The 57,440-nt window shown below is 49.8% G+C and carries 58 protein-coding genes and 3 pseudogenes (1 of these 61 running past the window's edge); 37 read left to right on the top strand and 24 right to left on the bottom strand.

The features are described from left to right. Both ACLD3P_RS05185 and ACLD3P_RS05180 read right to left on the bottom strand, forming a co-directional pair. Positions 1–652, bottom strand: partial view of an NAD(P)H-dependent flavin oxidoreductase gene (locus tag ACLD3P_RS05185; protein ID WP_000876807.1) — the 5' portion only. It extends 329 nt beyond the left edge of the window; 652 of the gene's 981 nt are visible here — the first part of the coding sequence; it begins with the start codon at positions 650–652; the stop codon falls past the left edge of the window. 173 nt (positions 653–825) lie between these two features. Then, positions 826–1,734, bottom strand: a complete 909-nt coding sequence (locus ACLD3P_RS05180) for a LysR family transcriptional regulator (protein WP_001176641.1) — start codon at positions 1,732–1,734, stop codon at positions 826–828. 387 nt (positions 1,735–2,121) lie between these two features. Between ACLD3P_RS05180 and ACLD3P_RS05175 the strand changes: the two genes are divergently transcribed. Continuing rightward, a complete protein-coding gene (locus ACLD3P_RS05175) occupies positions 2,122–2,325 on the top strand; it encodes a DUF29 family protein (RefSeq protein ID WP_001276024.1) in 204 nt (67 codons plus the stop codon). Between the two features lie 1,359 nt (positions 2,326–3,684). Here ACLD3P_RS05175 and ACLD3P_RS05170 read toward each other — a convergent pair. After that, positions 3,685–3,864, bottom strand: a pseudogene (locus ACLD3P_RS05170) (cell envelope integrity TolA C-terminal domain-containing protein); the annotation flags it as partial. A gap of 238 nt (positions 3,865–4,102) precedes the next feature. After that, a pseudogene (locus ACLD3P_RS05165) lies at positions 4,103–4,225 on the bottom strand (type II and III secretion system); the annotation flags it as partial. Between the two features lie 148 nt (positions 4,226–4,373). On the opposite strand from ACLD3P_RS05165, the gene ACLD3P_RS05160 reads away from it, so the two are divergent. From ACLD3P_RS05160 to ACLD3P_RS05150, 3 genes and pseudogenes are all read left to right on the top strand, one after another. After that, on the top strand, positions 4,374–4,622 hold the full coding sequence (locus ACLD3P_RS05160; RefSeq protein ID WP_000885424.1) for a type II toxin-antitoxin system Phd/YefM family antitoxin: 249 nt from the start codon (positions 4,374–4,376) through the stop codon (positions 4,620–4,622). After that, a complete protein-coding gene (locus ACLD3P_RS05155; protein WP_131046335.1) occupies positions 4,612–4,896 on the top strand; it encodes a type II toxin-antitoxin system RelE family toxin in 285 nt (94 codons plus the stop codon). The genes ACLD3P_RS05160 and ACLD3P_RS05155 overlap by 11 nt, the downstream gene beginning before the upstream one ends. 170 nt (positions 4,897–5,066) lie before the next feature. Next, positions 5,067–5,204: pseudogene (locus tag ACLD3P_RS05150) on the top strand (RidA family protein); the annotation flags it as partial. 29 nt (positions 5,205–5,233) lie between these two features. Here the strand turns inward: ACLD3P_RS05150 and ACLD3P_RS05145 are convergent. Both ACLD3P_RS05145 and ACLD3P_RS05140 read right to left on the bottom strand, forming a co-directional pair. Continuing rightward, complete coding sequence (locus ACLD3P_RS05145) at positions 5,234–6,307, bottom strand: S-adenosylmethionine:tRNA ribosyltransferase-isomerase (protein ID WP_131046336.1); 1,074 nt, start codon at positions 6,305–6,307, stop codon at positions 5,234–5,236. Between the two features lie 192 nt (positions 6,308–6,499). After that, a complete protein-coding gene (locus ACLD3P_RS05140; RefSeq protein ID WP_023137021.1) occupies positions 6,500–6,988 on the bottom strand; it encodes a MarR family winged helix-turn-helix transcriptional regulator in 489 nt (162 codons plus the stop codon). A 44-nt stretch (positions 6,989–7,032) separates the two neighbouring features. Here ACLD3P_RS05140 and ACLD3P_RS05135 point away from each other — a divergent pair, with 44 nt between their 5' ends. The 5 genes from ACLD3P_RS05135 to ACLD3P_RS05115 all read left to right on the top strand — a co-directional run bounded on the left by ACLD3P_RS05135 (position 7,033) and on the right by ACLD3P_RS05115 (position 13,861). Further along, positions 7,033–8,541 carry an FAD-dependent oxidoreductase gene (locus ACLD3P_RS05135; protein WP_131046337.1) on the top strand — a complete coding sequence of 503 codons (1,509 nt, stop codon included), beginning with the start codon at positions 7,033–7,035 and terminating at the stop codon, positions 8,539–8,541. Then, positions 8,531–9,772 (top strand): MFS transporter, encoded by a 1,242-nt coding sequence (locus ACLD3P_RS05130; protein WP_131046338.1) that lies wholly within the window; start codon positions 8,531–8,533, stop codon positions 9,770–9,772. Before ACLD3P_RS05135 ends, ACLD3P_RS05130 begins: the two co-directional genes overlap by 11 nt. A 69-nt stretch (positions 9,773–9,841) precedes the next feature. Continuing rightward, entirely contained in the window at positions 9,842–11,398 is a 1,557-nt protein-coding gene (locus ACLD3P_RS05125) for a PhoPQ-activated pathogenicity-related family protein (protein ID WP_131046339.1), read from the top strand. A gap of 176 nt (positions 11,399–11,574) precedes the next feature. Beyond that, positions 11,575–12,861: an MFS transporter gene (locus tag ACLD3P_RS05120; protein ID WP_131046340.1), complete on the top strand. Its 1,287-nt coding sequence runs from the start codon at positions 11,575–11,577 to the stop codon at positions 12,859–12,861. Beyond that, positions 12,836–13,861, top strand: coding sequence for a zinc-binding alcohol dehydrogenase family protein (locus tag ACLD3P_RS05115; protein ID WP_131046341.1), 1,026 nt, complete (start codon positions 12,836–12,838; stop codon positions 13,859–13,861). Before ACLD3P_RS05120 ends, ACLD3P_RS05115 begins: the two co-directional genes overlap by 26 nt. 58 nt (positions 13,862–13,919) lie before the next feature. Here the strand turns inward: ACLD3P_RS05115 and ACLD3P_RS05110 are convergent, their stop codons facing one another. Together ACLD3P_RS05110 and ACLD3P_RS05105 are read right to left on the bottom strand one after the other, a co-directional pair. Continuing rightward, positions 13,920–14,711 carry a FadR/GntR family transcriptional regulator gene (locus ACLD3P_RS05110; protein WP_001518759.1) on the bottom strand — a complete coding sequence of 264 codons (792 nt, stop codon included), beginning with the start codon at positions 14,709–14,711 and terminating at the stop codon, positions 13,920–13,922. A 45-nt stretch (positions 14,712–14,756) separates the two neighbouring features. Then, positions 14,757–15,848, bottom strand: a complete 1,092-nt coding sequence (locus tag ACLD3P_RS05105) for a choloylglycine hydrolase family protein (protein ID WP_000976503.1) — start codon at positions 15,846–15,848, stop codon at positions 14,757–14,759. Positions 15,849–16,265: 417 nt separating this feature from the next. Here ACLD3P_RS05105 and ACLD3P_RS05100 point away from each other — a divergent pair, with 417 nt between their 5' ends. The 9 genes from ACLD3P_RS05100 to hypA are packed head-to-tail and all read left to right on the top strand — an operon-like array spanning position 16,266 to position 23,496. After that, positions 16,266–17,369, top strand: a complete 1,104-nt coding sequence (locus ACLD3P_RS05100; protein ID WP_001194448.1) for a hydrogenase small subunit — start codon at positions 16,266–16,268, stop codon at positions 17,367–17,369. 2 nt (positions 17,370–17,371) lie between these two features. Further along, positions 17,372–19,174, top strand: coding sequence for a nickel-dependent hydrogenase large subunit (locus tag ACLD3P_RS05095; RefSeq protein ID WP_000331200.1), 1,803 nt, complete (start codon positions 17,372–17,374; stop codon positions 19,172–19,174). Beyond that, a complete protein-coding gene (gene cybH, locus ACLD3P_RS05090; RefSeq protein WP_000924456.1) occupies positions 19,125–19,868 on the top strand; it encodes a Ni/Fe-hydrogenase, b-type cytochrome subunit in 744 nt (247 codons plus the stop codon). Before ACLD3P_RS05095 ends, cybH begins: the two co-directional genes overlap by 50 nt. 5 nt (positions 19,869–19,873) lie before the next feature. Next, positions 19,874–20,482 (top strand): HyaD/HybD family hydrogenase maturation endopeptidase, encoded by a 609-nt coding sequence (gene hybD, locus ACLD3P_RS05085; protein WP_000852666.1) that lies wholly within the window; start codon positions 19,874–19,876, stop codon positions 20,480–20,482. Next, on the top strand, positions 20,482–20,781 hold the full coding sequence (gene hypC, locus ACLD3P_RS05080; protein ID WP_000334912.1) for a HypC/HybG/HupF family hydrogenase formation chaperone: 300 nt from the start codon (positions 20,482–20,484) through the stop codon (positions 20,779–20,781). The genes hybD and hypC overlap by 1 nt, the downstream gene beginning before the upstream one ends. Beyond that, a complete protein-coding gene (locus ACLD3P_RS05075) occupies positions 20,778–21,188 on the top strand; it encodes a hydrogenase (RefSeq protein ID WP_080177307.1) in 411 nt (136 codons plus the stop codon). The genes hypC and ACLD3P_RS05075 overlap by 4 nt, the downstream gene beginning before the upstream one ends. A gap of 17 nt (positions 21,189–21,205) precedes the next feature. Then, positions 21,206–22,267: a hydrogenase expression/formation C-terminal domain-containing protein gene (locus tag ACLD3P_RS05070; RefSeq protein WP_001016757.1), complete on the top strand. Its 1,062-nt coding sequence runs from the start codon at positions 21,206–21,208 to the stop codon at positions 22,265–22,267. After that, positions 22,255–23,142 carry an ATP/GTP-binding protein gene (locus ACLD3P_RS05065; RefSeq protein WP_131046342.1) on the top strand — a complete coding sequence of 296 codons (888 nt, stop codon included), beginning with the start codon at positions 22,255–22,257 and terminating at the stop codon, positions 23,140–23,142. Before ACLD3P_RS05070 ends, ACLD3P_RS05065 begins: the two co-directional genes overlap by 13 nt. Positions 23,143–23,154: 12 nt before the next feature. Beyond that, positions 23,155–23,496: a hydrogenase maturation nickel metallochaperone HypA gene (gene hypA, locus ACLD3P_RS05060; RefSeq protein ID WP_000544772.1), complete on the top strand. Its 342-nt coding sequence runs from the start codon at positions 23,155–23,157 to the stop codon at positions 23,494–23,496. Positions 23,497–23,636: 140 nt separating this feature from the next. Here the strand turns inward: hypA and ompC are convergent, their stop codons facing one another. Next, positions 23,637–24,755: a porin OmpC gene (gene ompC, locus ACLD3P_RS05055; RefSeq protein ID WP_000758336.1), complete on the bottom strand. Its 1,119-nt coding sequence runs from the start codon at positions 24,753–24,755 to the stop codon at positions 23,637–23,639. Positions 24,756–25,470: 715 nt separating this feature from the next. Here ompC and ACLD3P_RS05050 point away from each other — a divergent pair. Next, positions 25,471–26,013 carry a YybH family protein gene (locus ACLD3P_RS05050; RefSeq protein WP_131046343.1) on the top strand — a complete coding sequence of 181 codons (543 nt, stop codon included), beginning with the start codon at positions 25,471–25,473 and terminating at the stop codon, positions 26,011–26,013. A 55-nt stretch (positions 26,014–26,068) separates the two neighbouring features. On the opposite strand, the gene ACLD3P_RS05045 is transcribed toward ACLD3P_RS05050, so the two are convergent. The 4 genes from ACLD3P_RS05045 to sad all read right to left on the bottom strand — a co-directional run bounded on the left by ACLD3P_RS05045 (position 26,069) and on the right by sad (position 29,985). Further along, a complete protein-coding gene (locus tag ACLD3P_RS05045; protein ID WP_001675544.1) occupies positions 26,069–26,983 on the bottom strand; it encodes a bestrophin family protein in 915 nt (304 codons plus the stop codon). Positions 26,984–27,238: 255 nt separating this feature from the next. Continuing rightward, positions 27,239–27,598, bottom strand: a complete 360-nt coding sequence (locus ACLD3P_RS05040; protein WP_000992449.1) for a DUF4186 domain-containing protein — start codon at positions 27,596–27,598, stop codon at positions 27,239–27,241. Then, positions 27,598–28,524: a glutaminase B gene (glsB, locus tag ACLD3P_RS05035; RefSeq protein WP_000090081.1), complete on the bottom strand. Its 927-nt coding sequence runs from the start codon at positions 28,522–28,524 to the stop codon at positions 27,598–27,600. The genes ACLD3P_RS05040 and glsB overlap by 1 nt, the downstream gene beginning before the upstream one ends. A gap of 72 nt (positions 28,525–28,596) precedes the next feature. Continuing rightward, on the bottom strand, positions 28,597–29,985 hold the full coding sequence (sad, locus tag ACLD3P_RS05030; protein WP_131046344.1) for a succinate-semialdehyde dehydrogenase: 1,389 nt from the start codon (positions 29,983–29,985) through the stop codon (positions 28,597–28,599). A 102-nt stretch (positions 29,986–30,087) separates the two neighbouring features. On the opposite strand from sad, the gene ptrR reads away from it, so the two are divergent. Continuing rightward, positions 30,088–30,960 carry a putrescine utilization regulator PtrR gene (gene ptrR / locus ACLD3P_RS05025; RefSeq protein ID WP_131046345.1) on the top strand — a complete coding sequence of 291 codons (873 nt, stop codon included), beginning with the start codon at positions 30,088–30,090 and terminating at the stop codon, positions 30,958–30,960. A gap of 115 nt (positions 30,961–31,075) precedes the next feature. Further along, positions 31,076–32,266, top strand: a complete 1,191-nt coding sequence (locus tag ACLD3P_RS05020; protein WP_079981179.1) for a sugar transporter — start codon at positions 31,076–31,078, stop codon at positions 32,264–32,266. A gap of 46 nt (positions 32,267–32,312) precedes the next feature. Here ACLD3P_RS05020 and ACLD3P_RS05015 read toward each other — a convergent pair whose 3' ends face one another. Next, on the bottom strand, positions 32,313–32,978 hold the full coding sequence (locus ACLD3P_RS05015) for a MarC family NAAT transporter (protein WP_000968968.1): 666 nt from the start codon (positions 32,976–32,978) through the stop codon (positions 32,313–32,315). Between the two features lie 258 nt (positions 32,979–33,236). On the opposite strand from ACLD3P_RS05015, the gene marR reads away from it, so the two are divergent. The 3 genes from marR to marB are packed head-to-tail and all read left to right on the top strand — an operon-like array spanning position 33,237 to position 34,318. Then, entirely contained in the window at positions 33,237–33,671 is a 435-nt protein-coding gene (gene marR / locus ACLD3P_RS05010) for a multiple antibiotic resistance transcriptional regulator MarR (protein WP_000843434.1), read from the top strand. A 19-nt stretch (positions 33,672–33,690) separates the two neighbouring features. Then, entirely contained in the window at positions 33,691–34,074 is a 384-nt protein-coding gene (gene marA / locus ACLD3P_RS05005; protein WP_000091194.1) for an MDR efflux pump AcrAB transcriptional activator MarA, read from the top strand. 28 nt (positions 34,075–34,102) lie between these two features. Beyond that, positions 34,103–34,318: a multiple antibiotic resistance protein MarB gene (gene marB, locus ACLD3P_RS05000; RefSeq protein ID WP_000783049.1), complete on the top strand. Its 216-nt coding sequence runs from the start codon at positions 34,103–34,105 to the stop codon at positions 34,316–34,318. 118 nt (positions 34,319–34,436) lie between these two features. Here marB and eamA read toward each other — a convergent pair whose 3' ends face one another. Then, complete coding sequence (eamA, locus tag ACLD3P_RS04995) at positions 34,437–35,339, bottom strand: O-acetylserine/cysteine exporter (RefSeq protein ID WP_000987750.1); 903 nt, start codon at positions 35,337–35,339, stop codon at positions 34,437–34,439. A 227-nt stretch (positions 35,340–35,566) separates the two neighbouring features. On the opposite strand from eamA, the gene ydeE reads away from it, so the two are divergent. Both ydeE and mgtS read left to right on the top strand, forming a co-directional pair. After that, on the top strand, positions 35,567–36,754 hold the full coding sequence (ydeE, locus tag ACLD3P_RS04990) for an efflux MFS transporter YdeE (protein ID WP_024797879.1): 1,188 nt from the start codon (positions 35,567–35,569) through the stop codon (positions 36,752–36,754). Positions 36,755–37,001: 247 nt separating this feature from the next. Continuing rightward, complete coding sequence (gene mgtS, locus ACLD3P_RS04985; protein WP_000901531.1) at positions 37,002–37,097, top strand: protein MgtS; 96 nt, start codon at positions 37,002–37,004, stop codon at positions 37,095–37,097. Between the two features lie 346 nt (positions 37,098–37,443). Here mgtS and ACLD3P_RS04980 read toward each other — a convergent pair whose 3' ends face one another. Continuing rightward, positions 37,444–37,836 (bottom strand): YdeI family stress tolerance OB fold protein, encoded by a 393-nt coding sequence (locus ACLD3P_RS04980; protein WP_000776348.1) that lies wholly within the window; start codon positions 37,834–37,836, stop codon positions 37,444–37,446. A 426-nt stretch (positions 37,837–38,262) separates the two neighbouring features. Between ACLD3P_RS04980 and ACLD3P_RS04975 the strand changes: the two genes are divergently transcribed. Next, positions 38,263–38,790: a 2-oxo-tetronate isomerase gene (locus ACLD3P_RS04975; protein ID WP_115286038.1), complete on the top strand. Its 528-nt coding sequence runs from the start codon at positions 38,263–38,265 to the stop codon at positions 38,788–38,790. Positions 38,791–38,909: 119 nt separating this feature from the next. Here the strand turns inward: ACLD3P_RS04975 and ACLD3P_RS04970 are convergent, their stop codons facing one another. Further along, on the bottom strand, positions 38,910–39,092 hold the full coding sequence (locus ACLD3P_RS04970) for a general stress protein (protein ID WP_000807642.1): 183 nt from the start codon (positions 39,090–39,092) through the stop codon (positions 38,910–38,912). A 344-nt stretch (positions 39,093–39,436) separates the two neighbouring features. Next, entirely contained in the window at positions 39,437–41,479 is a 2,043-nt protein-coding gene (dcp, locus tag ACLD3P_RS04965) for a peptidyl-dipeptidase Dcp (RefSeq protein ID WP_000106262.1), read from the bottom strand. A gap of 138 nt (positions 41,480–41,617) precedes the next feature. Here dcp and ydfG point away from each other — a divergent pair, with 138 nt between their 5' ends. The 3 genes from ydfG to ydfZ all read left to right on the top strand — a co-directional run bounded on the left by ydfG (position 41,618) and on the right by ydfZ (position 43,566). Further along, on the top strand, positions 41,618–42,364 hold the full coding sequence (ydfG, locus tag ACLD3P_RS04960; protein ID WP_000636564.1) for a bifunctional NADP-dependent 3-hydroxy acid dehydrogenase/3-hydroxypropionate dehydrogenase YdfG: 747 nt from the start codon (positions 41,618–41,620) through the stop codon (positions 42,362–42,364). Positions 42,365–42,493: 129 nt separating this feature from the next. Beyond that, positions 42,494–43,180: a GntR family transcriptional regulator gene (locus ACLD3P_RS04955; RefSeq protein ID WP_000215562.1), complete on the top strand. Its 687-nt coding sequence runs from the start codon at positions 42,494–42,496 to the stop codon at positions 43,178–43,180. A 182-nt stretch (positions 43,181–43,362) separates the two neighbouring features. Further along, positions 43,363–43,566 carry a putative selenium delivery protein YdfZ gene (gene ydfZ / locus ACLD3P_RS04950; RefSeq protein ID WP_000989267.1) on the top strand — a complete coding sequence of 68 codons (204 nt, stop codon included), beginning with the start codon at positions 43,363–43,365 and terminating at the stop codon, positions 43,564–43,566. Between the two features lie 66 nt (positions 43,567–43,632). Here the strand turns inward: ydfZ and ACLD3P_RS04945 are convergent, their stop codons facing one another. From ACLD3P_RS04945 to ACLD3P_RS04925, 5 genes are all read right to left on the bottom strand, one after another. Then, a complete protein-coding gene (locus tag ACLD3P_RS04945) occupies positions 43,633–45,099 on the bottom strand; it encodes a mannitol dehydrogenase family protein (RefSeq protein WP_097362337.1) in 1,467 nt (488 codons plus the stop codon). 143 nt (positions 45,100–45,242) lie between these two features. Next, positions 45,243–46,622 carry an MFS transporter gene (locus ACLD3P_RS04940; protein WP_000192118.1) on the bottom strand — a complete coding sequence of 460 codons (1,380 nt, stop codon included), beginning with the start codon at positions 46,620–46,622 and terminating at the stop codon, positions 45,243–45,245. A 53-nt stretch (positions 46,623–46,675) separates the two neighbouring features. Next, a complete protein-coding gene (locus ACLD3P_RS04935) occupies positions 46,676–47,695 on the bottom strand; it encodes a Zn-dependent oxidoreductase (protein ID WP_000836487.1) in 1,020 nt (339 codons plus the stop codon). A 10-nt stretch (positions 47,696–47,705) separates the two neighbouring features. Then, positions 47,706–48,920, bottom strand: coding sequence for a starvation-sensing protein RspA (rspA, locus tag ACLD3P_RS04930; RefSeq protein WP_000706264.1), 1,215 nt, complete (start codon positions 48,918–48,920; stop codon positions 47,706–47,708). A gap of 121 nt (positions 48,921–49,041) precedes the next feature. Then, entirely contained in the window at positions 49,042–49,368 is a 327-nt protein-coding gene (locus ACLD3P_RS04925; RefSeq protein WP_000921389.1) for a YnfA family protein, read from the bottom strand. Between the two features lie 152 nt (positions 49,369–49,520). Here ACLD3P_RS04925 and ACLD3P_RS04920 point away from each other — a divergent pair, with 152 nt between their 5' ends. After that, positions 49,521–49,862 (top strand): DUF1283 family protein, encoded by a 342-nt coding sequence (locus ACLD3P_RS04920; protein ID WP_001066440.1) that lies wholly within the window; start codon positions 49,521–49,523, stop codon positions 49,860–49,862. Between the two features lie 35 nt (positions 49,863–49,897). Then, positions 49,898–50,458 carry a spermidine N1-acetyltransferase gene (speG, locus tag ACLD3P_RS04915; protein WP_000199997.1) on the top strand — a complete coding sequence of 187 codons (561 nt, stop codon included), beginning with the start codon at positions 49,898–49,900 and terminating at the stop codon, positions 50,456–50,458. A 40-nt stretch (positions 50,459–50,498) separates the two neighbouring features. Here the strand turns inward: speG and ACLD3P_RS04910 are convergent, their stop codons facing one another. Continuing rightward, a complete protein-coding gene (locus ACLD3P_RS04910) occupies positions 50,499–51,209 on the bottom strand; it encodes a YnfC family lipoprotein (RefSeq protein WP_063916816.1) in 711 nt (236 codons plus the stop codon). Between the two features lie 103 nt (positions 51,210–51,312). Here ACLD3P_RS04910 and ACLD3P_RS04905 point away from each other — a divergent pair, with 103 nt between their 5' ends. From ACLD3P_RS04905 to ACLD3P_RS04885, 5 genes are all read left to right on the top strand, one after another. Further along, positions 51,313–51,621 carry a DUF1161 domain-containing protein gene (locus tag ACLD3P_RS04905; RefSeq protein WP_000975516.1) on the top strand — a complete coding sequence of 103 codons (309 nt, stop codon included), beginning with the start codon at positions 51,313–51,315 and terminating at the stop codon, positions 51,619–51,621. 156 nt (positions 51,622–51,777) lie between these two features. After that, positions 51,778–54,216 carry a selenate/tellurate reductase subunit YnfE gene (ynfE, locus tag ACLD3P_RS04900; RefSeq protein ID WP_411006373.1) on the top strand — a complete coding sequence of 813 codons (2,439 nt, stop codon included), beginning with the start codon at positions 51,778–51,780 and terminating at the stop codon, positions 54,214–54,216. A gap of 98 nt (positions 54,217–54,314) precedes the next feature. Continuing rightward, positions 54,315–56,750 (top strand): selenate/tellurate reductase subunit YnfF, encoded by a 2,436-nt coding sequence (gene ynfF, locus ACLD3P_RS04895; RefSeq protein ID WP_000705282.1) that lies wholly within the window; start codon positions 54,315–54,317, stop codon positions 56,748–56,750. A gap of 10 nt (positions 56,751–56,760) precedes the next feature. After that, complete coding sequence (gene dmsB, locus ACLD3P_RS04890) at positions 56,761–57,378, top strand: dimethylsulfoxide reductase iron-sulfur subunit DmsB (RefSeq protein ID WP_000213077.1); 618 nt, start codon at positions 56,761–56,763, stop codon at positions 57,376–57,378. A gap of 1 nt (position 57,379) precedes the next feature. Continuing rightward, positions 57,380–57,440 (top strand): DmsC/YnfH family molybdoenzyme membrane anchor subunit (locus tag ACLD3P_RS04885; RefSeq protein ID WP_001545491.1); only part of this gene is annotated, 61 nt, incomplete at its 3' end.

Raw genomic sequence — 57,440 nt, 5'->3', positions numbered from 1 at the left:
CCGAACCAGCAAAGACACCCTCTGCTCCCAGCGCATGGGCAGCACGGGCGGTACGGCTATCGGTAATCCCGCCTGCAGCCATGACGGGAACACTCTTCACCGAGTCCGCAATCAGCGGTACGATCGAAAAGGTGCCAAGAGCGGTGCCAGGCAATGTGCCACCTTCATCAAAACCTGTTGCAACAATAATGTCGGCGCCGGCTTTTTCCGCTAAACGTGTATTTTCAGGTGTCGGATTAATATCGCGGTAAATAATTGCAATACCCGACGCTTTTAGTTCATTAAACAGCGAAGTGATAATAGCTCCTTCTCCGTAACCGGTATAAACAACAGCTTTTACTCCCTCTTCCTTTATTACCTGTAGGATAGGCGGAGTCCAGATGTCGTTTTCAGGGGTTGGAATAAGGTTCACCCCGAATGGTTTTTCGGTAAGTTTTTTGGTTTTACGAATTTCTTCACGCATTTTTTCTGCTGTTTCTTCAGGCGTTGATACAGCAGTTTCCGCTGTTAAGCCCGCATTTGGGCCAAGCACACCCAAACCACCGGCGTTGCTTACGGCTGCAACCAGTCTTGCATCGGTAAGCCAGGACAATGGGCCTTGTATAACAGGTTTTTCGATACCCAGAATCTGGCAGATACGGTTGTACTTCATGACGTGATCTCCTTCGAACAAATTTTCAGCCAGCCTTTTAGGCGACTGTGGTAGTTAATTAATCTGAAGAAGATCTTAAGCCTCTTTATTGTTACGAAAAACTATCCAATCTTTAAAACAGAATTACTGATAAAGTAACAATAGCCAGGTCGGATATGCACGAAAGAGCGTTATCAGAGATGTGCATCCGGACCAAAAACCTCGCACAGCCAGTCGATGAATACACGAACTTTAGGTGCCAGATACCGACGATCCGGGTAAAGCAGTGAAACCGGTTTTGGCGGGGGCGGGAAATCAGTGAGGATCTCTGTCAGCTCTCCACTGGCAATAAAGGGTGCAAGAGACGGACGCAATCCGTGTAGAACACCCAACCCCGCCAGCCCGCATGAAAGAAACGCTTCTGAATTGTCTACCAGGATGCTGGAGGGAATTTTTATTGACGCGATACTGCCATCAACCGTGAATTTCCACTCCATTATCTGCAGGCTGTGATTACTGAAAAAATTTACAGCCCGGTGGGACTTCATCAGCTCATCGATAGAGTGCGGCGTGCCATGCTTCGCAAGATAAGATGGCGCAGCACAAGTCACCATGGCTGCCGTTCCCAGACGTCTGGCAACAAAACTGGAGTCATTAAGCTCACCAAGTCGGATGACGCAGTCCACACGCTCGGCAATCAAATCAATCTTGCGATCGGACGTGCCAAGTACAATCTCAATATCCGGGTATCGGTTCTGAAAATCTCCAAGAGCCGGAATGATGACTGCCCGGGCGAGCGTAATAGGGACGTCAAGGCGCAGGCGGCCTTTCGGCGGTTGCGTGCTGGAAAATAATCGCCGGACGTCGTCCAGCTCGCTTAAGAGCGACAGGCAACGCTGGTAAAACTCTTCCCCTTCATCCGTCATACTGACCTGTCGTGTTGTGCGATGCAGGAGCTTAACGCCCAGATCATGTTCCAGATTCTGAACGGCGCGGGTAACAGCAGGGCGGTGCAGCTCAAGCACCTCCGCCGCGCGGATAAAGCTCCCTTGCTCTACCACATTGACATAAATATTCATGGCTTCCAGCATATTCAGCTGCATCTGTTCTCAGTCCTCAACCATTATTTGTGTCGAAGGGGGAAGCTCCTTATAACATTCCTGTCTGCTGGAACATATCCCTTTCTGAGCTGATTGTTTTATCTGGAGTAACATACTGCTATCGATACATGACTTTTACCGGGTGGTTGAGGTAAGACATGTCATTTGTAAAATCGCTACCAATTCTTCGCAACCTTTTTGGATGTTCGGCGGCGTCGTCTACAAAAACAAACAGGCCAGGCGATACGGTTACGCATGTGCAGGTCATGCCAGGCGCGACGCTAAAATACGAGCCGATTATGTTTGACCGCCGCCAGTGTAGCGAGTGTGAATGGCAGACAGTGAATAATCAAACCTCGTGAAATGAGGTTCCCATTAATTTTTTAGCCCATGTCAGCGCAGCGCAGGAAAATTGCCCGTCGTCTGGAAAAAAGCCCGTTATTAAAACGGGAACTGTCGGAAATGGCTGTTGAGTCCTACGGCGATGCCGTGTTATCTGCAGCGCGTGAAACAGGCCTTGATGAAAAGAGTTTTCCGTCTGAAATGCCCTGGGCGCTCGCTGATACGCTGTGCGACGATTTCATCCTGGACTGACACACTGACAATGACGAACCGAACACAATGGCCGGTTTTTTTATGCCTGCGCGGCGTAATCGTGTGCAGGATAGCGGGTGCAAATAAACAGAATTCGCTCAGCGTCACGGCAGGGAAGGGAAGGGATCAAACTTATGGGCCAGAAGTTTTTTGACATGCACGAATCCAGCCGCCTTAACATGTCTTTTAAATGTTCTGGTGCATTTAACATAATATACATTATGCGCACTAACGTCAGGTAACGAAGATTGTAGCCAGATTGGTGCAGTAGTTAGTTCGCATAACAGTTGGATTGTCTTGCGCCCTCTGGTTCAGATTGAGGATGGCTATGGCTAAGCTCTCACTGCGTTCGAGGGATTGTGCTCGTTGTGATTTCTTCATTCACCTGACCGACATCTTCAAAATCATCAAAACCTGTTTCGTCTTTTAGCTTGTGCAAGCCTCGACATTAGCTGGATGTGATTCTGGTTACTGCAAACTGGAACGCTTCTTCTTTGCTTCGACTATGTGCCCACTTCGGCATTAGTTGATTTTGGAATTCTTCTGATGCGTCAGTTTTGGTTTCATTATTTGGGGAAATGATGACCACGCAAAAACTGATGCGCAGAGATTCGTTGTACTGCCCAACGTTAAACTTCGTAGCACTGGTGAGATTCCAGTAAGCACGCCAATCTTGTTTACAATTTGAAGATTCTAGACACTGACAATTGTTATACAATTTTAGCTGTTGCTGTCCGACCTCCCATAGTGGATGCTCCCAAAGAGCGATGGATTATTTCATCGGTAACAAATGTCTTAGACCAGACACTAAATCTGTCCGTGTTGTTGTAATGACAACGGCTACTCCATTCTAGGCTGACTCCCATATCAGTAAGGTAGAAATACGTCTGTAGCTAACAAGCTGCATTCTCTGGAGAGCAAAACCATCTGTCGCAGGCTGGCTCCCATACCAGTAGCGTAGGAATACTAAGAAGACAACTTAGACGGATGGTGAAATGTCATTAGTAATTGCTTCTACGAATCTGTTGTTTTAACTGTACCCATTGATTCAGAATCTGTCAGCCTTAAGCAAGCTGATGGACGATGAGTGTTAACGGCTTTCCGGTGCACTGGATACAAGCTGTTGGCTTGCTTCGCTTAAAGCAAATGGGATGGAAGATTCAGGACTAGCTACCCTACTCTTTCATGGCTCTAAAGCAATTATCATGACATTTCTTTGTTATGAGGAATTGTTATGCGCCTGTATTGTGAAATGTATCGAAAGTAGTGCGTGTGTGTATCGTGGATTCATGACTGCCAAAAAGCGGAGAGTGTTCCCAGCTTCCATTGTACACACACTCAACAACTTTCACTTTTTAGTTAAGGTCTGAAATTAAAAGGTGCGTCTTTAATAATACTGTATACAGATTGATTAGGCGCTCTTGGGAATTTATCTATTGTGCGTAGACCTTCCTTAAGATAATTACAGAAATCATTATCGCCATTGTACGAATCAGTCCCAAGTAGCGTTCCATCTGTTCCTGTATGAATAACTACAGAACACTGCTTACCTTAGCAGGTTCACAAAGGATACAAAGGTGTTCATGTGTGTGAACGCTGGCATTGCTTTCAGAACTTCTGTTCAGACCTTCCAGCAATTCCCGGATATAATTCCATCATGGCTTCTTACCAGTTCATAAATCCGCTGTTCAAGAGCATCACTTACCATATTTTATCGCTTCCTCTGGCAATACGGTTGTAATCCCTGCCTGCGACACGTCAGAGGCCAGAATAATCCATCCGACTGTTCAGCAAGGCCACCAAGTAAAATAATATCACCATCTGCAAGGCTGACTTCGGTTGTTACATCACGCTTGATAAGGGTTGGCGAGTTATTAACGCCGGTTTCAGTGGTCACAAGCGAGGTTCTGGACATCTGAACTTAGCCTTGAAAAAACCGTCAGCTGCCCGCATCACTGACCGGGCTGGAGCTGAATCCCCTTCGTGAAGGATGCTTTTATTAGTACTATTAAAGGTGCTATATTTAGTCATCAACCAGGAGGTAAATTATGGCATTTCAAATTTTAACGACTACTGCAGCAAGCATTACAGAACTGAAACGTGATCCAATGGGAACTTTCAATGCCGGAGATGGCGCTCCAGTTGCCATTCTTAACCGTAATGAACCGGCTTTCTACTGTGTGCCTCCGGCACTTTATGCTCATCTTATGGATATTCTTGAGGATGAAGAACTCGGTCGTATTATCGATGAGCGTGCGAATGAACGCGTCATTGAGGTCAACATTGATGACTTATAAGCTGGCATTTAACGAATCTGCACTAAAAGAGTGGAAAAAGCTGGGACATGCTATACAGGAACAGTTTAAAAAAAAGTTACGGGAACGGCTTGAAAACCCTCGGGTTCCGGCTTCTCAATTACATGGAAGAAAGGATCAGTACAAAATTAAGCTGCGTGGTGCAGGATACAGACTGGTGTACAGCGTCGAAGATGAAATTATCACGGTAACTGTCATTGGTGTTGGAAAGCGTGAAAATGATGCCGTCTACAAAATGACACGACACAGAAGCTAATCACTCAGAAAATGCTCTCTTTCCCGTCAAGCGATACGACAAACAGGCCCAGTTCTTTTATGTGACGGCACCTTGACATATGCCACGTATATGAAACTATGACCTACGTTGTGTATGTGACATTCATTTTATTCCCGCCCGAAGTGTTTACGCTATCTGAGGATAACATTATGACGCAACGTATCGCGGTTTTTCCTGCTGACCGCCATTCTCTGTATGAGGAACATGGGTATTCCGCAGCCATCCGTTCTGGTGATTTACTGTTTGTTTCAGGCCAGGTAGGCAGTCACACAGACGGAACGCCGAAGCATATGTACCGGTTTTATTTTATTCATCCCTACCCTTCATCCTGTATGATTAACATGCAATCACCAAACATATCGAACTGACATGACTGGATATCTTCTGAGGCATAGGCCTTCATGAGTAGATCAACCCCAGCAAACTGACCGGTTAACACCATATGCGTCGTTTTTGGCTGATGTAAGTTCGTTAGCAGGCAGTCAACCACTTTCAGTTGATAGCCTGGATGTATATAAAGTGCAGTCCAGCCAGAACTTGCTTTGAGGCAATTGTGCTCCCTCGAATACGCGGATTCCAGGCATCGTGTAACGGTAGTTCCTACGGCAAAAATACGTCCGCCATTTTGCTTCGCAGTATTAATGATATCCGCTGTTGCTTGCGGAACTTCGTAGTATTCTTCGTTGATAGTCACTTCCTCTACACATTTTGTTTGTATTTTTCTGTTGGACAACATTTCTGTTGATGCAACATGTAAAGTAATAAAAGATATTAACCCACCTTTATCTTTGATTCTTTGGATAAGATCCCAGGTAAAATGAATGCCGGCAGAAGGTATTTCCAAAGAGCCATACTTTTTAGAAAAAACGGAACGGTAAGCATCTGGATATTTATAAAACAAGCTGGAGTCCACATACTCATCAAGACGCTCACCATGACTGGCTAAATAGCAAATTAAGGCCTCATGATTTTCCACGACGGCTCGGTACTGGCTCTCTTCGCTAAACTTTTGCTCTATTTTAATGGAAATTCCAGGGTTATCAACCAAATAGAAAACATCATTCGCGTTAAGTCTTTCTTTTAAAAGTCCGGAAATAATTACTCTATTATTTGGTAAAAATCCCTCTAAAACAATTTTAATTAATCTATTCTGTCTTGTTTTACAGATAAACATATGGTTTATTATAGTACTGTCGTTAAAACAGATTACATCACCTTCTTTGATATAATCTGTTACTTTACTAAAGTCTACCTTATGAATTTCCCCTTTACTCCGGTTGAGGACAAGCATTTTACACTTTTCCCTGTATGAATCATTGGCTATCCAATGAGGTCTGAGTGGGATAGTCATCTGATCGGTAATGCGAAAATCATATTTTTCGGTAAGCATATATTTACCCTTTGAAAAACCATTGATACGGCGATTGTTATATAGCCGTATTCTGCAGTATACGTTGGCCTTTCAAAGGGTGAAAATTAACTCGATAAATGTTGTTGTTATATTTACTTTGCTGGCTATTTAATCAATGTCAGATACCGATATTAAGCTGGACGATCGGATTTGACCGCCCTTTTCTTTTGCTTATTCCGGCATTGAAGCATCGCTATCCATTGCATCGGCAAACTTTTGCATTAACCGAACAAAGACATCAAGTTCCTCCTGAGGCCAGTCTTTAAAAATAACTTTGCCCATTTGCTCTCGAGCAGCGTCTATACGCTCCGTCATCGCCTTTCCTGTCCGGGAGATAACGGCCTCGCGTATACGACGATCGATGGCATTATGCTGCCGTATTATCAACCCCAGCTTCTCCAGTTTGGCGACCTGTCGGCTTACCGTCGTATAATCACGACCGGCACGTTCGGCTAACTCAACAACGCCAATCGGCCCTAAACGTTCGATACTAATAAGGATCGAAAATAGCGCACGATCGAGTTGAATCCCCGCCTCTGCAATTAATTTCTCATCATTACGAGGCCGGTTAAGCGCGCTCACCACGCGAATCAACGCACCGTGAAGCGCCTTCATTTGCTCGGAAATATGTGTATCTTGCACATTTTTATTTTCTGACATAGCATGTCTCCTCTTATGTGCATAATACACATATTGGAGAGACGATGACAAGATACACCACTACAGATGTACTGATCTGCGGCGCTGGCGTAACCGGGCTTACTTTAGCCATCGAACTGGCGCGTCACGGGGTCTCATTTCGCCTGATTGAGAAAAGAACGACGCCTTTTATCGGCTCCCGCGGTAAAGGTATTCAGCCGCGAACGCAAGAAATCTTCGAGGATCTTGGAATACTCAATAAAGTGGTCGCCGCCGGCGGGCTCTATCCCCGATTACGAACCTACCGTCACGACGGAAGCTATGTAGATTCAGATATTGCGCATCATACAAAACCGACCCACGCCGAACCCTACCATCTGCCATTGATGGTTCCACAGAACGTGACAGAAACGATTATGCGAGAGCAATTAAAAGCGTGGGGACATCGGGTGGAGTTCGGCTGCGAGTTACGACATTTTGCGCAAACCCCACGCACGGTCACCGCGTATGTTGCCGGGCCGGCTGGAGAAGAGGTCATCATCGCGCATTATTTGATAGGCGCGGATGGCGGCGGAAGCTTTGTCAGAAAGAAATTAGGCGTCAGCTTCCCCGGCCGTACGTTGGGAATCCATGCGCTTGTGGCTGACGCTTCGCTTTCCGGTCTGAACCGGGATGTATGGCACCATTTTAACGATGGCGATATGGCGCGGATGATAATGATTTGCCCTCTCGCCGGCACGCAGCTCTTTCAAATCCAGGCATTGTTGGCCCCGGACGACTCGCAGAATTTCTCAGCCGACGTGCTCACGGCTTTTCTTACTGAGCGAATCGGGCGGACGGATGTTCGCATCCATTCGATTCCCTGGGTATCGAAGTACCAGATGAATGCGCGCATAGCGGAACATTACCGTGTGGGTAAGGTTTTTTTAGCCGGTGATGCCACTCATGTGCATCCGCCGACGGGTGGGCAAGGGTTAAATACCAGCATCCAGGATGCCTATAACCTGGGATGGAAAATGGCAGCCTCGCTGCGGGGCGCAGGAGAAGAGCTTCTCGATAGCTATGAACAGGAACGCCGCCCGGTAGCCGAATCACTGCTCCACCTTTCTACCCGATTACTTGACTCTCAAAAACAGGGCGGCATCAAACGAGAACGCGACGTTCAACAACTTGACATCCAGTATACCAACTCCCCCTTAGCCCACTCGTTGCCCGAACGTCAGCATGGGTTACAAGCGGGAGAAAGAGCGCCGGATGCTCCTCTTTTGGGCGCCGGCGGCCAATCATTACGATTATTTCAGTTACTACAAGGTCCGGACTGGAATCTGTTGGCCTACGAAACCCACGGTAAGGTCATCGATGCGCGGCGAGGTCTGCGTATTCATCACATTGGCGAGCAGGACGAGCTCATCGATACCCTGGGGCACTTCCGGGAGTCCTATCAACTGGCGCCGGGTCAATGCGTGCTGATCCGACCCGATGGCTATGTCGGCGCGTTCTTTCACAGCAAACAGTGCAACGATATTGAAAATTATCTCTCTCGTTTTGCCATAGGGATTAAAGATGAATACTAATGTCTATGAGAACACCGACAGCGAAACTATCACCCCGCTCAACAAGCGGCGTATTTTGCCTGTTTTCCTGCTTGTCGGCCTTTACGCCGCCAGTACAGCGGCAGTGATGTCGGTACTGCCTTTTTATATCCGCGAGATGGGCGGTTCGCCGCTTATCATTGGAATCATCATCGCCACTGAGGCTTTTAGCCAATTTTGTGCAGCGCCCCTGATTGGCCACCTTTCCGATCGCGTTGGCCGCAAGCGAATACTGATTGTCACGCTGGCTATTGCGGCGATAAGTTTACTATTACTCGCCAACGCGCAATGTATCCTGTTTATCCTGCTCGCCCGCACGCTTTTTGGCATTAGCGCCGGGAATTTGTCAGCCGCCGCAGCTTATATTGCCGATTGTACGCACGTCAGAAATCGGCGCCAGGCAATCGGTATCCTCACAGGCTGCATTGGTTTAGGCGGTATTGTCGGGGCAGGCGTTTCAGGGTGGCTATCGCGTATCAGTCTGAGCGCGCCGATCTACGCCGCCTTTATACTTGTCCTTGGGTCTGCCCTGGTCGCGATTTGGGGGTTAAAAGACCCGTCCACAACATCACGTACCGCAGATAAAATAGCGGCGTTCTCTGCCCGCGCTATTTTAAAGATGCCAGTCCTTCGCGTCTTAATCATCGTAATGCTTTGTCATTTCTTCGCCTATGGCATGTACTCTTCACAATTACCTGTTTTTCTTTCTGACACCTTCATCTGGAATGGGCTTCCCTTTGGGCCAAAAGCGTTAAGCTACCTGTTAATGGCGGACGGGGTTATTAATATTTTCGTTCAGCTATTTCTGTTAGGTTGGGTGAGCCAATATTTTTCGGAGCGAAAGCTAATTATCCTCATCTTCGCCCTTCTTTGTACTGGATTTCTCACTGCGGGTATCGCCACGACCATACCAGTGCTTATTTTTGCTATCGTTTGTATTAGCATCGCTGATGCGCTAGCCAAACCCACTTATCTTGCCGCCTTGTCCGTCCATGTATCGCCTGCCCGACAAGGTATCGTCATCGGAACGGCGCAGGCATTAATCGCAATCGCTGATTTTATATCCCCCGTATTGGGCGGATTGGTCCTGGGGTATGCCCTGTACGGCGTCTGGATCGGTATAGCTATCTCTGTCGCCATTATTGGTCTGGTGACGGCAATGATTTACCTTTCAAAAAGTTCAGTGCTAATAGTGAAACCAGAAACAGAATAATGTGACAACGTCACAAATATTATTGTTCCCTTCTTCCGTTATTTATCAAAAGTATTGTACTTATATTGAATGTTTAAGAGGTATTTATGGAAATTATGCTGGCTGGCATTTGCCCTTGTAACGCGCGGGGAAAGCATGAAAAAAATATATCTCGTTGTTATCGTACTGTTTTTTATTTCTACAAAAGTTTATACACTACTTCATAACAACATCTTCTTTTGTCGAAACAGCCCGGAGTGTGATTTGTCTCATGTTCTCCCCGACTACCGGGAGCAGATTTCAGGCACACCGTTAAAATATACCTTGATTAATATAGCTCCATTAGCACAGGTGGTAGTCAGACACTATGAGTTATTATCGCAACACTGGTCGCCAGATGACATGGTAACCCCTGCGCAATGGCGACATAACGTTGATATTTATATCCCTGAAACGGCAAAAGAGCACCATGCTTTGGTGGTTGTAAACAACGGAATTAATTATGAAAAAGGCGTACAAATCCCCAGTAAAGCTGGTGATTTCCCCCAGGAAACACTGGCAAGCATCTCCCGTGATACGAATACCATCGTAATATCAGTGAGTGATATACCTAACCAATATTTAACCTTTCAGGATGATAAAAAACCACTGAAAGAGGACGAGAGCGTTTCCCGAAGCTGGGCATTATTTATGGAAGCGCCGGAGCAACGTGAGTTAATGCCCTTAAATATTCCTATGGTCACTGCCATATCGCAAGCGATGAGATTAGCAAAAAAGGAATTAACGCAATGGAATATAAATTCCTTTATCATTACAGGTATTTCAAAGCGTGGGTGGGCCACCTGGTTGTCAGCTATTGCCGATCCTGATGTTGAAGCAATTGTTCCCTTCGCCATTGATCTACTTGATATTGATGCTTCACTTGAGCATATTTATCAATCATACGGTGGAAATTGGCCCATTACATTCTACCCCTACTACCAGCAAGGCATAGATGAGAAAATAAAATCCCCCACATTTACCCAACTAAGGCAAATAATAGATCCGCTAAGATATCTCAACACTATTTATCAACCCCGCCTTGCAATACCGAAATATATTATTAATGCAAGCGGCGATGATTTTTTCGTACCAGACAATACTCGCTTCTATTATAGCAAACTTCCTGGCGTAAAATCATTACGTATAGTGCCTAATATGAACCACTACTCAATTAACCAGTTCGCTGAAGAAAGCCTCGTTCCATTTATTAATAGGTTTCAAAGTAAAAAAACATTACCACAGTTGATCGGCCTTATTCACCACCATCTTCTTACGGTCTATTTCTCAGAAGCGCCGGTAAAAGTCGTTCGCTGGACAGCCAACAATCCAAATGCGCGTGATTTTCGTTATGCCTGTGGCATCCGCTATCAGCCGCTTACAATAGATATTCCCGCCAACAATAAGATCAGTATTACGCTAAATGAACCGAAGACAGGTTGGGAAGCTACCTATATCGAAGCCACTTTTAATGATGGCTATGTCGCCACGAGTCAGGTTTATATTACGCCCGATGAAAAATACCCACAGACAGCACCACCTTCCGTTAACGCCGCATGTCAAACGTTACCGGGGCGTGGATTAGGGGAAAACGATAGTCCCGATTGAATTTTCAAGTAATTGACTGATTTTAAAGAATTTTATCCATCACGCTTGCGATGGATAAAATTCCTCTGCGATAAATTTTTGTTATATTGATCACGTTCTAACCACAAGAGAGGTGATTTGAAAATAACCTTAAAATATTGTGGTCAGGCCACTAGACCACAATAAGAGGATTAATCATGAAAAGAAAAACAATGGGATGGCTTATCGTTTTTCTTCTATTTATAGTTTACATGCTCAACTATATGGATCGTTCAGCATTGTCGATAACTGCCCCCTTGATCGAAAAGGAGTTAGGATTTAACGCCGCGGAGATGGGAATGATCTTCAGCGCATTTTTTATCGGATACGCCCTGTTTAATTTTATTGGTGGCTGGGCCAGCGATAAAGTTGGGCCAAAAACGGTTTTTCTCATCGCAGCGTTACTATGGTCTGTATTTTGTGGCTTAACTGGTTTGGTCACCGGATTGTGGACAATGCTTATCGTGCGCGTTCTATTCGGTATGGCTGAAGGACCGATCAGCGCTGCCGGAAATAAAATCATCAATAACTGGATTTCCCGAAAGGAGTCTGCCACGGCGATCGGAATTTTTAGCGCCGGTTCCCCGCTCGGCGGCGCGGTGTCCGGGCCGATAGTGGGCCTGCTGGCGTTATCCTTAGGCTGGCGCCCCGCATTTGGCATTATTTTCTTATTTGGCCTGGTCTGGGTACTGCTGTGGTACTTTATCGTTAGCGATAAGCCAACAATGAGTAAACGCCTGGCGCCGGAAGAACGCATTGATTTTGAAAATCATGAGGACGTTATTTTATCTGATGATGGCCGGGCTACACCTTCACTCGGCTATTACATGAAACAACCAATGGTATGGGCGACAACTCTGGCTTTTTTCAGCTACAACTATATTCTTTTTTTCTTCCTGACCTGGTTCCCAAGTTACCTGAACCATTCGTTACATCTCGATATTAAAGAAATTAGTATCGCCACGGTAATTCCCTGGGTCATCGGCGCCATTGGTATGGTGCTCGGCGGCGTCTGTTCTGATGTAATTTATCGGATTACCGGTAATGCTCTGCTCTCACGTCGACTTATTCTGGGCGTATGTCTGGCAGGCGCGGCGGTATGTGTTGCCGTTTCCGGTACCGTTAGCACTATTGGTAGCGCAATTACGCTCATGTCAGTTTCACTCTTCCTGCTCTATTTAACGGGCCCAATTTATTGGGCGGTTATTCAGGATGTTGTTCATAAAGATAAGGTAGGGAGCGTCGGCGGAGCCATGCATGGCCTGGCTAATATATCCGGCATTATCGGTCCGCTTGTCACCGGTTTTATCGTTCAATTTAGCGGTAAATATGACTATGCGTTCTATCTGGCTGGTGCTATCGCTATCGTTTCAAGCCTGTTGGTCTTCGTGTTTGTAAAAAGTAAAGGATTCAAAGCCAATGAAAGTCAAAGCTGTGTTCATTAATAAGCCTGGTGAAGTTGAAACCCGCTGGGTGGATTATCCCCATAAGAAAGAAAATGAAGTATTAATTAAGGTTGATGCCGCAGGCATTTGCGGATCGGATATCGGGGCTTTTCGTGGAACGAACCCACTTGTTACTTACCCAAGAATTATCGGGCATGAAGTGACCGGAATTGTTCTTCAGGAAGGCACCGGAATGCCGGACAATATTAAAAAAGGCGACCGCGTGATTGTTGACCCCTATATTTATTGTGGTCACTGCTACCCTTGCTCTGTCGGCAGAACTAACTGTTGTGAAAATTTAAACGTCATTGGCGTGCATGTCGATGGCGCAATGCAGGAGGTGGTGACTCATCCCGCACATTTAATTCATAAAATACCAGATAACGTGCCTTCTGAAATGGCGCCGCTGGCAGAACCGCTGACCATCGCTCTGCACGCGCTGCACCGGGCAAACGTTAAGGCCGGGGAATATGTTGCCATCATCGGCGCGGGGGCCATTGGTCTTATGGCGGCATTAAGCGCGCGACATTACAAGGCAACGCCTATTCTGATCGATATTGTGGAAGAAAGGCTACGCTATGCACAAAAGCTTGGCGTTCCCTATGTGCTGAACGCCGCTGACGATCAGGTTATCGACGCTATTAAAAATATCACCCACGGCACCATGGCGCAGATCGTGATAGAAGCCTCCGGCGCAAATAGCGCTATTCGAAATACGCTTGATTTAGCATCGTTTGCTGGTCGTATTTCGTTTACCGGATGGCCAAAACAGGAAACGTCGCTGCCGACGAACCTGATCACCTACAAAGAACTGGATTTACGCGGTTCCCGCACCAGTGCCGGTGAATTTGATGAGGCATTACGTATGCTGTCTACGCTGGAGATTAATCCGCAAGATGTTGTCAGTAAGGTCGTCAATCTTGATGAGATCCCTGATGCAGTTAAAGAACTTGATCGCTATCCGGAGCGCTACTTAAAGATTAATGCTGTTTTCCATTGATTTACGGCAAGCTCCACCGCATGGCATGACCGCCATGCGGTGTTATTCATCGACAAAATTAGCCGCCGACAATCTTTCTCACATAGCGTAAATGTTCCAGCGATCCCTCATAGGCGCTGTCAGCATCAGACTGTCGCATCGCATCCACTATCGCTTTATGTTGTTTGTTGAGATTAAGTAAAACATTTCTGTCTCCAGACTGCTCATCAAGCCCGGCATAAGGGATATTAATCCGTTGTTCCCATAACATACGGGACATATCGAACAACACCCGGTTACGGCTGGCCTCAGAGATCGCAAGGTGAAACTCTTTATCCAGCGAGTAAAAGCCGTGGACGTTATTATCGTTAATGGCTTGATCCATACGATGATAAATCGCCTCTATTTGATTGATGACGTCAACGTTATCGTTTTGTGCGGCTAAGCGCGCACAATGGCTATCGACCAGCTCGCGAGTAGAGAGAATTTCTTCGATGGTATAGTCGCTGGCAAGGTGTTTTTTATCTGAAACGATAACCCCATTACCGGACTGAATCACGATCCATCCGGAGATCTCCAGTACAATAAGGGCTTCTCGCAAGGAGGCGCGGCTCACGCCAAGCTGTTTTGCCAGTTCGCGTTCTGGCGGTAAAAAAGTTCCCGGTGGAAAAATATTATCATTGATCAGCTTAATGATGAGGTTGGCTATCTTCTGATAGAGCCTCTCCTGCCTGACCTCAGGTATAACCATGCGCCCTCCAATCCATATCCAGGGGATTTTGAATGGATTTAGCATACCATCCTGGCGCTGGTGATCGTGATAATTAATTACCGTGCATGATAAAGAGAAGCAACCGCCGGTAGTCTCCATTACCTTCGCCGAGACTACCGGGGAACCTAAACCGAGACGAGCGATTTATCCTTTAACGTTGATTTTCTCGAACACGGGCGCAGTCGCGTTCTTAAACTGAGAAAGAGACCAGGTTTTATAGTTGATATCATTGTAGCCGCGCACCATCATCTCACCGTGCGTTAAGTCAGATAGCGTTGTCCAGACCGTATATTCTGAGACCGGTTTGCGGGTGGCGTTGCCTTCCCCTTCACTCCCCATATAATCAACCGTAATATTTTTCGGACGATCGAAACGGCTCATAATATGCGCAAGCGTATTCATTGCATCGTGGGCGGATGTCGCTTGCGGCGCATATGTGGTGTAATAAACGCCGCGTATAAAACGGGAAACCGACGTATCGGACGATGGCAAGTCTGCAATAGCAATCCCGCTATCAGGCTGCATCACTTTTATCCCGCCCAGTGTGCCTGAAGAGCGGTCCACATTGGTTAATTGCGTATAGTTATTCAGATTTGTCAGATGCCAGGGGAATGCGGGACCATTTGTCATCACGCGAGTGGGATTGTCATAGACATGGAATTTGCCATTTTCCACTTCAACGACAATGCTTCCTCCTTTCTTGTCGTAAAACGCATAATGAAATGGCGATTTCAGATCGCCAAACCGATGCAGTTCCGGTGACCAGAATTTGCCCTCTTTTATTGCCTGTTTTACCTCGCCGACAGTAGCAAAACGGGCCAGCGCCCATTCTCCCAACGAGGTGACAGGAATTGCCTGTTTATATTCACTCGCGGGCAATGGCGGCAACTGCGCATTCATGATCATGTTTTCACTAAATGACAATCCCGCGCTATTCATGCCTTCAAGTATGTCTCTGCTATCGCCATCAGTAATGGTGGAAGTAATGGCCAGTATCGGATATTTCGCCTGATAGCTTACTCCCTGACTGCCATCCGGCGTTTTTTTATCAAACTGCGTTCCCGCCGGATAATACGTTAACCACGAGGGTAAATCCTGCATATATTCCAGCGTACGTCCATGAAAAATATCGCCTTGTTTATCCTGAATAGCAAGGGTTGTGCAGGCCTGTGCAGCCAGGGCGTATGAAAACAGCGCCGGAGCGATAAATAACATTGCTTTACTTTTTTTCATCATGCTCTCCTTGTTTGTAAAATGGATTGGATGAATATATTAAATTAAACCTATCAATGGTTATGCAGCACGTAATTAATTGTGATCTTATTTTACAAGCTAATAAATTTAACTGACGGGTTTAAAGGAGAGTTAAACACAGCGAACTAATATGAAACGCGTTATCCGTGTGACCATTAAAAAAAATCCCATCATGTTATAAATAAATCTTATCAACATTAAGAGATACCTTCACAACGCTATATTTACTCCACATCACCAATAACATTAAATTAATTTATGTTTTTGAGTAATGTGAGTAGCACACATGTAATCGGTTGTTACGAATTAGAAACATAATTGCTACTAAAACACGTTGAGAAAGACAAGAAATGCAACATATGATGCCCACACTAACTATAGTGGTTTGGGATAAACGTTATGCAAACACAAGATACATTTTATCAAGTTATGCGTAGACACGGCGTGACAAGGCGTAGCTTCCTCAAGTTTTGCAGCCTTACCGCAACGTCTTTAGGCCTGAGCAGTTCGATGATTCCTCAGATAGCTTATGCCCTGGAGAATAAACCGCGTACGCCAGTGATATGGCTGCATGGTCTTGAATGTACCTGTTGTACCGAGTCTTTCATTCGCTCTGCGCACCCGTTGGCAAAAGATGCCATTCTGTCGCTCATTTCCCTGGATTATGACGACACCATTATGGCCGCCGCAGGGCAACAAGCCGAGCAGGCGTTGGCGGATGTGATGCGCGAGTACAAAGGAAATTATATTGTTGCCGTGGAAGGTAATGCGCCGCTGAATGAAGATGGGATGTTTTGCATACTGGCTGGCGAGCCGTTCCTGGAGAAGTTAAAACGCGTCAGCGCGGATGCTAAAGCGATTATCGCCTGGGGGTCCTGCGCATCATGGGGCTGCGTGCAGGCAGCCCGTCCCAACCCAACTAAAGCCACGCCGGTTCACAAATTAATTACCGATAAACCCATTATTAAAGTGCCAGGCTGCCCGCCTATACCTGAAGTGATGTCCGCCGTTATCACCTATATGCTGGCATTTGATCGCATCCCTCCCCTTGATCGTCTTGGACGACCAAAAATGTTTTATGGCCAGCGAATTCATGACAAATGCTACCGACGCGCGCATTTCGATGCCGGTCAGTTTGTGGAAGCGTGGGATGACGAAGGCGCCAGAAAAGGGTATTGCCTGTACAAGATGGGCTGTAAAGGCCCGACCACCTATAACGCCTGTTCAACCGTTCGCTGGAATGATGGCGTGTCTTTTCCTATCCAGTCGGGTCATGGATGCCTCGGATGTTCGGAAGATGGATTCTGGGATTACGGTTCTTTTTACAGCCGGGCAACGGGCATTCCGCAAACCGGCATTGAAGCTACCGCCGATAAAATCGGACTGGGCGTTGCCGGCGTCGCGGGCGCTGCCGCCATCGCTCACGCCACGGTGAGCGCCATAAAACACGCCCGCAATAAAAACAACACGTCATCAGAAAACGCTCCGGAAGAGAAAAAATAATTATGGCATATCCTTATCAGACTCAGGGTTTTACGCTGGACAATAGCGGACGGCGAATTGTGGTCGATCCGGTTACTCGCATCGAAGGGCATATGCGTTGCGAAGTGAATATCGACAGTAATAATGTCATTACTAACGCCGTGTCGACTGGCACCATGTGGCGCGGCCTGGAGGTTATCCTGAAAGGTCGCGATCCGCGAGACGCCTGGGCATTCGTTGAACGCATTTGCGGCGTCTGCACCGGTACACACGCTCTGACCTCAATCCGTGCCGTAGAAAATGCGCTGGGAATCGCGATTCCTGACAACGCAAACTGTATCCGTAATATGATGCAGGCTACGCTACACGTTCACGATCACCTGGTGCATTTTTATCATCTGCACGCGCTGGACTGGGTTGATGTGGTTGCGGCCCTGAAAGCCGACCCGCATCAGACCTCCGCCATCGCGCAAAGCCTTTCCGCATGGCCGCTATCCTCGCCGGGATATTTCCGCGATTTGCAAAATCGACTGAAGCGGTTTATCGAGTCCGGTCAACTTGGCCCTTTCCGTAATGGCTACTGGGGACATCCGGCGATGAAACTTCCGCCGGAAGCCAATTTGCTGGCGGTCGCCCACTATCTTGAAGCGCTCGATTTTCAAAAAGAGATCGTAAAAATTCACACCGTTTTCGGTGGTAAAAACCCGCACCCTAACTGGCTGGTGGGCGGCGTTCCTTGCGCCATCAACCTTGACGAAACGGGCGCGGTCGGCGCAGTGAATATGGAACGCCTGAACCTTGTCAGTTCCATCATCCAAAAAGCTCGCCAGTTCTGCGAACAGGTTTATCTTCCGGACGTCTTGCTGATTGCCAGTTATTACAAAGACTGGGCAAAAATCGGCGGCGGGTTATCGAGCATGAACCTGCTGGCTTATGGCGAGTTTCCGGATAACCCTAACGATTATTCCGCCAGTAATCTTCTGCTTCCGCGTGGGGCTATTATTAACGGTCGTTTCGACGAAATTCATCCTGTCGATTTAACCGCCCCCGATGAGATTCAGGAGTTTGTCACTCACTCCTGGTATACCTATGGTAACGGCAATAACGATAAGGGCCTGCATCCGTGGGATGGTCTGACCGAACCGCAACTGGTCATGGGCGAACACTATAAAGGCACAAAAACCTTTATCGAACAGGTGGATGAGTCCGCTAAATATTCATGGATTAAATCGCCGCGCTGGAAGGGACATGCGATGGAGGTAGGTCCGCTGGCGCGTTATCTGATTGGATATCATCAAAATAAACCGGAATTTAAAGAACCTGTGGATCAACTGCTTAGTGTATTAAAGCTGCCTAAAGAAGCGCTCTTTTCTACATTAGGACGTACTGCCGCGCGTGCGCTGGAATCCGTATGGGCAGGCAATACGCTGCAATATTTCTTCGATCGTCTGATGCGTAACCTCAAGTCCGGCGATACGGCGACGGCAAACGTCACGCTCTGGGAACCCGATACCTGGCCTACATCGGCAAAAGGCGTTGGTTTCAGCGAGGCGCCGCGTGGCGCGCTGGGGCACTGGATAAAAATTGAAAATCAGAAAATCGACAGCTATCAGTGTGTGGTACCGACAACCTGGAATGCCGGGCCACGTGACGATAAAGGTCAAATTGGCGCGTACGAAGCGGCGTTAATGGGGACTAAACTCGCCGTTCCCGATCAACCATTGGAGATTTTACGTACTCTGCACAGCTTCGATCCCTGCCTGGCCTGCTCCACCCATGTTATTGATAATCATGGAGGGGAGCTGGTCAGGGTTCAGGTACGATGACGACGATTCGGAGGTCTCAATGCATCTCAAAGAAATAACCAGCCAGGGGTACTATATCTATGAAGCGCCGGTCCGTTTATGGCACTGGATCACGGCGTTATCCATTGTCGTCCTGGCTGTTACAGGATATTTCATTGGCCGCCCCCTGCCATCGATTCAAGGTGAAGCGACCTTTATGTTTTGGATGGGCTGGATACGACTGATCCATTTTACCACGGCGTATATTTTTACTGTCGCGCTGCTGTTTCGTATTTACTGGGCATGTGTCGGCAATGAGTACGCCAGGGAGATGTTTCTGGTTCCGTTCTGGCGCCGCGCCTGGCGCAAAGGCGTTATCAGCGAAATCCGCTGGTATTTTTTCCTCGAAAAAGAGGCCCATCGTTACTATGGACATAATCCGGTAGCGGGACTGGCGGTAATGTTCTATTTCTGGATGTCCGTACTGATGGTGTGTAGCGGCTTTGCGCTCTATGGCGAAGGGCTTGGAACAGACAGTTGGGCGTATCAATGGTTTGGCTGGATGATTCGCCTGACTGGCAATGATAGCCTCGCGCTGCATTTCTGGCACCGGCTGGGCATGTGGTTCATTATCGCCTTCGTCATTGCGCATGTTTATACCGCTATCCGCGAAGACATTATGAGCCGACAAAGCGTGATTTCAGTCATGATAAGCGGCTGGCGCTGGTTCAGGTGATAACAATGGCAGAAGTAACAATCTTAGGGCTTGGCAACCTGCTTTGGGCAGATGAAGGGTTCGGCGTCAGAGCGGCGGAAAAGCTGTTTGAACAGTATGCCGATAACGAGAAAGTTGACGTTGTTGATGGCGGTACGCAGGGGCTGGCGCTGCTGCCCTGGCTGCAACAAACCGAAAAACTGTTAATCATGGATGCTATCGATTTTGGTATGGCGCCAGGTTCGCTGGCGATGTTTCGTGATGAACAGGTTCCCGCCTATCTGACGGCGAAAAAACTCAGTTTACATCAGACCAGTTTTTCTGAAGTGCTGGCATTGCTGCAATTAACCGGCGGCCAGTTATCGGAGATTGTGCTGATTGGCGTGCAGCCGGAATGTCTGGATGACTATGGTGGAAGTCTTACGCCGCAGGTAAAGGCGCAACTGATGCCTGCGGTCTATCTCGCGCAGGAAGTGCTGGCGCAATGGGGTATCACCGCCTCTTCAACGGACTTGCCCACTGAGAGACTCAATCATTACAGCCTGTGTATGGAACGCTACGAAGATGAACGGCCAGATGCGCAAAGCGCTTGCCGGGTCGGCGATATTCGGGTGCTACAGAGAGAGAAATCATAATGTGTATCGGCGTTCCTGTGCAGGTTATTTCACCCGGTCAGTGGTTCGCCAAATGCCGCGACCGACACGGCGAGCTTATCGACGTTGATATTCGGCTTGTGACTCCCCCCTTAGCAGGCGCATGGCTGCTGACATTTGGCGGCGCAGCACGACGAGAAATGGACGAAGCGGAAGCCGCTGAGGTACTGGCGGCGCTGGACTCACTGGAACAGGCCATGCTCACGCAAAGCGATCCGCTGACCGGTTTTGCCGATTTATTGTCTCGCACGCCTGAATTACCGGAGCATTTAAAAAAATGACTATCTCACCCCAAAATCCTGTTTGTCCACTGGCGGATAAAGGCTTTCTGGTTACCGATGCGCAAACGCTCCCGTCGTTGATTAATACGCATCCGACTCTGCTGGTTTTGCTGCAAAGCGACCCCAACAAACATCCGGAAGTCGCCGACAGTTGGGTCATTATCCCGGAGATCCTCAAGCAATTTCCGGCGACGTCTTATACCGCGGCATTTGCGGATAGCGAACAGAGTGAACTGATCGCCCGGGAGTATCGCATTCTGAAATATCCGGCGCTGCTTTTCTTTCGCCAGCACCGTTTTGTCGGCAGTCTGGCGGGATTATATAGCTGGCAAGAATACTCTCAGCGGGTGGCCGCATTGCTGACCACACCGGGCTATCGTCAGGATATTCCCGTTATCACGCAATAGAATGAAAGGTAACACACGTGAATCATTCCAGAACTATTCCAGTCGTTAATATTGCCGGACCAGGCTCGCAGCCAGAAGAGGAAGACTTTAACTTTCTTCCTATCCCCGCCGGCATTAATCTCCCACTGACGCCGGTTTTACCGGAACAGGCGCTGCCCGCTGAGCTTCGTGTTGCCAGACACGTCCTGACTACGCTTATTCGCGATATGGATAACCCGGTGGCAACGCTCCCCTTTCCCCTGAGCTATAAGCTGAATGCCACTGAGCAACAGAATAGCGGTTTGTTGGATCAACTGCTCGGCGAAGGTGAAATCTCCGCCCGGGTACTATTATCCGATGGAAAAGAACAGCGTATTCAGGAGACGGTTTTTACGGGCGTCTGGCGTGTACGTGAATATAACGCTGACCAGCAACGGGTTGCCGATGAAATTATCATTGGCCCGATCCCGGAGAGCATCTGGCAGACGCATCCGCAGCCGCCGATTACGCCAGAATTGCCGCCACAACCGGCGGGATTGATGAATGGCGCCTTTATCGCGCATGAAATAGCCGAGCGCGTAAAACAGCCGGTAAAAGAGCCGCATATCATTAACTTAACGCTGTTGCCAGTAAACGATGCCGATCGCGAGTATCTGGATCATTTTTTAGGCGAAGGCTGTAGCGCTATTTTTTCACGCGGATATGGTAAATGCCGGATTGTAAGCACGCATTTTCCCGGCGTATGGCGGGTCAATTATTTCAATGATATGAACACATTACTGCAAGATATGATTGAGATAGCGGACATTCCTGATATCGCCGTTGCAGGCATCGACGATATCGAAGATGCCTACGCGGGGCTAAAAAATACGTTGGAATGGTTGAAAGAATACCCGGTCACAGAAAATGAGCCAGTGGTGCGCATGGAGTGCAAAGTATGTTGGTGGGTTTACGACCCTGCGCTGGGCGATGATGTATGGCAAATTCCACCCGGCGTGCCCTTCAGCCAGTTACCTGATTACTGGTGCTGTCCGGTTTGCGAAACCAGTAAGTCCGGGTTTATGGTGATCGATGAAGGTAATAATTCGTGCAAAGATTGACCGTCTATTCTCACCCGCTACGGATTATCTGGCAGGAGGCGCCGATCGGTCGTTTGTTACAGGGCGCAACGCCGGTATACGCGAAGACGCTTATTTCACGTTTGTTTACGTTGTGCGCTCAGGCACACAGCGCAGCGGCGGCTTTACTGTTGTTTCCTGAAGAGAAGCCAGATATGCAGGCCGCACAACAAGAGCTGGCGCGAGAAACGCTCCGTCGCGCGTTGACCGACTGGCTCCCCCTGTTTAGCCACCGACAGGCAACCGCTGAAGAATGGGCGTTGTTACGTCGCGGAGAGTTATCCCCGCTGGCAAGCACAATCTTTTTTGACGATGATCCTCAGACCTGGCTTGCCGCTGGCGTAAAGGGCTGGGAAGCCTGGTTTTTGCAAGAGCGTTCTGAAACCGCCCGCTGGCTGGCGGCAATACAGAATATCATTACACCTACACTACCGATGGCGTCGTCCCCGGACCATACGTTAATAACCCATGGTCCCCTGGATGTCTCGCCTCTGGCTATCGAATATCCGCTACTGTCAGCCTGTTGTCTTAGCGGAAAAACGACTGCGCTACGTCTGCTGGCCCGCTGCGTTACGCTCGCCCGAAGTTTGAGCGCCCTTCCTACCCTGCGCTGGAATCGTTTTGATGATGGCGAATGGAAAATAGCGGTAGTGGAAACCGCGCGAGGATGGTTAGTTCATCAGGCCAGACTGACGACGTCAGGCAATATTCTTGATTACCGTATTATCTCGCCTACCACACGTCACGCCCAATCTGACGGCGTCATTGCTCGCGAACTGGCCACTATTCCACTCTCATTGTGGGCGCAACAGTTACAGGTAATTGATCCTTGTGTCGCCGTAAATATTGTTGAATGAAGGAGCTGGCCCATGCATGAATTAGCCCTGGCGCAAAATATTATCGAATTGCTGGAGGAACAGGCAGTAAATCACCAGTTCAGCAAGGTAAAGCAAGTCTGGCTGGAGATTGGCGTTATGGCCTGTGTTGAGGTGCCGGCGCTGCATTTTGGCCTGGACGTCGCCGCTCGTCATACCCTTGCTGACAATGCGCGTTTCCACATTACTATCGCACCGGCGCAAGGTTGGTGTCTGTCCTGTAATCAACCCTTCACCTCTCAAACGTCCACACTCTGTTGCCCCTTTTGTCATTCAGGTAAAGTGCAGATAGATGACAGTAGCAGAATGCGCATTCGCGAGATCGAAGTCGAATAGTCAACGAATAGTCAATAAAAAAGGACGCCAGAAGCGTCCTGAAATAATAAAAGAATAAATTAACAATAATAAAGGTTAAGCAGTGACACAGTTTTGGGAAAAGGAGGGTATCCCTAAACTGTCTTAATCAGCAAGTTTTATCAAAACTCGTAGACTAAGCCGAGCGCCACGGTGTTGTCTGTATTAGGATTCGATGGGTTGCCATCTTTTAGCAGATTGATTTTGTAGTCAACATACGCGGACATATTTTTATTGAAGTAGTAATAGGAACCCACATCAATATATTTTACAAGGTCGAACGAACCCAGTCCATTAACATCATTGGCTCTGGATTGCAGGAACGCCAGTGATGGGCGTAAGCCATTATCAAATTGATATTGTCCTACCATTTCCCAGTTATCGGTTTTATGTGCAAAGCCGCCCAATGTATCGCCCATATAGGTCATATCATAAGTACGGGTGTAGTTTGCCGCCAGGTAAATATTATTGGCATCATACTTCACGCCGCCAGTCCAGGCTTCAGCGCGGTCACCATTGTCGTATTTATCTTGCGTCATCTGATCAAGCGTGCGTTTGGAACTGGTATAGGCTGCCCCCAGGCTCACCCCCATGCCCAAATCATATGTCGCTGATGCCCCGAAACCATCGCCATTCTGGTACGCGATACTTTTTCTGGCATTATTACTTAAAGGATCGCCTTCTTTCGACAAGCCGTCATTTTTACCCTGATACTGCAACGCAATATTCAGACCATCAACCAGACCAAAGAAATCATTATTGCGATAAGTCAGAACGCCATTCGCGCGTCCGGTCATAAAATTATCGGAAGCTTCATACGAATCATTACCAAATTCAGGCAGTACGTCAGTCCATGAACCAATGTCGTATAACACGCCATAGTTACGACCATAATCAACAGACCCCATATCGGCAAATGCCAAACCAGCAAAACCGAGACGCGTCCAGCTTTGCGGGGAACCGCTGGAGTCACCATCTTCCGGACGATTGGCGTTGACCTGATACTCCCACTGTCCAAAACCGGTTAGTTGATCGGTAATTTGAGTTTCGCCTTTAATACCCATACGGATATAAGATTGATCGCCATCCGTACTATGATTACTGGAAAAATAATGCAGGCCGTCGACCTTGCCATACAAATCCAGTTTATTGCCATCCTTGTTATAGATTTCTGCTGCGTTGGCGGCTCCAGCCATCATTACGGCTGCGGCTACCGCAGATAACACCACTACTTTTTTCATTTTATATGCCTTATTTGTCTTATTTTTGGACTTTCCGCAAAACCTGCTCGCGGAACTGTCCAGGACAATATCACTAACAATTACCGTGCGTTAAGTTTCAAAGTGTAATATTAGCTTGCTATGTATTAGTGATGTTAAAATGCAAGTTAAGCATGACTACATCAATGATATGCCCTGTTTTCTGCTGTAATAACAAGGGGGTTACCAGTAGAGAACAGGCTTACGGTCGGGGATGCCAGGGCGAGAATGGCACTGAACACTCGGCTGACATTCGTTAAGACGGAATCATAATCAAGTCAGTTGAGACCACAGCCCTTCTTATTTTTGTGTATAATTTGTTACGTTTACATTTATTTTTAAATTAGCGTTATGAAAATATCAGTACTACTGAAATAGCACTTCTTCGCTTCGTGTATTTTTACTATGGTTAATTATCACATAGCGCAAACGGTCATTTGTGTATCACTATTCATAAGATTAACTATTTACCAGTGGTAATAAACATAAAAATAAGTCAAAGGACAACAACAATACTGAAACTCTAAATGTTGATATTTTGAGTCATGCCGTTACAAACAAATACGATATTCTTAATTGCACTACTCCCTTTTCGGGGTAGTTTTATAGAAGGATGTTTTTATTGTTCGTGAGCCATGTTCCTTTAGTATAAAAGTGAACGTAACAGGAAAGATAAAGCGTCTCAAAAACAGACCATATGGGTATAACTATTATGCAAAAAACGTCACTATTGTTTTCGACCGCCGCGATAACGTTAACTCTGATGGCGTCATCGGCATCAGCGGCAACGCCAACCGCCGCACAAAATGAAGTTACGTCGACTGTTAAACAAGAAATTACAGAAGGCATTAACCGTTACCTTTATTCAATAGATAAGGCAGACCCAACGTTAGGCAAGCAGCTTTTTTATGTTTCACCGGAAACCAGTTTTATTCATCCACGCGGTCACGAACGCGGATGGTCGCAGATCGCTGAAAATTTTTATGGCACCACTATGGGTAAAACCTTCAGCAAACGCACATTAAAACTGGACGCTCCCCCTGCTATTCATGTGTATGGCAATGCCGCCGTTGCAGAGTTCGACTGGCATTTTACCGCGGTACGCCGTGATAATGGGCAGACTCAACACACGACAGGCCGCGAAAGCCAGGTGTGGGCGAAGATACCAAACACAGGATGGCGAATCGTTCATGTCCACTACTCCGGTCCAGCCAAAATCGGCGTTGGAGAAGGCTATTAAGCTTTGCTCTTCAGGTTATGGCGCAGATGAACATTCTGCGCCTGTTAAGACAAACTCAGGTCAGTTGATAGCGCTTATCCGGTATCCGTTTTTCCGGAATATCCCTTTCATCATTCATTTGCAGTAAATCGATTTCTATCGCATTGCATATCGCATCCAGCGGTAAATCATTATTTTCAGTACCGAACGGATCTTCCAACTCTTCCGCTAACGCATCCAACGCGATAAACGTATAAGAAATAAGCACCGAAATAAACGGCGTCATATAGTGCAGATCAACCACCAGTGCAAATGGCAACATAATGCAGAAAAGATAAACCGTACGATGCAAAATTAACGTATAGGCAAAAGGCACCGGTGTGTTGGCGATGCGTTCACAGCCGGCCAACACTGACGACATATCATTTAAACGGTTGTTGAGGCTATGAAATAAAATATCGGAAAGCTTTCCGCTGCGGCGGCGAATCGCCAGCCACTCTCCCATCAGCAATAAGATACGGTTAGCGGGGGAATGGGAAGCGACAACTTTCTGTAACGCCTCCTGGTCAAGATAGTTGCCCAAAACTTGCGTCTGAGGCTGTCGACGCAATGTCATACGCAAACAGTGGGCAAAAGCGATTTGTAACCGAACAAAATCCTCGATACCGCGTTCATCAGGCAAGGTTGTTTTCACCTCTCGCAGTATTGAGCGTGAAGCGATCATCAACTGCCCCCACAAATGTCGCGCTTCGACGTAACGCGCATAACAGGCATTATTGCGAAACCCAAGAAAAATGGCGATAGCGACGCCCAGTATGCTAAACGGCGCAAGGGTAAACTTAATACCCAGCATTGTGTACCAGGGCAGCATGATAATAACGGCGATAGAAAGAAGAAAGTTAAGGAGCAGTCGTGAAAAGATTTTAGATAACACGGAACCATGCCAGACAAATATCAGGCGAATCCAGTGCTGTTGTGGTCTAACGATCATGATTATCTTCAGCAGGTAAAAAAGCACTGTCATTAAACGTGATCCAGATCAAGGTTGCAAGCTTCTGGTGATACACGGATCCCCTGCCCTGTAGAACATTTTTTTGCACAGTGCTGACAGGCGTTGAAAAAAAACAACCAAATGTATGTTGTAACTAAAAAGACACTTCAGCACATGAGATATATGACGGTCAACGGCTGCTATCAGTGGTATAGGGTGATTTATCGGGGAAAGCGTCAGCAACGACGCACTGCCCTACCGCTGATTCATTTGTATGACCAGCCAGTAATGGATAACGCTGACAATATACTGTTGCTGCGCTTCGCTCAGCGGTTCTCCCTGAGGTATCTGGTGCCACTTCGCCAGGCACCCGCGACAGCAGGTTGCCGTCGCATGTTGCGCGATAAATACCGGATGGCCCCGCATCGGCGTTTGCTTACCATCATTCGCCGGGTGAGCTGGCGCCAGTCGCTGGGCGATAAAATCGGCGGCGTGTTTATCAATCACCTCCGCGCCTTTATCCCAGCAATATTGTCTTTCTTTTATCCCGAGACGAAAACGCGAACGAAATGTCGATCGCGCCAGGCGGGCAAAGAGCGGTTCAAGCGCATTCATCAGTATACCGAACGTCCTAACGTTTGTGTTAATTGCTCAAGCGCGGCGATACCTGCCAGAGAGTTTCCCGCAGGATCCAGCTCCGGACTCCAGACGGCAATCGCCATTTCATGCGGCACAATGGCGACAATACCGCCGCCCACGCCGGATTTAGCGGGCAATCCCACCCGCCAGGCAAACTCTCCGGCATTCTGATACATCCCGCTGGTCGCCATTAGCGCATTAATCTGCCGGGCCTGCATGGGGGTAACTACCGGCTCGTCGAGATGAAACGCCTCGCCCTGATTCGCCAGAAAGACAAACGTCCTCGCCAGTTCCATGCAGCTCATTTTCAACGCACAGTAGTGGAAGTAATTTTGCAACACGGTAGGCACATCATGATGAAAATTACCGAATGATTTCATCAGCCAGGCAATAGCGGCGTTACGGGCAGAATGCTCAAATTCAGAGCGCGCGACCGTAGCGTCATACGTAATATCCGATACGCCGCAAAGCGCGCGCACAACTTCCAGCATTCGCTGACGCGGCGCGCTAAGCCGCCCTTGCAACATGTCGCATACCACCAGCGCGCCCGCATTAATAAATGGATTACGCGGGATGCCTTGTTCCATCTCTAACTGAACCAACGAATTGAACGGCGAGCCGGAAGGATCTTTTCCGACGCGCTGCCAGATCTCCTCTTCCGGATAATGACGCATCGCCACCACCAGACTAAGCACTTTCGAAATAGACTGAATAGAGAAGCGTTCGTGCGCATCGCCCGCCTGATAATGCTGCCCGTCCACGGTACAAATCGCTATCCCCAGCTTTGAACCCTCGACGGACGCTAATGCCGGAATATAGTCAGCGACTTTGCCCTGGCCAATGAGGGGGCGAACGCGCTGTAAAATCGTCTCTAAAATTGCATTATCCATGGCCCTGGCCACAACATGCTCCTTGCTCGCAGGTCTGAAAAGGCCTGCGAGTATAGCAGAGGGCGCCATGCGACGTCAGGGCGATTAGACGCGGTTCTTCCAGACGGTCTGCACATTACAAAATTCGTGTAAACCAAAGTGCGAAAGTTCGCGACCAAAGCCGCTTTTCTTCACCCCGCCGAATGCCACACGCGCATCGCTGGCGCTGTACCCATTAATGAATACCCCGCCGCACTCAAGACGCGCCGCCATCTCCACGGCCAGCGTATCGTCGGCGGTAAAGATCGTCGCCGACAGGCCAAACTCACTGTCATTCGCCAGCGCGAGGGCGTGCGCCGCATCTTTTGCAACGGTAATGGCGGCAACAGGCCCAAAAAGTTCCTGACGAAATGCCGTCATGTCAGGTGTGACATCCGCCAGAACGGTCGCGGCATAATAGTTGCCCTCCCCAGCGATTTTCTCGCCGCCCAACAGTAACCGTGCGCCTTCGGCGACGGAAGCCTGCACCTGTTGATGGAGTTCATCACGCAAATCAAAGCGCGCCATCGGCCCCAGGTCATTCTCTTCAACCAGAGGATCCCCCATCTTTAATGCTGCGGCAGCCGCCACAAAGCGATCGGTAAACGCCTGCGCAATGCCCTCTTCGACAATAAAACGTTTGGCGGCGGCGCAGACTTGTCCGGTGTTTTGATAGCGTCCGGCAACCGCGGCTTTTACCGCCAGTTCGAGATCGGCATCATTGAGTACAATAAACGGATCCGAGCCACCCAGTTCCAGTACGCACTTTTTCAGCGCCGCCCCAGCCTGAGCGCCAATCGCCGCGCCGGCGCGCACGCTACCGGTCACCGTCACCGCCGCGATTCGCGGATCGTTAATCATCTGACTCACGCCCTCATTATTGGCGTTCACCCATCCATAGACGCCAGCAGGAGTACCGGCTTCCGTCAAGATTCGGGCTATCATCTGCGCGCAACCCGTGACATTGGGCGCATGTTTTAACAAGTAGCTATTCCCCGCCAACAGTATCGGCACTGCCCCGCGTAACACCTGCCATAAAGGAAAATTCCACGGCATTATCGCCAGAATGACGCCCAGCGGACGGTATTCAATCATCGCCTGCTGATTTTCTACCAGCGTAGGCTCAGGATTCAGCATTGCCGGGCCATGTTCCGCATACCAGTCGCATAACGCGGCGGATTTCGTCACTTCCGCACGCGCCTGCTTTATGGGTTTACCCATTTCACGCGTAATACATTGCGCCATCTCTTCTGCATGAGCGCGAAGCGCCTGACCAATATCGCGTAATGTTTGCGCCCGTTGCGCTACCGATGTCATTTTCCACTTTTTGAAACCGCTCGCCGCCAGACTCAGCGCATGTTCAATCTCTTGCGCGTTAGCCCAGGGCATTGCCGCCAGCGTCTGGCCGGTCGCAGGATTCACGGATAACGCCTGTGTTGCAGTCATCATGGTCATGTTCTTTCTCTCGTTATCAGGGGAGTTGTACCATCATGACGCCCTTTACCCTTTCTGAAAAATGAATAATATTAACCAGACCATTCACGAATTGAGAAAACCATGGACCTGACGCAACTGGAAATGTTTAACGCTGTCGCTCTGACGGGCAGCATTACGCAGGCGGCGACAAAAGTGCACCGCGTTCCGTCCAATCTGACCACGCGTATCCGTCAGCTTGAAGCCGACCTGGGCGTCTCTCTGTTTATTCGCGAAAACCAGCGACTCAGGCTGTCACCAGCCGGGCATAACTTTTTACGTTACAGCCAGCAGATCCTGGCGCTGGTCGATGAAGCCCGCATGGTGGTTGCCGGAGAGGAACCGCAAGGACTGTTTTCACTCGGCGCGTTAGAAAGTACTGCCGCCGTACGTATCCCCGCGCTGCTGGCGGGTTATAACCAGCGTTACCCTAAAATTCAGTTCGCGTTAACGACCGGTCCTTCCGGCGCCATGCTGGATGGCGTGCTCGAGGGAAAGCTGAACGCCGCCTTTATTGATGGCCCGCTAATGCATCCGGGGCTGGAAGGTATACCGGCTTACCAGGAAGAGATGATGATCGTCGCGCCACACGGCCATTCCGTCGTTTCGCGGGCCAGCGAGGTGAATGGTTACAACATCTATGCTTTTCGCGCCAACTGTTCTTACCGACGGCATTTCGAAAGCTGGTTTCATGCCGATGGCGCGACCCCCGGTACGATTCACGAAATGGAGTCATATCATGGAATGTTGGCGTGCGTAATTGCCGGCGCAGGTATTGCGCTGATGCCAGCAAGTATGCTCAACAGTATGCCAGGACATCATCAGGTGGAAGCCTGGCCGTTGGCGGAGAAGTGGCGCTGGCTTAGCACATGGCTAATGTGGCGGCGCGGGGCGATGACGCGCCAGCTTGAGGCCTTTATCGAGTTACTTAACGCCCAACTGGCGAGCGTCGACTGAAGACGAAACGGCCTGCGAAGTAAATGAGAAGCAGGTCACAAAATGATTGTCTTTTCGCCAGTAAACGTTTTAAGATCGCGGCCTCACCTTCTCGCAACTAACCCGAAATATTTTTATGACATTCAATCCAGTTTCCCGCAAGGTCGCGTGGCTACGGGTAGTTACGCTTGCTATTGCCGCTTTTATTTTCAATACCACAGAATTTGTGCCGGTTGGTTTGCTATCAGACATTGCTGAAAGCTTTCATATGCAAACCGCGCAGGTCGGCATCATGCTAACCATTTACGCCTGGGTAGTTGCCGTCATGTCGCTGCCTTTTATGCTTCTTACCAGTCAAATGGAGCGCCGTAAGCTACTCATTTGTCTGTTTGTTTTGTTTATTGCCAGCCACGTGCTCTCCTTCCTGGCATGGAACTTTACCGTGCTGGTCATTAGCCGTATTGGTATCGCTTTCGCCCACGCTATTTTCTGGTCGATAACCGCCTCGCTGGCGATCCGCCTGGCCCCTGCCGGGAAACGCGCGCAGGCATTAAGTCTGATAGCGACCGGCACCGCGTTGGCCATGGTGCTTGGGCTGCCCATAGGTCGCGTTGTTGGTCAGTATTTTGGCTGGCGCACCACCTTTTTTGCCATCGGCATGGGCGCATTAATTACGCTGCTATGTCTGATTAAGCTTCTACCGAAATTGCCGAGCGAGCATTCCGGCTCACTAAAAAGTTTACCTTTGCTATTCCGACGCCCGGCGCTGATGAGCCTCTATGTACTGACCGTCGTTGTGGTGACTGCGCATTACACAGCTTATAGCTATATTGAACCGTTCGTTCAGAATGTCGCCGGGCTCAGTGCGAATTTTGCTACCGTCCTGTTACTGATCCTCGGCGGCGCCGGGATCATCGGCAGCCTCGTGTTTGGTAAACTGGGTAATCGCCATGCCTCGTCGCTCGTCAGTATCGCTATTGCCCTGCTGGTTGTCTGTCTGCTTCTGCTGCTGCCTGCGGCGGATAGCGAAGCGCATCTGGCCATACTGAGCATTTTCTGGGGCATCGCGATTATGGTGATAGGGCTCGGTATGCAGGTGAAAGTACTGGCGCTGGCCCCGGACGCGACCGATGTCGCAATGGCGCTATTTTCAGGCATCTTTAATATTGGTATTGGCGCTGGCGCGCTGGTAGGCAATCAGGTGAGTTTGCACTGGTCAATGTCGGCCATCGGCTATATTGGCGCCATACCCGCCTGTGCCGCGCTGGTATGGGCTGTGCTCATATTCCGCAAATGGCCAGTGACGCTGGAAGAACAACCGCATTAAGACATTCGTCTGCCGGGAACAGGTTTCCGGCAGACGAAAATGCGCCTTAGTGGTACGTTTTAATAATTTCCAACACGCCGTTGATAATAAATTGCACGCCCATACACACCAGCAGGAATCCCATTAAGCGGGAGATCGCTTCAATCCCCCCTTTACCCACCAGCCGCATAATAGCGCCAGAACTGCGTAAGCATCCCCACAGGATCACCGCCACGGCAAGAAAAATAATCGGCGGCGCGACCATAATGACCCAGTCGGGAAACTCGCCGCCATGACGCACCGTGGAAGCGGAACTGATGATCATTGCGATGGTCCCCGGTCCAGCGGTGCTTGGCATAGCCAGTGGAACAAACGCAATATTGGCCGTCGGTTCGTCTGCCAGCTCCTCCGATTTGCTTTTCGCTTCCGGCGACTCATGCGCCTTCTGCTGCGGAAAAAGCATTCTGAAGCCGATAAACGCCACGATTAACCCCCCGGCGATCCGTAGCCCTGGAATCGAAATACCGAAGGTGTTCATAACTAACTGCCCGGCGTAGTACGCCACCATCATAATAGCGAAGACATAAACCGAAGCCATATAGGACTGCCGGTTGCGTTCCGCACTATTCATATTGCCCGCAAGGCCAAGAAACAGCGCCACGGTGGTTAGCGGATTGGCTAACGGGAGCAGTACGACCAGCCCCAATCCAATCGCTTTAAACAAATCCATCATAATACTATCTCTTACCCATCAGCGTTTCATGAACCGGAAGTATAAAGTGAAATTGCCCAGGCGCGCCATTTCGCCAGTGTGCAAGTTAATATCCTCTACAACCTATAACCTGTAATTATCAATTAGTTACAAGTTATCACAGCACAATACCCCGGACGCCTTTTAGCAAATCGTGGCATCGGCCAATTCATTTAGTTGACTTATACTTGCCTGGGCAATAGTATCTGACGAAATTAATTACTTGCCGGGGCAACCATTTTGAAAAGCACCAGTGATCTGTTCAATGAAATCATTCCGCTGGGTCGCTTGATCTACATGGTAAATCAAAAAAAAGATCGCCTGTTAAATAACTATTTATCCCCGCTGGATATCACCGCAACACAGTTTAAAGTGCTGTGCTCGATACGCTGCGCGGGATGTATTACCCCGGTTGAACTTAAAAAAGTGCTGTCTGTCGATCTCGGCGCATTGACGCGGATGCTCGACCGCCTGCTGTGCAAAGGCTGGATCGAAAGACTGCCGAATCCTAATGACAAACGCGGCGTACTGGTGAAGCTAACGCCGGACGGCGCGGCAATTTGTGAGCAATGTCATCAACGACCAGGGCAAGACCTGCATCAGGAATTAACAAAAAACTTAACGGCGGACGAAGTGGCAACGCTTGAGTATTTGCTCAAGAAAATTCTGCCGTAGACAAAAAAGAGGTATGACGATGTCCAGACGCAACACTGACGCTATTACTATTCATAGCATTTTGGACTGGATCGAGGATAACCTGGAGTCGCCGCTCTCACTGGAAAAAGTGTCTGAGCGTTCAGGATATTCCAAATGGCACCTGCAACGGATGTTTAAAAAAGAGACCGGTCATTCATTAGGTCAATACATCCGCAGCCGTAAAATGACGGAAATCGCGCAAAAATTAAAAGAGAGCAACGAGCCCATTCTCTATCTGGCGGAACGCTATGGCTTTGAGTCACAGCAAACATTGACCCGGACGTTCAAAAACTATTTTGATGTGCCGCCACACAAATACCGGATCACCAATATGCATGGCGAATCACGGTATATGCTGCCGCTGAACCATGGCAACTACTAGTTTGTTTATGCGCCACGCGAAGAGCACCATGAAAATGCTGTTTCCCGCCCTGCCGGGTCTGTTACTTATCGCCTCCGGATATGGCATTGCAGAACAAACTTTGTTACCTGTGGCGCAAAATAGCCGCGATGTGATGCTGCTGCCCTGTGTAGGCGATCCGCCAAATGACCTTCACCCCGTGAGCGTGAACAGCGATAAGTCAGATGAATTAGGCGTGCCCTATTATAACGACCAACACCTTTAACCTCTTTGCCCCGTTTTGCGGGGCATTTTTTTAGTACCATCTGGCGATGACAAGTCCGCCGCTATTACCTCGCGGCATGGTCTGAAATTAGCGCTTGTCTTCTTAGTAACATAATGCCTCATCCCCTGACGCGCGCAGTACGGCGCACACGAAATCCAAACACATTGATATAGAGTCCAGCCATAATCAGTACTGCGCCCGCAAGCTGCATCCCGGTCAACGTTTCCCCGAGTAACACCGCGGCGCTCGCCAGCCCGACTACCGGCACCAGCAATGATAACGGCGCCACGCGCCAGGTCTCATAGCGCCCCAGTAACGCGCCCCAGATGCCGTAGCCAAGTATAGTGGCAACAAAAGCCAGATAAAGCAGCGACAATATCGTCGTCATATCGATGGTAATAAGGCTTTGCGTAATGTGATCCGCCCCCTCCAGTAGCAGCGATGACAGCAGGAACGGCAGGATCGGGATCAGCGCGCTCCAGACCACCAGCGACATCACCGCCGGGCGCGGACTATGTTGCATAATTTTTTTATTAAAGATATTGCCGCAGGCCCAGCTAAATGCCGCCGCCAGAGTCAGCATAAATCCCGACATCGCTATATGCTGTCCGTTGAGACTGGCTTCAATCAATACCAGTACACCTATAATCGCCAGGGCGATTCCCGCCAACTGCTTACGTTGTAACCGCTCGCTAAAAACAAACGCCCCCAAAGCCATGGTAAAAAAGGCCTGCGCCTGTAATACCAACGACGCCAGTCCTGCGGGCATACCAAACTTTATCGCGCAAAAGAGAAAGGCGAACTGCCCAAAGCTTATCGTCAGCCCATAGCCCAGTAACAGCGTAAGCGGGACTTTAGGCCGGGCGACAAAGAAAATTGCCGGAAACGCCACCAGTAAAAATCGTAATCCTGCCAGCAATAATGGCGGCATATGGTGCAGGCCTACTTTGATGACAACAAAATTGAGCCCCCATACGACAACCACCAGTAACGCCAAAAAACCGTCTTTACGCGACATTATCGGCCCCTGTCATTATTAAAATTTTGTAAAAAGGTAAGTTATCGGAAATCAGTGCGCCATAACAGGACTTTTCTTTTTACCGTGAGCATGGCATTGAACAACACACGATGGGCAAAATCCTGCGTTATGGTATGTTAAGACTACGCTATAGCGTATAGACATCATGCTTTTGCGGGCACGGTAGATTAAAACGTCCCGATACGTAACCTCCATTTCAGGCAGGAAAAATGAATCCAGGATTGAGACGTTCGACGTTGGCTCTACTCGCCTCATCGCTGTTATTGACAATTGGACGCGGTGCCACGCTCCCCTTTATGACCATCTATCTTAACCGTCAGTACGGTTTAGGCGTGGATCTGATTGGCTACGCGCTGACCAGCGCGTTAACGATTGGCGTCGTCTTTAGTCTTGGCTTTGGGATTCTGGCAGACAAGTTTGATAAAAAGCGCTACATGTTACTCGCGATTATCGCCTTCGCCTGCGGGTTTATCGCCATCCCAATGGTGCATAATGTCGTACTGGTTGTCCTGCTTTTTGCGCTTATTAACTGCGCCTATTCGGTTTTTTCTACCGTCCTGAAGGCCTGGTTCGCCGATAACCTCACCGCGACAACAAAAACGCGGATTTTTTCGCTCAACTATACCGTACTCAATATCGGCTGGACGGTTGGCCCGCCGCTCGGCACGCTGCTGGTGATGCAAAGCATCAATTTACCCTTCTGGCTTGCCGCCATCTGTTCCGCATTTCCGCTGGTCTTTATTCAGGTATGGGTGACACGTTCGGTTGCCGCCAGCGAGGGGAAAAATGCCGCTATCTGGTCTCCCTCCGTTCTGCTGCGCGACAAAGCATTATTGTGGTTTACGCTTTCGGCATTTCTGGCCTCCTTTGTGGGGGGCGCCTTTGCGTCCTGTATTTCACAGTACGTTATGGTCGTTGCCGATAGCGGCTTCGCGGAAAAAGTGGTAGCCGTCGTCCTGCCGGTTAATGCGGTTATTGTGGTCAGTTTGCAATACGCCGTGGGCCGTCGACTTACCGCCGTCAATATTCGACCAATGATGACGACCGGCACCGTCTTTTTTATCGCCGGGCTCATCGGATTTATTTTTTCAGGCGACAATCTGTTTTTTTGGGGGCTTTCAGCGGCAGTATTCACGATTGGCGAAATTATTTATGCCCCCGGCGAATATATGTTAATTGACAACATTGCGCCTGCCGGGATGAAAGCCAGCTATTTTTCAGCGCAATCGCTGGGCTGGCTGGGTGCGGCGCTAAACCCGCTGGCCAGCGGCGTCATCCTGACGACACTTCCCGCCTGGTCGCTTTTCGTTGTCCTGATAATCGCCATTGTGTTCGCCTGGGCACTGATGTTAAAAGGAATGCGGATTACCCCTACGCAACAGGCTATCACCTGTTAATTATCTGCAGCCAGTGATGTGCGCCGTTTCTGGCGCACTGGGTTAACCCTATATATTGCAGGCTAATTATCTGCTGTCACTGCGATAATTCAGGAATATTCCTGGGCGCTGACGAAAATATTCTAATGCTTTACCCTTCCAGTAAAATAAATACGCAATTCAGACTTTGCTTAAGTATAAATTAGTACTATAGTCTGTACGAGGTTTTTTAAAAAAGAGGATGCACGCTAAAATAAGGAGAAACGAGATGTTAGGCAGTATTAACCTTTTTATCGTTGTATTAGGAATTATTTTATTTTCCGGATTTCTGGCCGCCTGGTTCAGTCACAAATGGGATGATTAATGAACGGAGATAATCCCTCGCAGAGCCGGCCCCTTGCTACATCGTTGCGCAAGGGGCCGCTTTTGTCTGGATGGCAGGCAAAAAAAACCGCCGGTTCACCAGCGGTAAATGCTTGCATGGATAGATTTGTGTTTTGCTTATACGCTACCGGGCAAATTCTTGCGAGGATAACGGATCGCTAACGACTGTAGCACCGTCAATATCAATGAAGCTTAAACGATACGCAACCAGACCTGAATAAGACATTATGGGACCTTTTGTCCCCCAGGCGCTTTTACAAGACCCATGGTATCAGGCCAGCCGCGTGCCCCGTATGGCTGACCTGGAGATTGCCGGTTAGCGCGCGTTATTTTTGCAGTCGGTTCACGCGAACAAGCGGTTCCTTCGCTTTCTTGTCCAGACTACCGTTAATGTTGATCATTTGATCCGGCTGAACTTCCCGCCCATCAAATACGGCGGAAGGAATTATCACGTTAATCTCGCCGGACTTATCACGAAATACATAGCGATCGTCGCCTTTATGATCAATAAGGTTGCCGCGCAGCGAAACGGTCGCGCCATCATGCAGGGTTTTTGCCTGTTCGATGGTCATTTTTTCTGCATCATCCGTACCACGATAACCATCCTCAATAGCATGAGGCGGCGGCGGTGCCACGTCTTTTTTTAATCCCCCTTGATCATCCGCTAGCGCGTAAGGCATTATCAGAAAACTTAAAAATGCAGCCACCTGTAGTTTCATGCTCTCTCCTTAATAACGTCTATTTGACGTATTAAGTCTGGCCGCTATTTTTAGTTTTTACAAACATGAATTTATCCGCAGAATATTAAGCAATAAAATCAACCCATCCGGATTAATATGCAACCGACATCAGCGCCGGTGAGCGCGAAAGCGTAACGGCGTAATAGTTAACTTGCCACATAGCTGAAGTCATATGTATCAACGTCTGGATAGCAATTCAGAATAATCGGCTTTATTTTTTGAGGATAATGGCCTTACGCATAATCAATGACAGTCATCGCCGTAAGAAAGTAAGCAAGTTATGCAACAGCGGGTTTGTTGGTAACTGGATAAAATAATCATTCACTGACAATGTCATAAAATAAATATGCCATACTTGAGAAGAACGAACAGATTTCATTTATCTCTGTAACGGAAAAATAAACGATGAGATTAGAACAGCACGATATTGTCACCCTTGATGAAGCCGAATCCGTCGATAGCCTGACAAAAAAACTTGGTGATTTACTGGTTAACCAGAAACTCCGTCTGACCACTGCAGAATCCTGCACTGGCGGGAAACTGGCTTCAGCATTGTGCGCAGCAGAAGATACGCCCTCATTTTACGGTGTGGGTTATGTCACCTTTACTGATGAAGCCAAAGCAAAAATCTTACGCGTACAACGCCACAGTCTTGCCGAACATACCGCCGTCAGCGAAGCGGTCGTTACTGAAATGGCAAAGGGCGCTAAGGATCAGGCTGAGGTCAATATCAGCATAGCGATCAGCGGCTATGGCGGTCCGGAAGGCGGCGAAGATGGCACGCCGGCGGGCACCGTTTGGTTTGCCTGGAATATTAACAATACAACTTTTACAAGCCGACAACATTTCAACGGAGATTGTCAGGAAGTATTGGAAAAATGCGTACGCTTCGCCCTCGCTGAATTGCTTTTTCTGTTAACGAAGAAAGCATAAACAATAATTTCATCTGACCGGTCAGAATAACTCTCGGTCAGAATAAAAAAATGCGAGCCTATGGCCCGCATCGTATGCGCAATATTTCAGAATATATTTACGAAATATCAGGAGTAAAATTAATTGCCGGATTTCCGTCCGCCACTGTGGCTGTTCTGGCCACCTTTTTTACCCGCTTCAGATGCACGCTGTGGGTCGTTTTTAAAGTTCCCACCGCTATGCTGGCCGCCTTTACGACCTGCTTCTGAGGCTTTCTCTTTATCTTCTGCAAAATTACCGGAACCGCCGCGATGTTCTGCCATAATATAATCCTCATGATGATGTTGCGTTTTAAATATGATATGTCTTCTCATATCATGTGATACAGTTCTAAATCTAGTCGCCCTGTGCGCAGTGTCAAATTCATTTCTGCATTATTTACATAATACAGACGCATGGCGGAAAATATATTTTTTGAAAACGTTAATAGCGAAGCGGTAATAAATCTTTGGCAATCAAGCCACCACAGGGAAATAAGTAGAAAAATCCGAATGCACGCCCTCTTTATATTCAGACAATTTAACCCCAGAAATTTAACTGGCTGCCATCAGAAGTGCAGGACTCATTTTCAGGCGGTTGTTCGACAGTGCCGAACAACCGTATCAGCTTAGCGATCGAGCCCACGATATTGCAACATGGGGTCAATATGCGGTTCATGTCCACGCCAGTCTGAATAAAGCGTTTCTAAATCAGTACTATTCCCCCGGGAAAGGATAGCATCACGAAAACGCTGCCCGTTTTCACGCGTCAGGCCGCCCTGCTCTACAAACCATTGATAACCGTCATCCGCTAACATTTGCGTCCACAGGTAGGCGTAGTATCCCGCTGCGTAGCCGCCGCCGAAGATATGGGCAAAATAACTGCTGCGATAGCGGGGCGGCACTGCCGGTAAATCAAGATGCTCGGCGGCCAGCGCCTGCTGCTCGAACTCAGCAACAGACTGCTCTGCTACGCTCTCCTCCAGCATATGCCATCGCATATCCAGCAATGCGGCGCCGAGCAATTCAGTCATATCGTAACCTTTATTAAATAAACTCGCCTTGCGCATTTTTTCCTGTAAATCAGCAGGCATTTTTTCACCGCTGTCGACATGACGCGCGTAGCGTTCGAACACACGTGGATGGCTTGCCCAATGCTCATTAATCTGGGAGGGAAACTCGACAAAGTCGCGGGGCGTATTGGTACCTGAAAGCGTGGCATAGCGCTGGACGGCAAACAAACCATGTAGCGTATGACCAAACTCATGGAAGAGCGTAATAACGTCGTCCCAAAGCAGTAATGCAGGCTGCCCATCAACAGGTTTCTGATAGTTACAAACATTGTATATAACGGGCCGGGTTTCATTGAGTGTGGATTGCTCGACAAAATTCCCCATCCACGCGCCGCCGCTTTTCGAGTCCCGCGCGAAGAAGTCGCCATAAAATAACGCCATGCCGACACCATCGGAGTCGAAAATCTCCCATACCCTAACATCAGGGTGGTACACCGGAATGTCAAAACGCTCGACGAAGGTGATGCCGAATAGCTGGTTGGCGGTCCAGAAAACCCCCTCTTGCAACACCGTATTTAAGGCAAAATAGGGCTTCAGTTGCGCTTCATCTAACGCATATTTTTCCCGCCGTACCTGTTCGGCATAGAACATCCAGTCCCAGGCCTGAACGGTGTAGCCGCCCTGCTCACCATCAATGACGTTCTGAATTTCCGCCTGTTCATTGAGTACCCGCTGACGCGCTGGCGGCACAATGCCACGCATAAAGCTCAGTGCGGCTTGCGGCGTTTTCGCCATCTGATCGGCCATTTTCCATGCGGCATAATTGGGGAAACCCAGCAGTTTTGCCTGACAGCGACGAATCTCTACCAGACGCTGAACGATAGCGCGGGTATCGTGGGCATCTCCTTTTTCCGCCCGAGTCCATGACGCTGCGAATAAATTTTCGCGGGTCTGGCGATCGCGCAGCGTAGCAAGCGCAGGCTGTTGCGTCGTATTAAGGAGCGGAATGAACCAGCGCTCCTCCAGGCCTTTTTCACGCGCCGCTTCAGCAGCGACGGTCATTTCTTCCGGGCTTAATCCTGCCAGGCAATGCGCGTCATCGACCGCCAGCCCGCCCGCTTTACTTGCCGCCAGCAGACGCTGATTAAACTGACTCATTAAGGTCGCGGATTCAGTATTCAATACCTTCAGTCGCGCTTTATCCTCTTCGGCCAGCTGCGCGCCTGCCAACACAAAACGCTGATGGATAACATCGACCAACCGTAGCGACTCATCATCCAGCCCCAGTGAGTGACGCTGTTGCCAGACGGCATCCACGCGAGCGAATAACGCGCTATTCAGATAAATATCGTTGGAGAGCGCCGCCAGCTCGGCAGAAAAGGCCTCATCCAACCGCTGGAGTTCATCGTTAGTGTGCGCGGCCGTCATCGCGAAAAAAACGCTGGTGACGCGTGACAGAAGCGCCCCGCTTTGCTCCAGCGCCAGAAGCGTATTCGTAAAATCAGGGGCCGCCGGATGATTGACGATGGCCTCGATTTCCACGCGTTTTTGCCGTACGCCCTCATCAAAAGCAGGACGATAATGGCAATCTTTGATCCGATCAAAACGCGGTGCCTGATAAGGCAACATACTCTGGTCTAACAAAGGATTCGTCGACATTTTTCACTCCTGAAAATAGGTTGATCATAAGAGTAAACTTCCCCCTATGCTGACCGCAACCGTGTTAACCAGGATTACCCTTTCATAAACGCCGCGTGCTATGGTAATACAACACAAAAAGCGTTGAGGAACTGTGTGATGATCGTTTTAGTAACTGGAGCAACCGCAGGGTTTGGCGAGTGCATTGCACGCCGTTTTGTTGAGAATGGACATAAAGTCATTGCCACGGGACGTCGTCATGAACGCCTGCAAGCGTTAAAAGATGAGCTTGGCGAGAACGTATTGACCGCCCAACTGGACGTGCGCAACCGCGCGGCCATCGAAGAGATGATGGCCTCTCTGCCTGCGCAGTGGCGCGATATTGATGTGCTGGTCAATAACGCCGGCCTGGCGCTGGGTCTTGAACCGGCGCATAAAGCCAGCGTAGAAGACTGGGAAACTATGATCGATACTAATAATAAAGGCTTAATTTATATGACCCGCGCCGTGCTGCCAGGAATGGTCGAACGTAATCGCGGTCATATCATTAACATCGGTTCAACCGCCGGCAGTTGGCCTTATGCTGGTGGCAACGTCTATGGCGCGACGAAAGCCTTTGTGCGCCAGTTTAGCCTGAATTTGCGCACGGATTTACACGGCACGGCGGTTCGCGTGACCGACATTGAACCGGGTCTGGTTGGCGGTACCGAGTTTTCCAGCGTCCGTTTCAAAGGCGACGATGAGAAAGCGGGTAAAACCTACGAAAATACCACCGCGCTCACGCCAGAAGACATTACCGAAGCGGTATGGTGGGTGGCCACACTCCCCGCGCATGTGAATATTAATACCGTTGAGATGATGCCTGTTACCCAATCCTTCGCAGGGCTCAGCGTCCACCGTAGCTAAGGGGTTATACCCGGTCTGCGGGCCGGGTAATCCCTGGCAAACGTATCTGCAACCAGAAACATGAAAGGTATAGACCACCACGGAAAAGTGGTAGAGTATCCGGGTCAACCGCCTAAAAAGTAAGAATGAATGACCGTCGAAACGCAGCTTAACCCTACACAGCCAGTCAACCAGCAAATTTACCGTATTCTTCGGCGTGATATCGTGCATTGTCTGATCCCGCCTGGCACGCCGCTATCAGAAAAAGAGGTCTCAACCCGTTTTAACGTTTCGCGTCAACCGGTGCGCGAGGCTTTTATAAAGCTGGCGGAAAATGGGTTGATTCAGATCCGCCCTCAGCGCGGTAGTTATGTGAATAAGATTTCGCTTTCTCAGGTACAGAATGGCTGTTTTGTACGGCAGGCGATCGAATGCGCGGTGGTCCGCCGTGCGGCGGCGATGATCACCGACAACCAGTGCTATCAACTGGCGCAAAACCTGCACCTGCAACATATTGCCATCGAGCGCAAACAGATTGATGATTTTTTCCAGCTTGATGACGATTTCCACCAAAAGCTGGCGCAGATCGCCGATTGCCAGTTAGCGTGGGATACCATTGAAAATATCAAAGCGACAATCGACCGGGTTCGCTATATGAGTCTGGATCATGTTTCTCCGCCGGAGATGTTGTTGCGCCAGCACCATGATATTTTCTCCGCGCTGGAAAATCGTGACGGCAATGCGGTTGAGAGCGCAATGACCCAGCATTTGCAGGAAATTAGCGAATCCGTTCAGCTTATCCGTCAGGAAAACAGCGGCTGGTTTAGCGAAGACTAACCCCCTTTAACGTCAGGGTGAGACGCCTTCTCCGCTTTCTCACCCTGCACATTCCCGCCTAAAAAGCCGTGAGCTTGATCAAAAACAAAAAAAATCCGCAACGATAAGCGTATTTATATGTCGCCCGTCATGCGGGGGGAAACCTGCGGGCTTTGGCAGTAAGTTTGAAAGGAGAAAACACCATGATGACATACGATCGTAACCGTAACGCAATCACTACCGGTAGCCGGGTCATGATAAGCGGCACGGGTCATACCGGGATTATCAAAGCCATTGAGAGCGAAGGTCTGGATGCAGGTCAAATTCGCCGCGGCAAAACGGTGATTGTCGAAGGTTGTGAAGGTAAATTCGCGCCGGTCGAACTGATCCGTCTTGGCATGAACTGATACCACTGGCCGCTAAGAACCGCTCCGGCCTTCCCGGTAGCATAATGCTACCGGGTCTCTGTTGCGCTATTTCAATCGCTCGGCATATTTCGCCACGCTCGCTTTCGCGCCATATGTCAGTAAACTGTCATAGGCTTCTTGCACTTTTTGCGTAAACCGCGCCGCCTGCGGCAAATCGTTGCCGAAAATTTCTGCCATTCCCAGCAGCGCCTTAACACGACTGGCGCCTTCTTCACTGTTTGCCACGGCGCGCTGAATAACCGGCAATAGCGGATCGCTAATGTCGATCGCCTTGCCCTGTTCATCCACGCCACCAACGTAACGCATCCACCCCGCCACGCCCAGCGCCAGCAAATCAAAATCGCTATGATTAGCAAGATGCCAGCGAACGGAGTCCAGCATACGCTGCGGAAGTTTCTGGCTACCATCCATCGCAATCTGCCAGGTACGATGACGCAGCGCCGGATTACGGTAACGCGCAATCAACTGATCGGCATAACGCTGTAAATCTACCCCCTGGACTTTCAGCGTGGGCGCCTGCTCGCGTAACATTAACGCCTGCGCGGTCAGACGATAGTTGTCGTCAGCCATGCAGTCATTAATATGCTGATAGCCGGCAAGATACCCCAGATAAGCCAGGAAAGAATGACTGCCGTTAAGCATTCGCAGTTTCATCTCTTCAAACGGAACCACGTCGGCGACCAACGTCGCGCCCGCGTTTTCCCACTGCGGACGCCCCGCCACAAACGTATCTTCTATCACCCACTGACGAAACGGTTCGCAGGCGACGCCCGCCGGATCGCGCACGCCGGTCAGTTGTTCGATTTTATCCAGCGTCTCCGGCGTGACCGCAGGGACAATCCGATCAACCATGGTTGACGGAAATGTCACGTTTTGCTCGATCCATATCGCCAGTTCCGCATCCACCTCCCGGGCGTAAGCCGTCACAACCTGACGTGTCACATGCCCATTTTCCGGCATGTTGTCGCAGGACATCACGGTAAATGCCGGTAAGCCTGCGGCTTTACGACGCGCTAACGCTTCGACAATAATACCCGGTGCCGTTAGCGGTTGATGCGGATTTTGCAGGTCGGCGGCAATCATGGGATGTTCCAGCAGAAGTTGGCCCGTGGCTGGCGAATGACAATACCCTTTCTCGGTAATGGTCAGAGACACAATCGCTATTTGCGGTTCGCACATCGCCGCCAGCACACGTTCCAGACCATCAACCTGAACATGCAACGCCGCTTTGACGACGCCCACCACACGCGCCGTCCAGGCTTCCGCCGACATCTCCGCCACGGTATAGAGGTTATCCTGCTGCTTTAGATCGGCAATCTGCTGTTCGCCGCCAATAAGATTAACCTCATAATAGCCCCAGTCGCTATGCTGCTCCGCAGCCAGAATATCTGTATAAACCCCCTGATGCGCGCGATGAAACGCGCCAAAACCGAGATGGACCATCCGCGCCACCAGCGCCGCGCGATCGTAATCAGGAAGCGTCGCCTTTGCCGATAAAAGCCTGTTTTGCATTTTATAACCTCTATATTCTGAAAGCGGAACAGTCGCAGAGTAACGCCTGCCCTGGTACATTTGGATTTACGCTAATTAAACAAAAGTGACCGGACAGCATGGCCGAAACCGCATTAGCGTTCCGGTCATACCGTCGACACGATTTAACTCGTCTGGGTTGCGGAGTGGCGTAACTTCTCTGCCGCTGTCGCTTCCGCCGCATCCTCAGGCAAGCTCAGATCGCGATCTCTGACCTCCGGCATCAACAACGCAGAAATCAGACCAATACACGAGTAGAGCACCAGCATAATTAAGATGGGCAGCCAGGAATCGGTCATGTTACAAAAGATCCCCGCAAGAACAGGGCCAAAGCCAACCGCCACCAGGCCTCCTGCCTCTTTTGAAATCGCCATCCGGGTGAAGCGATTACGCGATCCGAAAATTTCCGCCATGGTGATGTTTTCCAGCGCAAATAATCCCAGCACGGCAAAGTTATGAATAACAATGAGCGCCGCCATAATTACGCCAGGGCTATACGTTTTATCTACCACAATAGACAGCATCGGCCAGGCGAGAATAATCGCGGAGATATTCAATATTATATACGGCAGCCGACGACCGTATTTATCGGACAACCACCCCAAGAGTGGGATAGTGATAAAACCAATTACGGAACTTATCATTAACGCATCGGTTGGGATAGATTTGTTAAATAATAACGTCTGAACTAAATATCCGGCAAGGAAGGTTTGAATAAGCCCCGAATTCCCAGCTTGTCCAAAACGTAAACCGGTGGCCAGCCAGAAAGATTTGCTGGTAAACATCGCGCCCAATGTATTTTCTGACGCAGGCGTTAACGCTGGCGATTTTTCGCCTTCGCTTACTTTTTCGAATACCGGACTTTCTTTCAGATTCATTCGCAGCCAGATCGCGAATATCATGACAACGACGCTCGCCAGGAAAGGAATACGCCATCCCCAGGCGATCAGCTGTTCGCGTTCAAGCGCAAAGAACATCACCGCCCAGATCGCCGTCGCGCTCAACGTACCGCAGTTGGTGCCCATCGCAACCAGCGAGGAAATGATGCCACGCTTTCCTTTCGGCGCATACTCGGCCAGCATGGTACCCGCGCCGGAAATTTCCGCCCCGGCGCCCAGCCCCTGTATAATTCGCAATGTCACCAGTAATACTGGCGCAAAAATGCCGATTTGCGCATACGTCGGCAGTACGCCAATCAGCGTGGTGCAGATCCCCATCATGGTGATGGTAATAAACAATACTTTTTTTCGTCCGATGCGGTCGCCCATTTTACCAAAAACAAAGGCGCCGATAATTCTGGCTATATAACCTGCACCATAGGTGCCCATTGCCAGAATAAGCGCCATCGCGGCAGACTGTTCCGGGAAAAATATCTCATGGAAGACCAGAGCCGCGCCTAGTGAATATAACTGAAAATCCATAAATTCAAGCGCGGTGCCTAACCAGCCAGATACGGCAGCGCGCACTAAATCCTGAGTCGATCGTTCATGCTTTATTTGTGTCATATAGGCAATCTCTAAGAGGTAAGATGCGTACCACTTACTCGCAATTATTTATATTATTTCGCAAACGTGAGTAAGACTTTGCAGCATTGACGCTGGTCTTTCTCGAAAAGCTCAATCGCGTCGGTGACATGTTGATAATCAAATGTATGCGTTATCAGCTTATCCGGATCAATAAGCCCTTTATTCAGCCAGTCAATCACGACCGGGAATTTATTGGCATTAAGACGCGATGAATAAATAGCCAGCTCTTTTCCGGTAATACCCTGCTGTACAATCTCACACGGGTCGCTGGAAAATCCCATCAGGACAATGCGTGCCGCAGGCGATGCGAGGGTAATCGCCTCTTGCAGGATAGCGGGATGACAGGCGGCATCGACAATCAAGGTCGGTTTTAGCGCCTTCTGCTGTAGAAATTCCGCCAGTGAATGTTGACCATTATTGAGGGTCCAGTCAGCGCCGCTCTGCTTCGCCATCGCTAAACGCTCTTCAATGCGATCAACGACTATGACCGTTTTAACCTGATAAACCCCCTTCAGCGCCTGTACGGTCGTCAGTCCCATCGGGCCTGCGCCATAGATAAGCGCCACGTCCTGCTCGGTCGGATTCACCTGCCCCGTCACATTTGCCGCAATGGTAAACGGCTCAACCATGACGGCATGATGATCTGCGATGTTGTCCGGTATGCGATGAGCATTACGGGCCGGCGCCACCGCATACTCGCTGAAACCGCCGTCACGATGCACGCCCAGCACCACCAGCGAGGTACACACATTGGGTTTACCAACTGAACAAGGGTAACAATGCCCGCAACTGATCACCGGATCGACGGATACCCGTTCTCCTATCCGGTCGTGATTGACGTTGTCGCCTACCGCGTCGATGACACCGAAAAATTCATGGCCTATGACACGAGGATATTTTGCAAAGGGATTATGTCCCCGATAAATATGACTGTCGGAACCGCAGATACCCGCCAGTTTCACTTTAATGCGAACTTCGCCCGGCGCAGGCTGCGGAAGCGCGCGCGTTTCGATAGTTAATGTATTCGGTTTTTCGATTACGATGCTTTTCATTTTTCGCTCCTTACCAGTTCCACAGTGTGCCGTCTTCCAGGCGGGCCACCGGCAAATAGGCTGGATCGTACGGATATTTCGCCGCCAGTTTTTCATCGAACTCAATGCCCAGTCCTGGCTTGTCGCCCGGATGCATATAGCCGCCCTCGAACGTCCAGTTATGCGGGAAAACCTCCAGCATCTGTTCGGAGTAGCCCATAAACTCCTGCACGCCAAAGTTAGGCACCCACAGGTCGAAATGTAATGCAGCGGCCATACAAACCGGCGACAGATCGGACGGCCCATGCGAACCGGTACGCACCTGGTAGAGCGAGGCAAAATCGGCAATGCGGCGCATCCCGGTAATACCACCGGCATGGGTAAGCGTGGTGCGGATATAGTCAATCAATTGCTCTTCAATGAGCTGTTTGCAATCCCAGATACTGTTAAAGACTTCGCCTACGGCAATCGGCGTGACCGTATGCTGGCGGATGAGGCGGAAGCACGCCTGATTTTCAGCCGGCGTCGGGTCTTCCATCCAGAACAAACGATAGTCTTCAATACATTTGCCAAAGCGGGCAGCCTCAATAGGCGTCAGTCGGTGATGCATATCGTGCAGAAGATGTTCATTAAACCCGAACGTATTACGCACGGCGTCAAACAGCTTTGGCGTAAAATCGAGATACTTTTCCGTTGACCACAATTGTTCTTCCGGCCACTGGCCTTTTGTCGCGGGCTCATAGGCCAGCCCCTTGCCTTTCGCCATGCCGTAGGTGGTTTTCATCCCCGGAACGCCGCACTGCACGCGGATTGCTTTGAACCCTTGCTCTTTATGACGCGCGTAGTCTTCCAGCACATCGTCGATGGTGTGACCTGTGGTATGGCAATACACCATGACGCCTTCACGAGAAGCGCCGCCGAGTAACTGATACAACGGCATATTGGCGGCTTTGGCTTTAATATCCCATAGCGCCATATCAACCGCGGAAATGGCGGACATGGTGACAGGGCCACGGCGCCAGTACGCGCCTTTGTAGAAGAACTGCCAGATATCTTCGATGCGGCGAGCATCCCGCCCGATGAGCTGTGGGCACAGGTGATCGGTAAGGTACGAGGCCACCGGGAGCTCGCGTCCGTTCAGGGTGGCATCCCCCAGACCGGTGATCCCGTCTTCCGTGGTTATCTTTAAGGTGACGAAGTTACGCCCTGGACACGTAACAAAAACTTCAGCCCCTACAATCTTCATGTTTATTCCTTACATCGCATTATGGGATGCAGGAAATTTACCCAACTGAGCTACTACCATACAAGTATATTGATGTAAAAAGCGCTGCCAGATCACAAAATGTTCTGGTCGCGCGGCAATGTTACGTACGTCCCCATCCGACGACGATAATCAGCATTCCACACAGCGCGATCAGCGCACCGCACCAGTCATAAACCGTGAGCCGGACGCCATCGACAACACGTAACCACAGGAGCGCAGTACAGACATATACCCCACCGTAAGCCGCATAAACCCGCCCACTCGCCGCCGGATGCAAGGTCAAAAGCCAGACGAATAACGCGAGTGACGCGGCAGCGGGCAGAAGCCACCACACGCTGGCGCCGCGCTTAAGCCATAGCCAGGGAAGAAAACATCCAATGATTTCACAGAGGGCGGTGACAAAGAAAAGCAGAGTCGTCTTTAGCATGAGATTCATTTGGTTACGAAATGATAAGTGATAATACAACAGAATATCGTTACGGTTATCCGGCCATTCTTGTGTATATGCCAGGCATAAGGATTGGTGTAGAATTTACAGGTGGTTTACCGCTTTTTCCCCTCTAATGAAAGGATGTTGTGATGAACAATACGCTGAGCAAACGCCTGTGCCTGACGGCAATGCTTACGTTGGCGGCCGTTGTATATACTACTTCCGCATTCGCTGAAACCAGTAAACTGGTGATTGAATCGGGAGATAGCGCACAAAGTCGTCAGGAAGCGGCGATGGAAAAGGAACAATGGAACGACACTCGCAGTCTGCGTCAGAAAGTGAATACCCGCGCAGAAAAAGAGTGGGACAAAGCCGATGCCGCCTTTGATAACCGCGATAAATGCGAGCAAAGCGCCAACATCAACGCCTATTGGGAACCCAATACGCTGCGGTGTCTGGATCGTCGTACAGGTCGCGTTATTACGCCCTGATGCAGGATAACTAAAAGGAAGTGTAAGGATACAGTATGACAAGTGACTACAAGGTCAGACTGCGCCCGCTTGAGCGTGAAGATTTACGATTTGTCCACCAGCTTGATAATAATGCCAGCGTTATGCGTTACTGGTTTGAAGAGCCGTATGAGGCTTTTGTCGAACTGTCGGATCTCTACGACAAACACATCCACGACCAAAGCGAACGGCGCTTTGTCGTCGAATGCGACGGTGAAAACGCCGGGCTGGTAGAACTGGTGGAAATTAACCATGTGCATCGGCGGGCGGAATTTCAGATTATTATTTCGCCGGAGTACCAGGGAAAAGGCCTGGCGTCACGCGCGGCCAAACTGGCGATGGATTACGGATTTACCGTACTCAATCTCTATAAATTGTATTTGATCGTCGATAAAGAGAATGAAAAAGCGATTCACATCTACCGTAAACTCGGGTTTAGAGTAGAAGGCGAGCTAATTCATGAGTTCTTCATTAACGGCGAATACCGTAACACCATCCGCATGTGTATCTTCCAGCAACAGTATCTGGATGAACATAAAACGTCCGGTTCTACGCTCCTGAAACCCACCGCGCAGTAAACGCGGCGCGGTAGTCACGGAGAATCGCACCGCGCCCGGTTTAGTAGTAATCGATACGATTTTTAATGGTGTAATGGTGGGATACTGCCGGCTTAACGCTCTCATCGACGATAACAAGCCGGCAGTCAACAGGGTTCGCGTACGCATCATATTCGCAGCTCTGTGTGACGTTGCCGACCTGTCGATCATCCACCCGGCTGACTGCCGTGTAATCCAGCTTTTTACGCGGGTCCGCGGAGGGTTTTGCCGTCACAGAGAGCGTATTCTGCGAGTTTATGGTTGTCTTACCTAACGGATAGCCTTCGCTATCATAGCGGTACTCGACCTTCATCTCTTTGCCCGTCGCCGATACCACAAAACCGTTGTCGTCCGTTTCCCAGGTCACACCCGCCGAAGGCAACGCCGCCAGCTGGCACTTCCCCTGTAACTGCACCTTTTTTTCCAGCGTCTGAGCATCCCGGTAATAATTGGCATCCAGCACGAGCGCCAGCCCCGTATTATTCTCCAGATCGTGTAACTCAAGCGTATCAAAACAGCCTTCCTGTGAAAGCGTACCGGTGACCTGCTTCGCCACTTCGCCATTCTCACTCATCAATGTCTGGCTGAAATCCTTTACCGGACCACGTAATGGATCAAAATCAAATTCGTTCGAAAAACTGGCCATTTCCGGCGTAAAAGACTCAAGGGATTTCGGGTTATCACAACCTGCCAGTATCATGCACAATAACGTCAGTAAAAGGGGGTTCTTCACACGTATCACCAGGATGAAAAGATATTTATCATCATATTAGCAAATACAGTTATTTACACGAAAAATGCTAAGCTTAGAACATCGTCATTAATCACAGGAGTTCATGATGAAAATCGCAACTGCAATAGCCGCTCTGGCGTTAGTCAGCGCCCCCTCGCTGGTGATGGCGGCACCGGGATCGTGCGAGAGAGTAAAAAGCGATATTGAACAACGTATCATCAATAACGGCGTGCCGGCGGATAATTTTACGCTCACTATCGTTCCTAACGACCAGGCCGATCAGCCGGACTCACAGGTGGTGGGCCATTGCGCGAACGACACGCATAAAATTCTTTATACCCGCACCAGCAGCGGCAATGCGCCAGCCAATACCTCTCCCGCTCAGGACGGTTCATCCGCCGAACCGCAATAACCTCCTCCTGCCCTCCGGGTCCGGAGGGTAACGCTCTTTGACATGGATTAATAATCCTTACTCCCAAAGGGGTAAACTCATTACATCATTAGCATGTTAATAATTTCGTTATAGTTATCAATATATAGCGAAATAATAACGACAATGGAGTGAGTGATGCCCGGAGAAAAGCAACAAACAGGCGTTAGCCGCAGGACGTTAGTGAAATCAGCGGCGCTTGGCTCACTGGCGCTGGCTGCCGGAGGCGTATCTTTACCGTTTGGGATGCGTACCGCGGCCGCGGCGGTGCAGCAGGCCATGCGCAACGAAGAAGATAAAATCGTCTGGGGCGCCTGTTCGGTCAACTGCGGCAGTCGCTGCGCCCTGCGTTTGCATGTAAAAGATAATGAAGTCTGGTGGGTTGAAACTGATAACACTGGCGACGATGTCTACGGCAATCATCAGGTTCGCGCCTGTCTGCGGGGCCGTTCAATCCGTCGGCGCATTAACCATCCGGATCGCCTTAACTATCCCATGAAACGCGTTGGCCGCCGCGGAGAAGGCAAATTTGAACGCATTAGCTGGCAGGAAGCGCTGGACACCATTAGCGCCAGCCTGAAAAAGACCGTAGAGACCTACGGCAATGAAGCCGTTTATATCCACTATTCATCCGGCATCGTAGGCGGCAACATAACCCGCTCGTCGCCTGCCGCCTCGCCGGTGAAGCGTTTGATGAACTGCTACGGCGGTTCGTTGAGTCAATACGGCTCATACAGTACCGCGCAAATTTCTTGCGCCATGCCCTACACCTATGGCTCCAACGACGGCAACAGCACGTCTGATATCGAAAACAGTAAACTGGTGGTCATGTTCGGCAATAATCCGGCTGAAACACGCATGAGCGGCGGCGGCATTACCTGGTTTCTGGAGCAAGCGCGTGAACGCTCAAATGCGCGCATGATCGTGATAGATCCGCGCTATACCGATACCGCTGCCGGACGTGAAGACGAGTGGATACCGATTCGCCCCGGCACCGACGCCGCGCTGGTGGCGGGAATTGCCTGGGTATTGATTAACGAAAATCTCGTTGACCAGCCTTTTCTCGACAACTATTGCATCGGCTACGATGAAAAGACCCTTCCGGCTGACGCGCCCCCCAATGGCCATTATAAGGCTTATATTTTGGGCCAGGGCGAGGACGGTATCGCCAAAACGCCGCAGTGGGCATCGCATATTACCGGCATCCCCGCCGATCGGATTATCAAACTGGCGCGCGAGATAGGTAGCGTCAAACCGGCCTACATCTGTCAGGGTTGGGGGCCGCAGCGTCAGGCGAACGGCGAACAAACCGCTCGCGCCATCGCCATGTTACCGATTCTGACCGGCAACGTCGGCATTCATGGCGGTAACAGCGGCGCACGCGAATCTACTTACACCATTACCATTGAACGTCTGCCGGTCCTGGAGAATCCCGTTAAAACCGCCATCTCCTGCTTTAGCTGGACGGACGCCATTGCGCGCGGCCCGGAAATGACCGCCCTGCGCGACGGCGTACGCGGCAAAGATAAGCTGGATGTCCCGATCAAATTTCTATGGAACTACGCTGGCAACACCCTGATTAATCAGCATTCGGATATTAATAAAACCCATGAAATTCTTCAGGATGAAACGAAATGCGAAATGATTGTGGTCATCGACAATTTTATGACCTCTTCCGCGAAGTACGCCGATATTTTACTGCCGGATCTCATGACCGTCGAACAGGAAGATATCATCCCCAATGATTACGCCGGCAATATGGGATATCTGATTTTTATCCAACCGGCGACGACGCCTAAGTTCGAGCGCAAGCCCATCTACTGGGTACTCAGCGAAATCGCCAGACGCCTCGGCGACGATGTGTATCAGCGGTTTACCGAAGGCCGTACCCAGGCGCAATGGCTGCAATATCTGTACGCCAAAATGCAGGCAAGAGATCCGGCATTGCCCGCGTATGACGAGCTGAAAAAAATGGGCATCTATAAACGCAAAGATCCCAACGGCCATTTTGTCGCCTATAAAAAATTTCGTGAAGATCCGCAGGCCAATCCGTTAAAAACGCCGTCCGGTAAAATCGAAATCTACTCGAGCAAACTCGCTCATATCGCCAGTACCTGGGAGCTGGCGGAAGGCGACGTGATAAGCCCACTGCCGATTTATACCCCTACTTTTGAAGGATGGGACGATCCGAAACGGAGCACCTTCCCGCTACAGTTGTTTGGCTTTCACTATAAATCCCGTACCCATTCAAGCTACGGCAATATTGATGTTCTGCAGGCCGCCTGTCGCCAGGAGGTGTGGATAAATCCGCTCGATGCGCAAAAACGCGGTATCGCGAATGGCGATAAGGTTCGCGTCTTTAACGATCGTGGAGAGGTGCTTCTACCCGCCAAAGTCACGCCGCGTATTCTGCCGGGCGTCAGCGCGATGGGTCAGGGCGCATGGCATAATGCGGATATGGCTGGCGATAAAATTGACCACGGCGCCTGCATCAATACGCTCACGACGCTGCGTCCTTCCCCCCTGGCAAAAGGGAATCCTCAACATACAAATCTGGTGGAAATCGAAAAAATCTAAGCCGCCTGCTCCGGGACGTTTTTACGCGCCCGGAGCTCCCCGTTTTGCGAACACAACGACATTTAAAACTCTTTTTTGGATGAGCATAGTGAGCTGTTATGAAAATCACCAACCCTGAGGCATTAATGGCGGCCAGTATCAGCCGACGAAGCCTGGTGAAAACCTCCGCTATCGGTAGCCTTGCGCTTGCCAGTAGCGCTTTCACCCTTCCGTTCTCCCGCATCGCCCACGCCGCAGCAGATCTCGCATCTGGCAATGTGGCAGAAAAAGCGGTCTGGAGTTCATGTACCGTTAACTGCGGCAGCCGCTGCCTGCTGCGCCTGCACGTAAAAGATGACACCGTATATTGGGTTGAGTCGGATACCACGGGCAACGATGAATATGGCAACCATCAGGTACGCGCCTGCCTGCGCGGTCGTTCTATTCGTCGCCGGATGAATCATCCCGATCGCCTGAAATATCCGATGAAACGCGTTGGTAAACGTGGAGAAGGCAAATTCGAACGTATCAGTTGGGATGAAGCGTTGGATACCATCGGCGATAACCTGAAACGTATCCTCAAGGATTACGGCAACGAAGCGGTACATGTGCTTTACGGTACCGGCGTGGACGGCGGCAATATTACCAATTCTAACGTACCGTATCGCCTGATGAACGCCTGCGGCGGCTATCTCAGCCGTTACGGTAGCTACAGCACCGCCCAAATCAGCGCGGCCATGAGCTATATGTTCGGCGGCAACGACGGCAACAGTCCGGATGATATCGCCAATACAAAACTGGTGGTGATGTTTGGCAATAACCCCGCGGAAACACGTATGAGCGGCGGCGGCGTGACATACTATGTCGAACAGGCGCGCGAACGCTCCAACGCCCGGATGATCGTGATTGACCCGCGTTATAACGACACTGCCGCCGGCCGCGAAGACGAGTGGCTGCCGATTCGCCCTGGTACCGATGGCGCGCTGGCGGCGGCAATCGCCTGGGTGCTGATTACCGAAGATCTTATTGATAAACCGTTTCTGGATAAATACTGCATCGGCTACGACGAAACCACTCTGCCCGCCTCGGCCCCGCGTAACGCGCACTATAAAGCCTATATTTTGGGTCAGGGCGAAGACGGTATTGCTAAAACGCCGCAATGGGCCGCGCAGATTACCAGTATTCCGGCGGAAAAAATCATTCAACTGGCGCGGGAAATCGGCTCGGCGAAACCGGCTTACATTTGCCAGGGCTGGGGACCGCAACGCCACTCTAACGGGGAGCAGACCGCACGCGCAATCGCCATGTTGTCTGTACTCACCGGTAACGTCGGCATAAATGGCGGTAATTCCGGCGTGCGCGAAGGCACCTGGGATCTGGGCGTCGAATGGTTTTCTATGCTGGAGAACCCGGTAAAAACCCAGATTTCGGTCTTTACCTGGACCGACGCTATCGATCATGGCGCGGAAATGACCGCCACACGCGACGGCGTGCGGGGAAAAGACAAGCTCGACGTGCCGATCAAATTTTTGTGGTGCTACGCCAGTAATACGCTGATCAATCAGCATGGCGATATCGCCCACACCCACGAGGTGCTTCAGGACGACAGTAAATGTGAAATGATCGTCGGCATCGAGCACTTTATGACCGCGTCGGCAAAATATTGCGACATTCTGCTGCCTGATTTAATGCCGACCGAGCAGGAAGATCTGATTTCCCACGAATCCGCAGGCAATATGGGCTATGTCATTCTTGGTCAGCCCGCCACCTCGCCGAAATTTGAAAGAAAGCCCATTTACTGGACGCTCAGTGAAGTGGCTAAACGGCTTGGTCCGGACGTATACCAGACCTTCACAGAAGGCCGCACGCAGCATGAGTGGGTCAAATACCTGCACGCAAAAACCAAAGCGCGTAACCCGGAAATGCCGGATTACGAAGAGATGAAACAGACAGGGATTTTCAAGAAAAAATGCCCGGAGGAGCACTACGTCGCTTTCCGCGCCTTCCGCGAAGACCCTGCCGCCAACCCACTGAAAACGCCGTCCGGTAAAATCGAAATCTATTCCGAGCGTCTGGCAACCCTCGCCAACACGTGGGAGCTGAAGAAAGATGAGATTATCCATCCTTTACCCGCCTATACGCCAGGCTTTGACGGTTGGGACGATCCGCTTCGTCAGCGCTACCCGCTACAGCTAACCGGCTTCCACTATAAAGCGCGTACCCACTCCAGCTACGGCAATATCGACGTCCTGCAACAGGCGTGTCCGCAGGAGATCTGGATCAACCCGATTGATGCGCAAGCGCGCGGCATTCAGCACGGCGACACCGTGCGGGTCTTTAACCAGAATGGAGAGATGCTCATTCCGGCAAAAGTCACGCCGCGCATATTGCCTGGCGTCACCGCTATCGGCCAGGGCGCCTGGTTAAATGCCGACATGTTTGGCGACAAAGTCGATCGCGGCGGCTCCATTAACATTCTGACGTCGCACCGACCTTCCCCACTGGCGAAAGGTAATCCGTCACACAGTAATCTTGTTCAGGTTGAAAAGGCGTAAGGAGTAACCGATGACAACCCAGTATGGATTTTTTATTGATTCCAGTCGTTGTACCGGTTGCAAAACCTGCGAACTGGCCTGCAAGGACTACAAAGATCTCACTCCCGACGTCAGTTTCCGGCGGATATATGAATACGCAGGTGGCGACTGGCAGGAAGATAACGGCGTCTGGCACCAGAACGTCTTTGCCTACTATCTCTCCATCTCCTGTAACCACTGCGAAGACCCGGCCTGTACCAAAGTCTGCCCGAGCGGCGCGATGCACAAGCGCGATGACGGTTTTGTGGTGGTGAACGAAGAGGTCTGTATCGGCTGCCGCTACTGCCACATGGCCTGCCCGTACGGCGCGCCGCAGTACAACTCCGCCAAAGGTCATATGACCAAGTGCGACGGCTGTTATGACCGGGTGGCGAAAGGCAAGAAACCGATTTGCGTGGAATCCTGTCCGCTGCGGGCGCTGGACTTTGGTCCGATAGACGAACTGCGCAAAAAACACGGTGAGCTGGCTGCCGTCGCGCCGCTGCCGCGCGCGCATTTCACGAAGCCGAATATTGTGATTAAACCCAACGCCAACAGCCGCCCGACCGGGGACACTACCGGTTATCTGGCCAATCCGAAGGAGGTATAAGATGGGAAGTGGATGGCATGAATGGCCGTTGATGATCTTCACGGTCTTTGGTCAGTGCGTGG

The sequence above is a fragment of the Salmonella sp. 741265073_HBA genome, from assembly GCF_046569105.1.
GTDB lineage: Bacteria > Pseudomonadota > Gammaproteobacteria > Enterobacterales > Enterobacteriaceae > Salmonella > Salmonella enterica.
This window is presented reverse-complemented; position numbering and strand designations above follow the sequence as displayed.

Coding starts and splice junctions, on each gene's coding strand:
- ACLD3P_RS05180 (WP_001176641.1), bottom strand. CDS start 1,734: ATGCAGCTGAATATGCTGGAAGCCATGAATATTTATGTCAATGTGGTA.
- ACLD3P_RS05175 (WP_001276024.1), top strand. CDS start 2,122: ATGTCAGCGCAGCGCAGGAAAATTGCCCGTCGTCTGGAAAAAAGCCCG.
- ACLD3P_RS05160 (WP_000885424.1), top strand. CDS start 4,374: ATGGCATTTCAAATTTTAACGACTACTGCAGCAAGCATTACAGAACTG.
- ACLD3P_RS05155 (WP_131046335.1), top strand. CDS start 4,612: ATGACTTATAAGCTGGCATTTAACGAATCTGCACTAAAAGAGTGGAAA.
- ACLD3P_RS05145 (WP_131046336.1), bottom strand. CDS start 6,307: ATGCTTACCGAAAAATATGATTTTCGCATTACCGATCAGATGACTATC.
- ACLD3P_RS05140 (WP_023137021.1), bottom strand. CDS start 6,988: ATGTCAGAAAATAAAAATGTGCAAGATACACATATTTCCGAGCAAATG.
- ACLD3P_RS05135 (WP_131046337.1), top strand. CDS start 7,033: ATGACAAGATACACCACTACAGATGTACTGATCTGCGGCGCTGGCGTA.
- ACLD3P_RS05130 (WP_131046338.1), top strand. CDS start 8,531: ATGAATACTAATGTCTATGAGAACACCGACAGCGAAACTATCACCCCG.
- ACLD3P_RS05125 (WP_131046339.1), top strand. CDS start 9,842: ATGTTTAAGAGGTATTTATGGAAATTATGCTGGCTGGCATTTGCCCTT.
- ACLD3P_RS05120 (WP_131046340.1), top strand. CDS start 11,575: ATGAAAAGAAAAACAATGGGATGGCTTATCGTTTTTCTTCTATTTATA.
- ACLD3P_RS05115 (WP_131046341.1), top strand. CDS start 12,836: ATGAAAGTCAAAGCTGTGTTCATTAATAAGCCTGGTGAAGTTGAAACC.
- ACLD3P_RS05110 (WP_001518759.1), bottom strand. CDS start 14,711: ATGGAGACTACCGGCGGTTGCTTCTCTTTATCATGCACGGTAATTAAT.
- ACLD3P_RS05105 (WP_000976503.1), bottom strand. CDS start 15,848: ATGATGAAAAAAAGTAAAGCAATGTTATTTATCGCTCCGGCGCTGTTT.
- ACLD3P_RS05100 (WP_001194448.1), top strand. CDS start 16,266: ATGCAAACACAAGATACATTTTATCAAGTTATGCGTAGACACGGCGTG.
- ACLD3P_RS05095 (WP_000331200.1), top strand. CDS start 17,372: ATGGCATATCCTTATCAGACTCAGGGTTTTACGCTGGACAATAGCGGA.
- cybH (WP_000924456.1), top strand. CDS start 19,125: ATGTTATTGATAATCATGGAGGGGAGCTGGTCAGGGTTCAGGTACGAT.
- hybD (WP_000852666.1), top strand. CDS start 19,874: ATGGCAGAAGTAACAATCTTAGGGCTTGGCAACCTGCTTTGGGCAGAT.
- hypC (WP_000334912.1), top strand. CDS start 20,482: ATGTGTATCGGCGTTCCTGTGCAGGTTATTTCACCCGGTCAGTGGTTC.
- ACLD3P_RS05075 (WP_080177307.1), top strand. CDS start 20,778: ATGACTATCTCACCCCAAAATCCTGTTTGTCCACTGGCGGATAAAGGC.
- hypA (WP_000544772.1), top strand. CDS start 23,155: ATGCATGAATTAGCCCTGGCGCAAAATATTATCGAATTGCTGGAGGAA.
- ompC (WP_000758336.1), bottom strand. CDS start 24,755: ATGAAAAAAGTAGTGGTGTTATCTGCGGTAGCCGCAGCCGTAATGATG.
- ACLD3P_RS05050 (WP_131046343.1), top strand. CDS start 25,471: ATGGGTATAACTATTATGCAAAAAACGTCACTATTGTTTTCGACCGCC.
- ACLD3P_RS05045 (WP_001675544.1), bottom strand. CDS start 26,983: ATGATCGTTAGACCACAACAGCACTGGATTCGCCTGATATTTGTCTGG.
- ACLD3P_RS05040 (WP_000992449.1), bottom strand. CDS start 27,598: ATGAATGCGCTTGAACCGCTCTTTGCCCGCCTGGCGCGATCGACATTT.
- sad (WP_131046344.1), bottom strand. CDS start 29,985: ATGACCATGATGACTGCAACACAGGCGTTATCCGTGAATCCTGCGACC.
- ptrR (WP_131046345.1), top strand. CDS start 30,088: ATGGACCTGACGCAACTGGAAATGTTTAACGCTGTCGCTCTGACGGGC.
- ACLD3P_RS05020 (WP_079981179.1), top strand. CDS start 31,076: ATGACATTCAATCCAGTTTCCCGCAAGGTCGCGTGGCTACGGGTAGTT.
- ACLD3P_RS05015 (WP_000968968.1), bottom strand. CDS start 32,978: ATGATGGATTTGTTTAAAGCGATTGGATTGGGGCTGGTCGTACTGCTC.
- marA (WP_000091194.1), top strand. CDS start 33,691: ATGTCCAGACGCAACACTGACGCTATTACTATTCATAGCATTTTGGAC.
- marB (WP_000783049.1), top strand. CDS start 34,103: ATGAAAATGCTGTTTCCCGCCCTGCCGGGTCTGTTACTTATCGCCTCC.
- ydeE (WP_024797879.1), top strand. CDS start 35,567: ATGAATCCAGGATTGAGACGTTCGACGTTGGCTCTACTCGCCTCATCG.
- mgtS (WP_000901531.1), top strand. CDS start 37,002: ATGTTAGGCAGTATTAACCTTTTTATCGTTGTATTAGGAATTATTTTA.
- ACLD3P_RS04980 (WP_000776348.1), bottom strand. CDS start 37,836: ATGAAACTACAGGTGGCTGCATTTTTAAGTTTTCTGATAATGCCTTAC.
- ACLD3P_RS04975 (WP_115286038.1), top strand. CDS start 38,263: ATGAGATTAGAACAGCACGATATTGTCACCCTTGATGAAGCCGAATCC.
- ACLD3P_RS04970 (WP_000807642.1), bottom strand. CDS start 39,092: ATGGCAGAACATCGCGGCGGTTCCGGTAATTTTGCAGAAGATAAAGAG.
- dcp (WP_000106262.1), bottom strand. CDS start 41,479: ATGTCGACGAATCCTTTGTTAGACCAGAGTATGTTGCCTTATCAGGCA.
- ydfG (WP_000636564.1), top strand. CDS start 41,618: ATGATCGTTTTAGTAACTGGAGCAACCGCAGGGTTTGGCGAGTGCATT.
- ACLD3P_RS04955 (WP_000215562.1), top strand. CDS start 42,494: ATGACCGTCGAAACGCAGCTTAACCCTACACAGCCAGTCAACCAGCAA.
- ydfZ (WP_000989267.1), top strand. CDS start 43,363: ATGATGACATACGATCGTAACCGTAACGCAATCACTACCGGTAGCCGG.
- ACLD3P_RS04945 (WP_097362337.1), bottom strand. CDS start 45,099: ATGCAAAACAGGCTTTTATCGGCAAAGGCGACGCTTCCTGATTACGAT.
- ACLD3P_RS04940 (WP_000192118.1), bottom strand. CDS start 46,622: ATGACACAAATAAAGCATGAACGATCGACTCAGGATTTAGTGCGCGCT.
- ACLD3P_RS04935 (WP_000836487.1), bottom strand. CDS start 47,695: ATGAAAAGCATCGTAATCGAAAAACCGAATACATTAACTATCGAAACG.
- rspA (WP_000706264.1), bottom strand. CDS start 48,920: ATGAAGATTGTAGGGGCTGAAGTTTTTGTTACGTGTCCAGGGCGTAAC.
- ACLD3P_RS04925 (WP_000921389.1), bottom strand. CDS start 49,368: ATGCTAAAGACGACTCTGCTTTTCTTTGTCACCGCCCTCTGTGAAATC.
- ACLD3P_RS04920 (WP_001066440.1), top strand. CDS start 49,521: ATGAACAATACGCTGAGCAAACGCCTGTGCCTGACGGCAATGCTTACG.
- speG (WP_000199997.1), top strand. CDS start 49,898: ATGACAAGTGACTACAAGGTCAGACTGCGCCCGCTTGAGCGTGAAGAT.
- ACLD3P_RS04905 (WP_000975516.1), top strand. CDS start 51,313: ATGATGAAAATCGCAACTGCAATAGCCGCTCTGGCGTTAGTCAGCGCC.
- ynfE (WP_411006373.1), top strand. CDS start 51,778: ATGCCCGGAGAAAAGCAACAAACAGGCGTTAGCCGCAGGACGTTAGTG.
- ynfF (WP_000705282.1), top strand. CDS start 54,315: ATGAAAATCACCAACCCTGAGGCATTAATGGCGGCCAGTATCAGCCGA.
- dmsB (WP_000213077.1), top strand. CDS start 56,761: ATGACAACCCAGTATGGATTTTTTATTGATTCCAGTCGTTGTACCGGT.